Source organism: Corynebacterium lowii (assembly GCF_001412085.1).
GTDB lineage: Bacteria > Actinomycetota > Actinomycetes > Mycobacteriales > Mycobacteriaceae > Corynebacterium > Corynebacterium lowii.
Genome location: NZ_LKEV01000006.1, coordinates 110998 through 168668 on the forward strand (window position 1 = coordinate 110998; position 57671 = coordinate 168668).

At 64.5% G+C, this 57671-nt stretch carries 53 protein-coding genes (2 of these 53 only partly in view); 16 read left to right on the forward strand and 37 right to left on the reverse strand.

Annotated features, from left to right (window positions below; translation table 11 throughout):
• The 4 genes from metE to Clow_RS09275 all read left to right on the forward strand — a co-directional run.
• Positions 1–1162, forward strand: partial view of a 5-methyltetrahydropteroyltriglutamate--homocysteine S-methyltransferase gene (gene metE / locus Clow_RS09260; RefSeq protein WP_370871868.1) — the 3' portion only. The gene continues 1211 nt to the left of window position 1, outside the view; 1162 of the gene's 2373 nt are visible here — the last part of the coding sequence; the start codon falls outside the window, past its left edge; the stop codon is at positions 1160–1162.
• Between the two features lie 47 nt (positions 1163–1209).
• On the forward strand, positions 1210–2544 hold the full coding sequence (locus Clow_RS09265; RefSeq protein ID WP_156334836.1) for an MFS transporter: 1335 nt from the start codon (positions 1210–1212) through the stop codon (positions 2542–2544).
• 160 nt (positions 2545–2704) lie between these two features.
• The gene (locus tag Clow_RS09270; RefSeq protein WP_055178669.1) at positions 2705–2938 is read left to right on the forward strand and encodes a helix-turn-helix domain-containing protein; all 234 of its coding nucleotides are present in this window, start codon (positions 2705–2707) and stop codon (positions 2936–2938) included.
• Positions 2931–4124, forward strand: coding sequence for a type II toxin-antitoxin system HipA family toxin (locus Clow_RS09275; protein ID WP_055178527.1), 1194 nt, complete (start codon positions 2931–2933; stop codon positions 4122–4124). The genes Clow_RS09270 and Clow_RS09275 overlap by 8 nt, the downstream gene beginning before the upstream one ends.
• Here Clow_RS09275 and Clow_RS09280 read toward each other — a convergent pair.
• Complete coding sequence (locus Clow_RS09280; RefSeq protein ID WP_055178528.1) at positions 4078–4980, reverse strand: EamA family transporter; 903 nt, start codon at positions 4978–4980, stop codon at positions 4078–4080. The two genes, Clow_RS09275 and Clow_RS09280, sit on opposite strands and share 47 nt — an antisense overlap.
• Positions 4981–5062: 82 nt before the next feature.
• Between Clow_RS09280 and Clow_RS09285 the strand changes: the two genes are divergently transcribed.
• Positions 5063–5962 carry a LysR family transcriptional regulator gene (locus Clow_RS09285; protein ID WP_055178671.1) on the forward strand — a complete coding sequence of 300 codons (900 nt, stop codon included), beginning with the start codon at positions 5063–5065 and terminating at the stop codon, positions 5960–5962.
• Here Clow_RS09285 and Clow_RS09290 read toward each other — a convergent pair.
• The 9 genes from Clow_RS09290 to Clow_RS09330 all read right to left on the reverse strand — a co-directional run bounded on the left by Clow_RS09290 (position 5959) and on the right by Clow_RS09330 (position 15006).
• Positions 5959–7089: an MBL fold metallo-hydrolase gene (locus Clow_RS09290; protein WP_082418631.1), complete on the reverse strand. Its 1131-nt coding sequence runs from the start codon at positions 7087–7089 to the stop codon at positions 5959–5961. The genes Clow_RS09285 and Clow_RS09290 overlap by 4 nt on opposite strands.
• An 89-nt stretch (positions 7090–7178) precedes the next feature.
• Positions 7179–8810, reverse strand: coding sequence for an ABC-F family ATP-binding cassette domain-containing protein (locus tag Clow_RS09295; RefSeq protein ID WP_055178529.1), 1632 nt, complete (start codon positions 8808–8810; stop codon positions 7179–7181).
• 39 nt (positions 8811–8849) lie between these two features.
• A complete protein-coding gene (locus Clow_RS09300) occupies positions 8850–9218 on the reverse strand; it encodes a metal-sulfur cluster assembly factor (RefSeq protein WP_055178531.1) in 369 nt (122 codons plus the stop codon).
• Positions 9215–9661 carry a Fe-S cluster assembly sulfur transfer protein SufU gene (sufU, locus tag Clow_RS09305; RefSeq protein WP_055178534.1) on the reverse strand — a complete coding sequence of 149 codons (447 nt, stop codon included), beginning with the start codon at positions 9659–9661 and terminating at the stop codon, positions 9215–9217. The genes Clow_RS09300 and sufU overlap by 4 nt, the downstream gene beginning before the upstream one ends.
• Positions 9658–10932, reverse strand: coding sequence for a cysteine desulfurase (locus tag Clow_RS09310; protein ID WP_055178536.1), 1275 nt, complete (start codon positions 10930–10932; stop codon positions 9658–9660). The genes sufU and Clow_RS09310 overlap by 4 nt, the downstream gene beginning before the upstream one ends.
• Positions 10932–11687, reverse strand: a complete 756-nt coding sequence (sufC, locus tag Clow_RS09315) for a Fe-S cluster assembly ATPase SufC (protein WP_055178538.1) — start codon at positions 11685–11687, stop codon at positions 10932–10934. The genes Clow_RS09310 and sufC overlap by 1 nt, the downstream gene beginning before the upstream one ends.
• Before the next feature lie 38 nt (positions 11688–11725).
• Positions 11726–12895 (reverse strand): Fe-S cluster assembly protein SufD, encoded by a 1170-nt coding sequence (sufD, locus tag Clow_RS09320; protein WP_055178539.1) that lies wholly within the window; start codon positions 12893–12895, stop codon positions 11726–11728.
• Positions 12896–14341: a Fe-S cluster assembly protein SufB gene (gene sufB, locus Clow_RS09325; RefSeq protein ID WP_055178541.1), complete on the reverse strand. Its 1446-nt coding sequence runs from the start codon at positions 14339–14341 to the stop codon at positions 12896–12898.
• On the reverse strand, positions 14338–15006 hold the full coding sequence (locus Clow_RS09330; RefSeq protein WP_055178543.1) for a helix-turn-helix transcriptional regulator: 669 nt from the start codon (positions 15004–15006) through the stop codon (positions 14338–14340). The genes sufB and Clow_RS09330 overlap by 4 nt, the downstream gene beginning before the upstream one ends.
• A 140-nt stretch (positions 15007–15146) precedes the next feature.
• Between Clow_RS09330 and mptB the strand changes: the two genes are divergently transcribed.
• The 6 genes from mptB (at position 15147) to Clow_RS09360 (ending at position 21632) form a co-directional block, all read left to right on the forward strand.
• Entirely contained in the window at positions 15147–16814 is a 1668-nt protein-coding gene (gene mptB, locus Clow_RS09335) for a polyprenol phosphomannose-dependent alpha 1,6 mannosyltransferase MptB (protein ID WP_055178545.1), read from the forward strand.
• Positions 16815–16833: 19 nt separating this feature from the next.
• Positions 16834–17760, forward strand: coding sequence for an ABC transporter ATP-binding protein (locus Clow_RS09340; protein ID WP_055178547.1), 927 nt, complete (start codon positions 16834–16836; stop codon positions 17758–17760).
• 2 nt (positions 17761–17762) lie between these two features.
• Positions 17763–18524 carry an ABC transporter permease gene (locus Clow_RS09345; protein ID WP_055178549.1) on the forward strand — a complete coding sequence of 254 codons (762 nt, stop codon included), beginning with the start codon at positions 17763–17765 and terminating at the stop codon, positions 18522–18524.
• Positions 18525–18586: 62 nt separating this feature from the next.
• Positions 18587–19603 (forward strand): zinc-dependent alcohol dehydrogenase family protein, encoded by a 1017-nt coding sequence (locus Clow_RS09350; RefSeq protein ID WP_055178551.1) that lies wholly within the window; start codon positions 18587–18589, stop codon positions 19601–19603.
• Between the two features lie 200 nt (positions 19604–19803).
• Positions 19804–20733 (forward strand): COX15/CtaA family protein, encoded by a 930-nt coding sequence (locus Clow_RS09355; protein ID WP_156334838.1) that lies wholly within the window; start codon positions 19804–19806, stop codon positions 20731–20733.
• Positions 20730–21632, forward strand: a complete 903-nt coding sequence (locus Clow_RS09360; RefSeq protein WP_055178555.1) for a zinc-binding dehydrogenase — start codon at positions 20730–20732, stop codon at positions 21630–21632. The genes Clow_RS09355 and Clow_RS09360 overlap by 4 nt, the downstream gene beginning before the upstream one ends.
• 12 nt (positions 21633–21644) lie before the next feature.
• Here the strand turns inward: Clow_RS09360 and Clow_RS09365 are convergent, their stop codons facing one another.
• Positions 21645–22595 carry a heme o synthase gene (locus Clow_RS09365; protein WP_370871891.1) on the reverse strand — a complete coding sequence of 317 codons (951 nt, stop codon included), beginning with the start codon at positions 22593–22595 and terminating at the stop codon, positions 21645–21647.
• A gap of 237 nt (positions 22596–22832) precedes the next feature.
• On the opposite strand from Clow_RS09365, the gene tkt reads away from it, so the two are divergent.
• The 5 genes from tkt (at position 22833) to pgl (ending at position 29287) form a co-directional block, all read left to right on the forward strand.
• Entirely contained in the window at positions 22833–24926 is a 2094-nt protein-coding gene (gene tkt, locus Clow_RS09370; RefSeq protein ID WP_055178558.1) for a transketolase, read from the forward strand.
• Between the two features lie 38 nt (positions 24927–24964).
• On the forward strand, positions 24965–26047 hold the full coding sequence (gene tal / locus Clow_RS09375) for a transaldolase (protein WP_055178560.1): 1083 nt from the start codon (positions 24965–24967) through the stop codon (positions 26045–26047).
• Between the two features lie 88 nt (positions 26048–26135).
• The gene (gene zwf, locus Clow_RS09380) at positions 26136–27653 is read left to right on the forward strand and encodes a glucose-6-phosphate dehydrogenase (RefSeq protein WP_245625746.1); all 1518 of its coding nucleotides are present in this window, start codon (positions 26136–26138) and stop codon (positions 27651–27653) included.
• Between the two features lie 15 nt (positions 27654–27668).
• Entirely contained in the window at positions 27669–28580 is a 912-nt protein-coding gene (locus tag Clow_RS09385; protein ID WP_055178564.1) for a glucose-6-phosphate dehydrogenase assembly protein OpcA, read from the forward strand.
• Positions 28577–29287 (forward strand): 6-phosphogluconolactonase, encoded by a 711-nt coding sequence (pgl, locus tag Clow_RS09390; protein WP_055178566.1) that lies wholly within the window; start codon positions 28577–28579, stop codon positions 29285–29287. The genes Clow_RS09385 and pgl overlap by 4 nt, the downstream gene beginning before the upstream one ends.
• Before the next feature lie 3 nt (positions 29288–29290).
• On the opposite strand, the gene secG is transcribed toward pgl, so the two are convergent.
• The 26 genes from secG to carB all read right to left on the reverse strand — a co-directional run.
• Positions 29291–29524 carry a preprotein translocase subunit SecG gene (gene secG, locus Clow_RS09395; RefSeq protein ID WP_055178568.1) on the reverse strand — a complete coding sequence of 78 codons (234 nt, stop codon included), beginning with the start codon at positions 29522–29524 and terminating at the stop codon, positions 29291–29293.
• Between the two features lie 81 nt (positions 29525–29605).
• Positions 29606–32359: a phosphoenolpyruvate carboxylase gene (gene ppc / locus Clow_RS09400; protein ID WP_055178675.1), complete on the reverse strand. Its 2754-nt coding sequence runs from the start codon at positions 32357–32359 to the stop codon at positions 29606–29608.
• A 90-nt stretch (positions 32360–32449) separates the two neighbouring features.
• On the reverse strand, positions 32450–33232 hold the full coding sequence (gene tpiA, locus Clow_RS09405; RefSeq protein ID WP_055178570.1) for a triose-phosphate isomerase: 783 nt from the start codon (positions 33230–33232) through the stop codon (positions 32450–32452).
• A 27-nt stretch (positions 33233–33259) separates the two neighbouring features.
• The gene (gene pgk, locus Clow_RS09410; RefSeq protein ID WP_055178572.1) at positions 33260–34477 is read right to left on the reverse strand and encodes a phosphoglycerate kinase; all 1218 of its coding nucleotides are present in this window, start codon (positions 34475–34477) and stop codon (positions 33260–33262) included.
• 86 nt (positions 34478–34563) lie between these two features.
• Positions 34564–35568, reverse strand: a complete 1005-nt coding sequence (gene gap, locus Clow_RS09415; RefSeq protein WP_055178574.1) for a type I glyceraldehyde-3-phosphate dehydrogenase — start codon at positions 35566–35568, stop codon at positions 34564–34566.
• A 288-nt stretch (positions 35569–35856) separates the two neighbouring features.
• Positions 35857–36870, reverse strand: a complete 1014-nt coding sequence (gene whiA, locus Clow_RS09420; protein ID WP_055178576.1) for a DNA-binding protein WhiA — start codon at positions 36868–36870, stop codon at positions 35857–35859.
• Between the two features lie 14 nt (positions 36871–36884).
• A complete protein-coding gene (locus Clow_RS09425; protein WP_055178578.1) occupies positions 36885–37844 on the reverse strand; it encodes a gluconeogenesis factor YvcK family protein in 960 nt (319 codons plus the stop codon).
• 9 nt (positions 37845–37853) lie between these two features.
• A complete protein-coding gene (rapZ, locus tag Clow_RS09430; protein WP_055178580.1) occupies positions 37854–38741 on the reverse strand; it encodes an RNase adapter RapZ in 888 nt (295 codons plus the stop codon).
• Between the two features lie 27 nt (positions 38742–38768).
• Positions 38769–40835 carry an excinuclease ABC subunit UvrC gene (uvrC, locus tag Clow_RS09435; protein WP_055178582.1) on the reverse strand — a complete coding sequence of 689 codons (2067 nt, stop codon included), beginning with the start codon at positions 40833–40835 and terminating at the stop codon, positions 38769–38771.
• A gap of 23 nt (positions 40836–40858) precedes the next feature.
• Entirely contained in the window at positions 40859–41440 is a 582-nt protein-coding gene (locus Clow_RS09440) for a PH domain-containing protein (protein ID WP_370871870.1), read from the reverse strand.
• Between the two features lie 10 nt (positions 41441–41450).
• Positions 41451–41930, reverse strand: coding sequence for a 6,7-dimethyl-8-ribityllumazine synthase (gene ribH, locus Clow_RS09445; protein WP_055178584.1), 480 nt, complete (start codon positions 41928–41930; stop codon positions 41451–41453).
• A gap of 5 nt (positions 41931–41935) precedes the next feature.
• Positions 41936–43213 carry a bifunctional 3,4-dihydroxy-2-butanone-4-phosphate synthase/GTP cyclohydrolase II gene (locus Clow_RS09450; RefSeq protein WP_055178679.1) on the reverse strand — a complete coding sequence of 426 codons (1278 nt, stop codon included), beginning with the start codon at positions 43211–43213 and terminating at the stop codon, positions 41936–41938.
• A 10-nt stretch (positions 43214–43223) separates the two neighbouring features.
• On the reverse strand, positions 43224–43838 hold the full coding sequence (locus Clow_RS09455; RefSeq protein WP_055178586.1) for a riboflavin synthase: 615 nt from the start codon (positions 43836–43838) through the stop codon (positions 43224–43226).
• Entirely contained in the window at positions 43838–44827 is a 990-nt protein-coding gene (ribD, locus tag Clow_RS09460; RefSeq protein ID WP_055178588.1) for a bifunctional diaminohydroxyphosphoribosylaminopyrimidine deaminase/5-amino-6-(5-phosphoribosylamino)uracil reductase RibD, read from the reverse strand. The genes Clow_RS09455 and ribD overlap by 1 nt, the downstream gene beginning before the upstream one ends.
• On the reverse strand, positions 44828–45493 hold the full coding sequence (gene rpe, locus Clow_RS09465) for a ribulose-phosphate 3-epimerase (protein ID WP_055178591.1): 666 nt from the start codon (positions 45491–45493) through the stop codon (positions 44828–44830).
• Between the two features lie 5 nt (positions 45494–45498).
• Complete coding sequence (locus Clow_RS09470) at positions 45499–46947, reverse strand: RsmB/NOP family class I SAM-dependent RNA methyltransferase (RefSeq protein ID WP_055178593.1); 1449 nt, start codon at positions 46945–46947, stop codon at positions 45499–45501.
• The gene (gene fmt / locus Clow_RS09475; RefSeq protein ID WP_055178594.1) at positions 46944–47885 is read right to left on the reverse strand and encodes a methionyl-tRNA formyltransferase; all 942 of its coding nucleotides are present in this window, start codon (positions 47883–47885) and stop codon (positions 46944–46946) included. Before fmt ends, Clow_RS09470 begins: the two co-directional genes overlap by 4 nt.
• A gap of 1 nt (position 47886) precedes the next feature.
• The gene (gene def, locus Clow_RS09480) at positions 47887–48405 is read right to left on the reverse strand and encodes a peptide deformylase (protein ID WP_055178595.1); all 519 of its coding nucleotides are present in this window, start codon (positions 48403–48405) and stop codon (positions 47887–47889) included.
• A gap of 19 nt (positions 48406–48424) precedes the next feature.
• Positions 48425–50482, reverse strand: a complete 2058-nt coding sequence (locus Clow_RS09485; protein ID WP_055178597.1) for a primosomal protein N' — start codon at positions 50480–50482, stop codon at positions 48425–48427.
• Positions 50483–50511: 29 nt separating this feature from the next.
• On the reverse strand, positions 50512–51735 hold the full coding sequence (metK, locus tag Clow_RS09490) for a methionine adenosyltransferase (protein ID WP_055178599.1): 1224 nt from the start codon (positions 51733–51735) through the stop codon (positions 50512–50514).
• Positions 51736–51792: 57 nt separating this feature from the next.
• Complete coding sequence (coaBC, locus tag Clow_RS09495; protein ID WP_055178601.1) at positions 51793–53043, reverse strand: bifunctional phosphopantothenoylcysteine decarboxylase/phosphopantothenate--cysteine ligase CoaBC; 1251 nt, start codon at positions 53041–53043, stop codon at positions 51793–51795.
• Between the two features lie 107 nt (positions 53044–53150).
• Entirely contained in the window at positions 53151–53441 is a 291-nt protein-coding gene (gene rpoZ, locus Clow_RS09500) for a DNA-directed RNA polymerase subunit omega (RefSeq protein ID WP_018118834.1), read from the reverse strand.
• Positions 53442–53501: 60 nt separating this feature from the next.
• Positions 53502–54074 (reverse strand): guanylate kinase, encoded by a 573-nt coding sequence (gene gmk / locus Clow_RS09505; protein ID WP_055178604.1) that lies wholly within the window; start codon positions 54072–54074, stop codon positions 53502–53504.
• A 3-nt stretch (positions 54075–54077) separates the two neighbouring features.
• The gene (gene mihF, locus Clow_RS09510) at positions 54078–54401 is read right to left on the reverse strand and encodes an integration host factor, actinobacterial type (protein ID WP_055121827.1); all 324 of its coding nucleotides are present in this window, start codon (positions 54399–54401) and stop codon (positions 54078–54080) included.
• Between the two features lie 204 nt (positions 54402–54605).
• Positions 54606–55421, reverse strand: coding sequence for an orotidine-5'-phosphate decarboxylase (gene pyrF / locus Clow_RS09515; RefSeq protein WP_055178606.1), 816 nt, complete (start codon positions 55419–55421; stop codon positions 54606–54608).
• A protein-coding gene (carB, locus tag Clow_RS09520; RefSeq protein WP_055178608.1) for a carbamoyl-phosphate synthase large subunit crosses the window boundary here: on the reverse strand, positions 55418–57671 show its 3' portion. It continues 1088 nt past the right edge of the window; the window shows 2254 of its 3342 coding nt (coding positions 1089–3342); its start codon lies off the right edge, out of view; it ends in the stop codon at positions 55418–55420. Before carB ends, pyrF begins: the two co-directional genes overlap by 4 nt.

Below are 57671 nucleotides of genomic sequence, written 5' to 3' on the forward strand. Positions count from 1 at the left end.
CGAATTGGAAGCCTCCCGCGCGGCACAGGCCTCCCGCAAGGCTCACCCCGGCGTCGAAAAGGCAGAAGTTCGCCAGGCTACCGCCGCCGTGACCGAGGAGCAGCGCACGCGTGGCGACGCCGCCGAGCGCCACGATGCCCAGGCCGCAGCGCTAGGCCTGCCGGTGCTGCCCACCACCACCATCGGTTCCTTCCCGCAGACCGACGAGATCCGCCGCGCCCGCGCCGCACACCGCAGCGGCAAGATCGACGATCAGGCCTATGAGGAGGCGATGAAGAAAGAGATTGCCGAGGTCATCGCGGCCCAAGAGGAAATTGGCCTGGACGTGTTGGTCCACGGCGAGGCCGAGCGCAACGATATGGTGCAGTACTTTGCCGAGAACTTCGAGGGCTTTGCCACCACCGCTCACGGCTGGGTGCAGTCCTATGGTTCGCGCTGCACGCGCCCCTCGATCCTGTGGGGCGATGTGACTCGCCCGGAGGCGATTACCGTGGAGTGGTCGCGCTACGCGCAGTCGCTGAGTAAGCGCCCGGTCAAGGGCATGCTCACCGGCCCGGTGACCATCATGGCCTGGTCCTTTGTGCGCGAGGACATCGCCTGGGGCGAAGTGGCCGATCAGCTCGGCCTGGCCCTGCGCGAAGAGGTGGGCGATCTGGAGGCCGCCGGCATCAAGGTCATTCAGGTTGATGAGCCCGCCATCCGTGAGCTGCTGCCCCTGCGTGAGGAGGACCGGGAGGATTACCTGGCTTGGTCGGTGGGTTCCTTCCGCCTGGCCACCGCCGGTGCCGCCCCGGCCACCAGTATTCACACGCACCTGTGCTACTCGGACTTTGCCACTATCGTGGACGCCATCGATCGCCTCGACGCCGATGTCACCTCGATCGAGGCTTCCCGCTCCAAGCTCAAGGTGCTCCCCGCCGTGGCCGAGCACGGTTTCCACCGCGGCCTGGGGCCGGGCGTGTGGGATATTCACTCCGCGCGCGTGCCCTCCACCGAGGAGATCGCTGACCTGCTGCGCGTGGCCGTGGGCGCCCTGGACACTGAGCAGGTGTGGGTGAACCCGGACTGCGGCCTTAAGACCCGCGCTTGGGAGGAAACCTCCGCTACCCTGCGCAACCTCGTGGAGGCCACCCGCATCGTGCGCGAGGAAATCGCCCAGTAACTCCGCTATGCTCATGGTCACTATTTTCCTGAGAAGGGATGGTGACCATGAGCACTCCTACCCCGCAGCGCGCCTCCACGCTGAGCACCACTCGCACGATCATCGCCGCTTCTAGCGGCAACCTCGTGGAGTGGTTTGACTTTTATATCTACGCGTTCTTTAGCGTTTACTTTGCGGACAAGTTCTTCACCGGCACCGGGGAGACCGGAGCGCTGCTGAAATCCGCCGCCGTCTTTTTTGTGGGCTTCCTCATGCGGCCCCTCGGCGGCTATATCTTTGGCCGGATCGCGGACCGGCACGGACGCAAGAAATCCATGCTCATCGCCATCGTGATGATGTGCAGCGGCTCGCTGATGATGGCCCTGCTCCCCACTGCGGAAACGGTAGGTGCCCTGGCTCCGGTTCTGCTACTGATCGTGCGCTGTATCCAGGGTATCTCCGTGGGCGGCGAATACGGTTCCACCGCCACTTATATGTCCGAGGTAGCCGACCCACACCGCCGCGGTTTCTTTTCCAGCTTCCATTACGTCACCCTCATTGGCGGCCAACTTTTGGCGAGCCTGTTAGCGGTGGTGATGACCTTCTTCCTCACCGATGAGGAGATCGCTAATGGCTGGTGGCGCCTGCCCTTTGTGATCGGGGCCTGCGCGGCTATCGTGGCCCTGTGGCTGCGTTCCCACCTGCACGAAACCGCACCAAAGGAAAGCCGGGAGGAATCCTCGGCCGGAACCTTCCGCGAGGTTCTGGCCCATCCGCGTGCCTTTTGGGTGGTCATGGGGCTTACGGCAGCGGGTTCCCTGGCGTTCTACACCTTCACCACCTACATGCAGAAGTACCTGATTAATACCGGCGGCTTTGCCAAGGGTGACGTGGCCACGGTGATGACGGCTTGCCTGCTGCTCTTCATGCTGTTGCAACCAGCCATCGGGGCGCTTTCCGATAGGATCGGGCGCAAAAACTCCATGCTGATATTCAGCGCGGGTATGGTGATTCTCCCGGTCCCGCTCTTTGCCTTCCTCGGCGCTCAGGATTCTCTGTGGGTCAGTGCCGGGGCCATCGTGCTGGCGATGTTCTTCTTGACCTTCTATACCTCCATCTCGGGGATTGTGAAGGCAGAGATGTTCCCCGCCCATATACGCGGCCTGGGTGTGGGTTTTACCTACGCCATTGCCAATTCCCTCTTTGGTGGTTCGGCGGAATCGGTGGCCCTGGGCTTGAAGAACATCGGGGTGGCCTGGCTCTTCCCCTGGTATGTGGTGGCGGTGGCGCTGCTGGGGCTCGTGGCGGTGCTCTTCATGCGGGATAATCGCCAGCACTCCACGATTGATTTTCCGGAGGCTGGTGCGGCAGACACAGCAGGTGCGGCAGAGAGACCGGCGTGATCGTGCCGTTTTGAGGCTAGGGCAGGCTGAAAATGGTGAAATAGGTGAAAATCGGCACGTTTGTGCCGTTTTTCGCTTATGTTGAGCAGCCACCTGGGCTAATGTTGGAGAGGTTCGGTTAATCGGTATGATCGTGCCGGTTTTGACGGAGGGAGGGCGCATGACCCCACAGGAAATTGGAGCGATAGCGCGGGAGCGCCGCCGAGAGTTGAGCCTGCGGCAACTGGAACTCGCCCAACTTTCTGAGGTGTCCGAGCGCTTTATCCGCGATCTGGAATCGGGAAAACCAGGTATGAGGCTGGATAAGTTGATAGCCGTGCTGGGCGTGCTGGGCTTTGATCTTACCGTGGAGGCACACGTGTCTGAGGTGCTGCAAGGACGGAGCCATGAGTAGTGCCCCCCGCGCCGTCGATAAGGCAAATGTATATGTGAGCGGCAAGGCAGCCGCCACCCTGGAACGCCGCAATGGCGGCACCGAGTTCCGCTATCTTCCCGGCTATACGGGCCCCGCCGTGGCGAGCACTCTGCCGGTCACCTCCGAACCCGTTTTTAGCTCCTCGGGGGCGGTACCGGCCTTTTTTGCGGGCCTGCTTCCCGAGGGCAGAAGGCTCACGGCGCTGCGGAGATCAGTCAAAACCTCGGCGGACGATGAACTTTCTCTTCTCCTCGCCGTGGGGGCGGACCCCGTGGGTAATGTTTCCGTTTTTCCGCAGGGGTCTCAGCCTCGGCCGGTAGCTCCGCTCCTTGACTTCTCCGCCGGGTCGATGGACTTTGGGAGACTGTTGGAGGAGGCGGGAATACCCGATCCCGTTTCCTTGGCCGGAGTGCAGGATAAAGCTTCCGCACGCACCATCGCCATCCCTACCTCTAGCGTGGGCGGGCATTCGGATGCCATCGTGAAAATATCCCCGCCAGAGTTCCCCATGCTGGTGGAAAACGAGGCTGAATCCCTGCGCGTGGCGCGTGGCCTGGGGAAAGCACTGCGCCTTAGTGTTGCCGACGCCGAGGTGGTGCACGATAAACACGGGCGTAGCGCTCTGCTCGTGCGGCGTTTTGACCGAAATGGGCAGCGCCGCTACCCCACGGAGGACGCCGCACAAATCATGGGGATATATCCGGCGGATAAGTACGCGGTGAATTATGAGGAACTTACCTTTGCGGTTTCCAATCTATGCCGCTCTCCCTTGCTTGCCAGGCGTTCCATTGCGGCACAATTGGCTCTGGCTTGGTTGACGGGAAACGGGGATATGCACGCAAAGAATATCTCCGTGGTGGATACTGGCCGGGGGCTTGAGGTGGCGCCCATCTACGATATTCCCTCCACAGTTCCTTATGGAGATACCACCTTGGCTTTGCCGGTGGCCGGTAGTAAGACGGGGCTGAGTAAAAAGCGCTTTCTAAGTTATTGCACCGAGGTGGGGTTGCCACAGGCCGTGGGCGAAAGCATCGCAGCGGCGGCGTTGGACCACACGCAGGATTACGCGAAAAGGCTCATCGCCGCCTGTTCCTTCGACCCCCGCCGAGCCCGTGACCTCAGGCGGGTACTGCGGGCGCGGCGTCGTCAGTGGGACGTCGATTAGCTCGGCGCGAACCGATGGTGGTACCCATGCTGGCGGCGATGACGAGCGCGATAGCAAACCATTGCTCGGCGCGTAGCGTTTGGCTGAGCAGCAGCCACCCCGCCACGGCGGCGAAGGCCGGTTCCAGGCTGAGTAGCACCCCAAAGACACCGCGCGGCATGCGGCGCAGCGCCCCCATCTCTAAGGCGTAGGGCACCACCGAACCCAAAAGTGCGGTGCCCAGGGCAAACAGGAGAAGGTTGGGGTTGCTCACCAGGGTTTGTGCACCCTGGAAGCACAGAGGCAGGGGGACGAGGGAGCCGAAGAGCATGGCCACGGTGAGGCCGCTGAGCCCTGGGACCTTGACTCCCACGGTGGAGCTGGCCAGGATATAGCAGATCCAAAAGCCACCGGCGATGAGTGCCAGGATTACCCCGGTGAGGCTGAGCGTCCCGGTAGCTAGGAGGGCGTCTTTGCCCAGGAGGGCCACGCCGCTAAAGGCCACGCCCACCCAGATGAGATCCGAGGCGCTGCGCGAGAGGAAGGCCGCGAGCAGGAGCGGACCGAGGAACTCGATGGTCACGGCGATGCCCAGTGGAATGTGCTCCAGGGAAGCGTAGAAAAAGCTGTTCATGGCGCCCAGAGCCAGCCCGAAGCCTATGACGCTGCGCCAGGTATCGCGGCTCCACTGCCCGATCTGGGGCCGGGCGAGGGGAAGCAGGATCAAAGCGGCGAAGGCCAGGCGCACCGTGGTGGTGCCCCAGGCTCCGGCGTGGGGAAAGAGGTGGGTGGCGATGGCCGCTCCAAATTGGAGGGAGAGGCAGGAGCCCATCACCATGAGGATTCCTGCGGGGGTGGTGTGCTGGGTAGTGCTCATGTCTTTGAGTATGCCGAGGCAAAAGAGGTAGGTCTAGCGACATTTTATAAGGGTTTATGCTAAGAATTACTAACATATGGAGATGAACTTAACCCGACTGAGAATGTTGGTGGAACTGCGCAGGCAGGGCACGATTACGCAGGTGGCCCAGGCGCTGCGCTATACCCATTCCGCGGTATCCCAGCAGCTCGGGAAACTAGAGCGGGAAACCGGGCACCGGCTCTTGGAAAAGGTGGGCCGCAACGTGCGGCTTACCCGCCAGGGCGAGATCCTGGCCGATCATGCCGCGCGCATGCTGGCTATAGCGGACGACGCCGCCGCGGCGCTAGCCACCTCCGTGGATGAGGTGGGCGGCACCCTGCGGGTGGCTTCTTTCCAAACGGTGCTGGCCACCCTGGCCCCTCGGGCCTTGAACTCCCTAAGCCAGCAGTACCCGGAACTGCGGGTGGAGATATACCAGCGGGAGGTGGAAACCGCGATGGAGGGCCTGGCGGCCGGGGATTTCGATCTCATCTTGGGCGAATCCTACGAGAACGCCGATATTCCCCTGCACCCCGGTATCCATAGAGAGAAACTTTTTAGCGACCCTCTGCTTTTGGTGCTCCCCCGCACCGGTCCGCTGAGCACTCCGCCCAGTAAGGTATCCGACCTCGCGCGCTACCCTTGGGCCATCGACCCCGCACATCTCGTATTGGGGCGCTGGGCCCGGGAATACTGCCGACGCCACGGTTTCGAGCCCCAAGTGCTCTTTGAAACCCCTGATCCCTTCTTGCAGATCTACCTCGCCCGCGACGGGCACGCCATCACCGTGGTACCGGCGATCATCGCCGGTACTTTCCTCTCCGATGTGCAGGCCCTGCCTCTCGACGGCTCCCCCTCCCGAACCCTGTACACAGCCGTGCGGGTGGGCCACGAGAAAAGCCCGGCGATTCGGGCTTTCCGCGAGGACACCGTCGTGGCGGCGCGAGAACTAGCGGTTTAGCGCCTGCGAATCTCCCCGTAGTTAATTCCGCCGTGGCTGATACCGGGGATCAGCGGCCATTGGCGCTTCCAGTTCGCGCACTCGGAAGAAGGCAGAATCTGCTTCCAGCGGGGGTCCTTCTTGCAGTAGGAGGCCATCTCAAACTCCTTAATCATGGAGTCATACTGGTCAAGGGAGTCCTCCAAGGTGTTGCCGTTGAGCACCACGTCTCGCTCGTAGAACTTCGCCTGGGCTCGCACCCCTGGAATCTTGGAGAGCTCCGGCTGCCAGGAATCGGCGGCCATGCCGTTTTCCGAGGAGATCCACACCCCATCGGGGGTATTTACGCACAGGGAGTGGTTGCCGTCGGTGTGGCCGGGAGTCCACAACAGGGAGATTCCCACGCCTATTTCCACATCGCCCTGGAAGGTAGAAAGAGCCTCCCGCTCTACGCCATCGAGACCTTCCTTGACGTACCAGGCGCGCTGCATAGGGTGCTGGGATTCAAAGGTGCCCAGCTCGGCCTCGTGCACGATCATGCGGGCGCGCGGGAAGATGGGCTGGTAGGGGGTGTTGACGGCGCCCAAGATCATGCGGCCATCCTGTACGTGGAGGTGGTCGAAGGAGACGTAATCTACGTCTGAGTTGTTCATGCCCAGCATGGGCAGTATCTCATCTGGATCGTTGTAGTACTTGGCAAAAAGTCGCTCCCCTCCCCATTTAGCCCCAAAGCGGGCCAGTTTGTTGTAGAAGGGCGAGTTCTTGGAGCCGGTGGGTACTGTGGGCTCCCATACCAGGGTGCGCTCAACCCCGTTGAAGTCCTCATACTGGATGATAATCATGCGGTTGATGATGCTGATGAGGGGATTGAGGTTCACCGAGTATCCCTGGAAAGCAAAGCGCGCGGGATAGGGAGCGGCGGCGATATTAAAGGAGCGGACTCCCAAAACGGTGCCTTGTTGGAGGAATCGCTCGCGGTAGCTTCGGGCCGCCTCCCGCACGGCCTCTAGACGATCACCGCGTGGCCAAATCTCGTGAACCCCCTCAAACTCGGGGATGGGGCGGAAGGTGGGCTGATCTGCCAATCCCTGAGATTCAGCGTAGCCGGGAGTATAGCTATACGGTCCCTTGTATTGAGTATCTGCCATGATGGCCTCCTTGTGTGACGTGGACAATGTCTGTTCATATCACCCTAGAGGTTTTCACAGCCAAATACTTTGGTTTTGGGAAAATTAATTTAAGCCAGTTCCACGATGTCCATGTATTCATCGCCCCAGAGGTCCTCCGTGCCGTCGGGCAGTACGATCACGCGCTCCGGTTCCAGGGCGCGCACGGCACCGGGATCGTGGGTCACCAGCACCACGGCTCCGGTATAAGAGCGCAGGGCGTCGAACACCTGCTCGCGGGAGATGGGATCGAGGTTGTTGGTGGGCTCGTCGAGAAGCAAAACGTTGGCGCGGGAGGAAACCAGGGTTGCCAGGGCCAGGCGGGTCTTTTCGCCGCCGGAAAGGGTGCCCGCAGGCTGGTCGAGTTTTTCCCCGGAGAACATGAAGGCACCGAGCAGACCGCGCAGGTCCTGCTCCCCCGCCCCAGGGCAGGCGTCGATGGTGTTTTGCCACACGGACTTATCTGGGTCGATGGTGTCGTGCTCCTGCGCGAAGTACCCCACCTTCAGGCCGTGCCCGGTGACGATACCGCCTTCGCCATCGGTGCGCTCCACCCCGGCGAGCAGTTTAAGCAGGGTGGTCTTACCCGCGCCGTTAAAGCCCAGCACCACTACGCGGGAACCCTTATCAATGGCTAGGTCAATGCCCGCAAAGACTTCCAGGGAGCCGTACATTTTGGTCAACCCCTTGGCAAACATGGGTGTCTTGCCGCAGGGAGCGGGCTCGGGGAAGGAAATATGAGCCACCTTATCGGCCACGCGCACCTCATCGAGCTCATTCATCATGCGCTCGGCGCGGGCCGCCATCTGCTTGGCCGCCTTGGCCTTGGTGGCCTTGGCACCGAGTTTTTCGGCCTGGGTGCGCAGCGCGGAGGCCCGCTTTTCGGCATTGGCGCGCTCGCGGCGTCGGCGGGCCTCATCGAGGGCGCGGGCGTCCTTGTACTTGCTAAAGCCCATGTTGTACACGTCGGCCTCGGCGCGCACGGCATCGAGATACCAGATCTTATTGCACACGTCGTCCAGGAGTTCCACGTCATGCGAGATCATGATGAGCCCGCCCTCGTGCTTGCGCAGGAAACCGCGCAGCCAGGTGATCGAATCGGCGTCTAAGTGGTTGGTGGGCTCGTCGAGAAGCAGCGTGGTGGCGGACTTGCCGGAGCCCGCCGTGGCGGCGAAGAGAATCTGGGCCAGCTCCACGCGGCGGCGCTGACCACCGGAGAGCGTATGCAACTGCTGATCCAGAATACGGGCGGGAAGGCCCAGGTTATCGCAGATTTGCGCGGCCTCGGAGTCCGCCTCGTAGCCGCCCAGGGAGTGATACTGCTCCTCTAGGCGCGAGTACTTGCGGATGGCCTTGTCCCGCTCGGCCTCCTCGGTGGTGTTCTCCATGATCGCCTGCTGGCGAGACATGGAGGAACGCAGGCGATCAAGCCCGCGTGCGGAAAGAACGCGGTCGCGCGCCGTCTGTTCGATATTGCCCTCGCGGGAATCCTGGGGCAGGTAGCCCACCTCACCCGAAACCGTCACCGAGCCACCGTAGGGCTGAGTCTCCCCCGCCAAGATACGCATGGTGGTGGTCTTGCCCGCGCCGTTGCGGCCCACTAGACCAATACGGTCCCCCGCCTGCACCCGAAGGTGCTGGCCGGGGGCCGTCAAGAGGGTGCGGGCGCCAACGCGAACTTCCAGATCATTGGTGACAATCACAAGGAAGCAGTGTATCAACCCCGCCCTGTGAACAATTCCCTATACCGCGAAGCCCAGGGCCCGGAGCTGCTCGCGGCCTTCCTCTGTAATCATGTGCGGGCCCCAGGGGGGCATCCACACCCAATTGATCTGGAGCTCATCAGCGGCGCCATTGCCCACCACCGCGGCCTCGGATTGATCCTCCAACATGTCGGTGAGCGGGCAGGCGGGCGAGGTGAGCGTCATGTTCACCACGGCCTTCTTGCCACCCTCCTCGGGGTGCTCCACCCAGATGTCATAGACCAAACCGAGGTCTACCACGTTGATACCCAGCTCCGGGTCGATCACATCGCGCAGGTACTCCTCGATGGCCGAGGCGTCGGCGGCGTCCTGCTCCGTCTGTTCTGGGCGTTCTGTCGGTTCCGTCATCGTGCCTCCAATGCTTCTGTGGTTGCTGCCTCAAAGGCCTTCCATCCCAGCAGCGCGCATTTCACGCGCGCGGGGTAGCGGGACACCCCGGCAAAGGCAATACCGTCCCCGATCAACTCGGGGTCACCCTCGCGCTGCCCGCGGGAGGTCACCATCGCCTCAAACTCCGCGAGCTTGGCGCGGGCTTCTTCCACGGGCCGGCCGATGATCTCCTGAGCCATCACGGAGGTTGAGGCCTGGCTAATGGAACAGCCCTCGGCCTCGTAGGACACATCGGCCACCGTGGTGCCGTCCTCGCTCAGCTGCACGCGCAGGGTGAGCTCGTCCCCGCAGGAGGGGTTCACGTGATGCACCTCCGCCTCGAAGGGCTCGCGCAGGCCCGCGTGCTCGGGGTTCTTATAGTGATCCAGGATCACCTCTTGGTACATGGATTCCAGATTCATGCACCCACCCCAAAGAACTTCTTGGCGGATTCGATGGCCTCCACCAAGCTATCCACCTCGTCCCTGGTGTTGTACAGGTAGAAGGAGGCCCGCGCGGTGGACTGCGCGCTCAGGCTGCGGTGCACCGGCCACGCACAGTGGTGGCCCACGCGGATGCACACGCCGTGGTCGTCGAGCACCTGGCCCAGATCGTGCGGATGCACGCCTTCCACCACAAAGGAGATCGCGCCGCCGCGATTTTCGGCGGTGCGCGGCCCCACGATGCGCAGCTTATCGACGCCCCCTAGCCGTTCCAGGGCATAGGCCGTCAGATCGTGCTCATGGGCGGCGATATTGCTCATGCCCACCTCTTGTAGGAACTTCACCGCTGCCCCTAGGCCCACCACCTGGCTGGTCATCTGGGTACCCGCCTCGAAGCGCTGCGGAGGCGCAGCGAAGGTGGTGCCTTCCATCTTGACCACCTCGATCATGGAACCACCGGTGAGAAAAGGCGGCAGTTGAGCCAGCAACTCCGCGCGCCCATAGAGGGCGCCCACTCCCGCCGGGCCGCACATCTTGTGCCCGGAGAAGGCGGCAAAGTCCACTCCGAGGTCGTGGAAGTTCACCGGCTGGTGGGGTACGGACTGGCAGGCATCAAGCACCGTCAGTGCACCCACCGCGCGGGCGCGACGCACCATCTCGGGTACGTCGGCCATCGCGCCGGTTACGTTCGACTGGTGAGTAAAGGCAACCACCTTGACGGAATCGTCCAATTCCAGGGAGCCGAGGTCAATCCGCCCGTCCTGCGTCGTGCCATACCACTTCAGGGTGGCACCGGTGCGTTGGCACAGTTCCTGCCAGGGCACCAGATTGGCGTGGTGCTCCAACTCCGTGACCACCACGGTATCGCCCGGCCCCACGCGCAGATCACCCGCGCGGGCATCACCCAGGGTAAAGGCCACGAGGTTGAGCGCCTCCGTGGCGTTCTTGGTGAAGGCGATCTCCTCGCCGCGAGCACCCACGAAGCCGGCGATGACCTCGCGCGCCTCCTCGTAGGCGTCGGTAGCCTCCTCTGCCAACTGATAGGCACCGCGGTGCACCGGGGCATTGGTGTGCAGCACAAAGTGTTCCTCGGCCTGCCACACCCGCTCGGGGCGCTGGGAGGTGGCCCCGGAATCCAGGTACACCAGGGGCGCGTCCCCGCGCACCGTGCGCGAGAGAATGGGGAACTCCGCGCGCAGCGTCGCAGTATTCAGCGTGCCGTCCGGGTTCAGAAACTCTGCCTCAGCCATTACAGGAACTGCTCGTAGCCATCGGCCTCAAGCTGGTCGGCCAGCTCGGGCCCGCCGGTGCTCACGATCTGCCCGTTGGCAAAAACGTGGATCACGTCCGGCTTCACGTATTCCAGGATGCGCTTGTAGTGCGTAATCATCAGGATGCCGCCGTTGGTATCGCGCTGGTAGCGATTAATGCCCTCGGAGACCACGCGTAGGGCGTCCACGTCCAGGCCGGAGTCCGTCTCATCCATCACGGCGAACTTGGGCTTCATCAGATCGAGCTGAAGCACCTCGTGGCGCTTCTTCTCGCCGCCGGAGAAGCCCTCGTTTACGGAACGCTCGCTGAAGGACTTATCAATCTTTAGGTTCTCGCGGGCCTCGTTGACCTCCTTCACCCAATCGCGCAGCTTGGGGGCCTCGCCGCGCACGGCAGTCACGGCGGTGCGCATGAAGTTCGACATGGAGACGCCGGGCACCTCCGTGGGGTACTGCATAGCCAGGAACAGGCCCGCACGGGCGCGCTCGGAGACCTCCATCTCCAGGATGTTCTCGCCGTCGAGCAGCACCTCGCCCTCGGTGATCTCATAGCGAGGGTGGCCCGCCAGGGTGTAGGCCAGGGTGGACTTGCCGGAGCCATTGGGGCCCATGATGGCGTGGATTTCGCCGGAGTTAATGGTGAGGTTCACGCCCTTGAGAATCGGCTTGGGCTCGGCGGATTCATCGGAGGGAAGAACCTGGGCGTGGAGATTCTTGATTTCCAGGGTAGACATGAGTGATTTCTCCTGATCGTATGTGGCAGTGACGCGGCTTAGGCCGTCACGCGCTCTAGTTCATTGACAACGCGGGCTTCCAGCTCCTCGCGGATACCTTCCACCGGAATGTGGTTGATGACCTCGGTGAAGAAGCCGCGAATGATAAGGCGGCGGGCCTCGGCCTCGCTGATACCGCGGCTCATCAGGTAAAAGAGCTGCTCATCATCGAAGCGTCCCACCGTAGCGGCGTGACCGGCTCCGGCGATCTCGCCGGTTTCGATCTCTAGGTTCGGGATTGCATCGGCGCGGGCGGCCTCGCTGAGCACCAGGTTGCGGTTCGTCTCGTAGGTATCGGTGCCCTGCGCGTTGGCGCGGATAAGCACGTCTCCCACCCAGGTGGTGCGGGTATCGGGCCTATCGGTGTTCGGGTCACCTTGGAGGGCGCCCTTGTAGAGCACGTTGGATCGGCAGTTGGGCTGCGCGTGATCCACCAGCAGGCGGTTCTCAAAGTACTGGCCGTCATCGGCAAAGTACACGCCCAGCATCTCGGCGTCGCCGCCCTGATCCTGGAACTTCACGCGCGGAACCAGGCGCACCACCTCGCCGCCAAAGACGGCCACGTTGTGACGCAGCACGGCATCGCGGCCCACTAGGGCGTTCTGGTTGGAGAGGTGAACGGCGTCATCCTCCCAATCGGCGTCCACGATCACGGTGAGGCGGGAGTTCGCGCCCAGCACAAACTGCACGTTATCGGCGTGGGTGCCGCTGCCCCGGTAGTTCAGGGCCACGGTAGCCTCAGCACCCTGTTCTAGTTCCACCACCACGGCACCGAAGGAGGTCACGCCCTCCCCCTTGCCGGTGACGGTGACGGTCACGGGCTTTTCCGTCACCGAATCCTTGGCGAAGGAAACCAGGGTGGCATTCTCCATCGAGGTCCAGGCCTGGGCACCCACGCGGTCGGAGGGAGCCCCGGCGCGAATGGCGCGCTCGTCGTCCTTGGCGATCTCCTCGGTGCGCACCTGGGCGCCCTCGGGAATCTCCACCGCGATGTCAGGGGCCACGGCCTCATCAAAGGAGCCGTTGTGCAGGCCGCGCAGGCGGCGCAGGGAGATAAAGCGCCACTCCTCGTCCTTGCCGCGCGGAACCTCGAAGTCCTCCACGTTGAAGGAGGTGAGCACGTCACCCTTGTTGTTGTGGGTAGTTGCGTTCTTGAGGGTCTCGGCCATTTAGCCCACCGATCCTTCCATCTGTAGCTCGATCAGGCGGTTGAGTTCCAGGGCGTATTCCATCGGCAATTCCTTGGCGATGGGCTCCACGAAGCCGCGGACGATCATCGCCATCGCGTCGGCCTCGTCGATACCGCGGCTCATCAGGTAGAAGAGCTGTTCCTCGGAGACCTGGGAGACGGTGGCCTCGTGGCCCAGGGTCACGTGGTCATTGCGGATGTCGTTGTAGGGGTAGGTGTCCGAGCGCGAGATGTTATCCACTAGCAGGGCATCGCACTCCACGTTGGCGGTGCAGTGGTGCGCATTGGCGTTGATCTGCACCAGGCCGCGGTAGGCGGCTCGGCCACCGGAGCGGGCCACGGACTTGGAGACGATATTGGAGGAGGTGTACGGGGCCATGTGCACCATCTTGGCGCCGGTGTCCTGGAACTGTCCCTCACCGGCAAAGGCGGCGGAGAGCACCTCGCCCTTGGCGTAGGGGCCGGTCATCCACACGGCCGGGTACTTCATGTTCACCTTGGAACCGATGTTGCCATCGATCCACTCCATCGTGGCGCCCTCTTCTGCCTTGGCGCGCTGGGTGACCAGGTTATACACGTTGTTCGACCAGTTTTGGATCGTGGTGTAACGGCAGCGGCCGCCCTTCTTCACCACGATCTCCACCACGGCGGCGTGGAGGGAATCGGACTTATAAATCGGGGCGGTGCAGCCCTCCACGTAGTGAACATAGGCGTCCTCGTCCACGATGATGAGGGTGCGCTCGAACTGGCCCATGTTCTCCGTGTTGATGCGGAAGTAGGCCTGCAAGGGAATATCCACGTGCACGCCCTTGGGCACGTAGATGAAGGAGCCGCCCGACCACACGGCGGCGTTGAGCGCGGAGAACTTATTATCGCCGGCCGGAACCACGGAGCCGAAGTATTCCTTGAACAGTTCCGGGTACTTGCGCACGGCGGTATCGGTGTCCACGAAGATCACGCCCTGCTCCTCCAGATCCTCGCGGATCTGGTGGTAAACCACCTCGGACTCGTACTGAGCGGCCACGCCCGCCACGAGGCGCTGCTTTTCCGCCTCGGGGATACCCAGGCGGTCATAGGTGGTGCGAATATCGTCCGGGAGATCATCCCACGAGGTCGCCTGGGACTCCGTGGAGCGCACGAAGTATTTAATGCTATCGAAGTCGATGTTGCTCAGATCCGCACCCCAGGTGGGCACGGGCTTCTTATCAAAGATATTGAGGGCCTTGAGGCGCTGCTCCAGCATCCACTCGGGCTCGTTCTTCTGCGCGGAGATGTCACGGACAACCTCCTCGCTCAGGCCTCGCCGGGCCGCGGAGCCCGCGGCATCCGAATCGTGCCAGCCGTAGTTATAGCCGCCCATTGACTCGATGATCTCGTCATCGTTCATGGGCCGCTGCGCATCAAGGTTCTGCGTCGCCTGGGTCATGAACCGCTCCTTTCCTCAGGAGAATTGGTGGGGTTAAGGGGAATATTCGTGGTGCAGATACCGTGACCACCGGCGATGGAGGCCAAGGGCTGCACGTGAGTGTTGAGGAGTTCCGAGATTACCTCGTGTTCTACCTCGCATAATTCCGGGTATTGCGCTGCCACCTGGGAAACCGGGCAGTGGTGTTGGCAAATCTGAATGCCGCCGCCCGCGCTGTGCACGGTGGCGGCATAGCCGTGGTCGTCGAACGCCTTTGCCAGAGCGTACGCCGTCTCCTCGGTTGAATCGGGCGCGCTCTCGCGCACCTGGGCCACGATGGATTCCGTGCGCGCCCGCGCCAGATCGCGGACGGCCTGCCTACCCCCGTTGCGGCTGAGCGCCTCAAGGGCCAGGGCGGCCAGGGAATCGTAGTCGTGCCCAAAGTGCTCGCGCCCGCGAGGGGTAAGCCGGAAGTGCTTTGCCGGCCGGCCCCGCGTGGGAGACCGATGCGACTCCGCAGAGGCCAGTCCTTCTTCAAGGAGAATGTCCAGGTGCCTTCTCACGCCGGTGGCGGAAAGGCCAAGACGCTCGCCCAGAGCGCTCGCGGTCAGGGGGCCGTCGGTAAGCAGGCTGCGCATGATGGCATGGCGGGTATCGCCTTCTACAGACTGCGTAGAACGCATCATGAGTATCACCTCCTGCTTCGGCTGTGCTCACGGATACTACCGGGACGATCGTCTCTTTTAGACAACACTAGTGTTACTAAAATTATTCCCCGGCGCAAAAAGTCCCCTCTTTTCTCGCACTGTGGCGCACACTGGTTACGATGAACCCCGTGAGGCAACAACCATCCGCGCTGTGGCAGGCGCTCACTCGGGATCTCCCGCGCTTGGGCACAGCGGGATCGCGCTCCGCGGGACTCCACCGCGATAGCGACGCCGCGCAACAGCCACAGCACTCCGCCACGCAGCGCCACCGGGCGCTGGTGCGCTTTGCTTTGTTGCGGTGGATTGGCACCACCGGGGCCTTGCTGTTGGCCTTTGGAGCCCTGGGCGGCGGAGCCCTCCCCGTGGTAGATAACCCCTATCAGTCCTTCCCCGGTGGCACCACGCTCGGCCAGATGATGCAAACCTCCTCCTCCATCGTCCTGGTGGGCACCGCGCTCGTCGTTGTGGCGTGGATAGGCATGGCTCCCCTCGTGGGGGTCTCGCTGTGGCGGCGTAGCGGCTTTCCCCGCGTGGTGAGCACGGGGGCTCTGTGGCGCACCTGGATAGCGTGGCTGCTGCCCTTGCTTTTTACCGCCCCGATCTTTACCCAGGATATTTATTCCTATCTGGCGCAGGGGGCCATCGTCCGCGAGGGAATGGACCCTTATTCTGCGGGGCCGATTGATCTCCTAGGCACGGATCATCACCTGGCGCGTTCCGTTCCTTTTATCTGGGCGCACTCCCCCTCCCCTTATGGCCCGGTGGCGATGGGCCTTTCCGCCCTCATCAGCACCCTGACCGGAGATTCCATCGTGTTAGGGGTGCTCGCCCACCGCATACTCAGCGTGCTCATGCTGACGGCGGCGGGCTGGGCGCTGCTGCACCTGGCGCGACGGTGCCGCGTGTATCCCCCCGCCGCATTGTGGTTGGGCCTGCTCAATCCCCTGGTGCTGCTGCACCTGGTGGGAGGCATCCACAATGAGGCCATCATGCTGGGCTTCATGCTCGTGGGGCTGGAAGTGGGCATGCGCGGATTAGAAAAAACGGGTGCACAGGCGGTCGGCTTGCTGGGGCTTTCCGGGGTGCTCCTTTCCTGCGCGGGCATGGTCAAGGTCACGGCTTTTCTCTCCCTGGGATTCATCGGCATGGCTGTGGCCCGCCAATTGCACCTTCGCGGTCGTCGCCCCTGGTGGGCCATCGCCCTCGCCGGGTCCTTCTTTCTCGCCGTGCTGTTGGCCACCATCGCGGTGGTGTCACTCCTCAGCGGCATTGGCCTGGGGTGGATGACGGGGCAGGGCGGGGCGGCCACGATCCGCAGTTGGATGTCTATTACTACCGACGTCGGGGTCATCACCGGGGCGCTCGGCATGCAGCTGGGACTGGGTGATCACACCACGGCGATCCTCACCTGTACCCGACTCGCGGGGCTTTTCGTGGCAGGTGTTTTCACCCTGCGCATGTTACTGGCCACTTTCCTGGGGCGGATACACCCGGTGGGGGCTCTCGGCGTGGCTACCTTCGTGCTCGTGGTGCTCTTCCCCGTGGTTCACCCCTGGTATGTGCTGTGGGCTGTGGTGCCCTTGGCCGCCTGGGCTAATCGCCCGCTGTTTCGGATCGCCGTGGTGGGCTACTGCGCGGCCTTTAGTTTCTTCGTCTTGCCGCGCGGATTGGCCCTGCCCCCCGGCGCGGTGCTCAATATCTATGTGGGGGCGGCCGCGTCCCTGGCTGTGATTCTTCCCCTGTGCTGGTGGTGGTTCCGGCGTTCGGGATTGGTTGGCCTCGATTAAGGCCCTAAACTAAGGCGCTGTGCCTGTCCAAAACGCTTTAGAACTGCGTGGTGTGGTCAAATCCTTTGGTTCGATCACCGCCGTTAAAGAGCTATCGCTCAGCGCCCAGCGCGGGGAAATCCTGGCGCTCCTGGGCCCCAACGGAGCCGGTAAAACCACCACCATTGATATGTGCGTGGGCTTTCAGCGTCCCACCTCGGGGAGCATGAGGGTTTTGGGCTATGACCCGGCCAAGGAACCCGAGCGGGTACGCGAGCGCATTGGGATCATGCTGCAAGGCGGCGGCTCCTATTCCGGCATCAAGGTAGAAGAAATGCTGCGGCTCAGCGCGGCCTATAGCGCCAATCCCCTTGACCCCGAATGGCTCATAGAGGTGGTGGGCCTAGAGGGCGTGCGACGCCGCACCTACCGCCGCCTCTCCGGCGGACAGCAGCAGCGCCTTTCCCTGGCCCTGGCCCTCATTGGCCGCCCGGAGCTGGTATTCCTCGATGAGCCCACCGCAGGAATGGACGCCCAATCTCGCCTGGCGGTGTGGGAACTCATGCGGGTGCTGCGCCGCGATGGCGTGACGGTGGTGCTCACCACGCACCTCATGGATGAGGCTGAGGCCCTGGCCGATCGTGTGGTCATCATGGATCGCGGGCGCGCGGTGGCCACCGGGACGCCGGAAGAACTCACCACGGGTTCCGACCCGCACCTGCGGCTGCGCACGGCGAGCGAGGTGGACGTCGATACGCTAGAGCGCAGCGCCGGACTCCCGGAAGGCTCCTGCACCGCGCTGCGCCCGCTGCACTACGTGATCCGGGTGCGGCCCACCCCCGAGGTTGTGGCCGCCGTGGCGCAGGCGGCGGCGGATCAGGGCGTGCTGCTGCGCGGCATTGACGTGGAACACCGCAGTTTGGAAGATGCCTTCTTGGAAATCACTGGCCGCGAGTTAAGGAGTTAACTATGAGCACCTATCCTCTTGGAACTTTTGCTCCGGCTCCTCGGCCTGCGCCGAAGGCGGCGCTGGTGGCCGCGCAGGGGCGCATTGAGACGCTGCTCTTCCTGCGCCACGGCGAGCAGCAGTTGCTCAGCCTCATCATCCCGCTCGGCCTGCTCATCGGCATCTCCCAGGTGCCGATCCTCGATGACCCCGATCCCCTGCGCCAGGGCTTTCCCATGATGCTGGCCATTGCCACGACCTCCTCCGGCTTTACCGGCCAGGCCATCTCCCTGGCCTTTGACCGCCGTTACGGGGCGCTGAAACGCACGGGAGCCTCCGGGGTTCCCTCCTGGGCGATCATCATGGGAAAGATCATCGCCGTGGCCGCGATGGTGCTGCTGCAAACCGTGGTGCTGGGGGGCGTCGCCCTCGTGCTCGGCTGGCATGTGTCCTTCCTCGGGCTCATTCTCGGCGTGCTCACCTTGATACTGGGGGCCGCCACCTTTACCTCTATGGGCCTGCTCATGGGCGGAACCTTAAGCTCGGAGTTGGTGCTGGCGCTGGCCAACCTGATTTGGGTGCTCATGGTGGGGCTGGTGGGACTGGTGATGTACCACTCGGGGCTGGCTGGCACGAGTTGGTGGGATCTCATCCCCTCCGTGGCACTGGCTAGCGGATTAACGGACGCCTTCGCCGGGCATATTCCCTGGGCGCAGTGGCTCATCCTCGTGGCCTGGTTGGCACTGGTCTCCGCCGCTACCCGCCGCTGGTTCCGCTTCTCCTGAGCCGCCTTCCCGGCGTTAAGGTACCGTGGGTGCGTATCTGTTTTCTTTTAAAGGAGTGCCCCATGAAGGCCACCTTCATTCACGGTTCCGGCGATATTCGCGTTGCCGAGATAGAAAAGCCCAGCGTGATCGAGCCCACCGATGCCATCATCAAGATCACGGCCACCTGCGTGTGCGGCTCCGATCTGTGGCCTTATCGCGGAATCCAGGAGACCAGCGAACCGCACCAGATGGGCCACGAGTACGTGGGCGTGGTGGAAGAAGTAGGCGAGCAGGTAAGCACGGTATCCCCCGGCGATTTCGTGGTGGGCTCCTTCTGCCTTTCCGATAACACCTGCGAGATCTGCACCGATGGTTACCCCTCTCGCTGCGTCAACGGTGGCTTCGTGGGCGAGGCCCAGGCGGAGTACCTGCGCGTGCCCCTGGCCGATGGCACCCTGGTGGCCACCCCCGGCCAGCCCGAGGAGGACCTGATTCCCTCCTTGCTCGCCGCCTCTGACGTCCTGGGCACCGGCTGGTTTGCCGCCGATGAGGCCCAGGCGGGGCCGGGCAAGACCGTGGTGGTCGTGGGTGACGGCGCCGTGGGCCTGCTGGGTATCCTCTCCGCCAAGCAGATGGGTGCCGAGCGGATCATCGCCATGAGCCGCCACGCTGATCGCCAGGCGCTGGCCCGTGAGTTCGGCGCCACCGACATCGTGGAGGAGCGCGGTGAAGAGGGCGTGGCCAAGATCAAGGAACTCACTGGCGGACTGGGCGCGCACAGCGTGATCGAGGCCGTGGGTACCCAGCAGTCCATGAAGCAGGCCATCGCCTCCTGCCGCCCCGGTGAGCACGTGGGCTTTGTGGGCGTGGCTCACGGGGTTTCCCTGCCCGGCGATGAACTCTTTGGCGCCGAGGTACACCTCATGGGCGGCCCGGCCCCGGTGCGCAAGTACCTGCCGGAGTTGATCCGACTCATCTTTGATCGCGCTATCGAGCCCGGCAAGGTGTTCACCAAGGAGGTGGCCCTGGACGATATTGCCGAGGGCTACCGCGCTATGGATCAGCGCGAGGCCATTAAGGTTTTGGTCCGTCCTTAAAGTTCGTCCCTACAGCACACCTCTAAAACGCACCTCTCAAGGGTAGATCGCGCGAAGGCCTCGTGGCACTCGCGCGGTGATTGTGTGGCTGTCGTGTGGCCCCGGAGGAAAGTTCCCCCGGGGCCACGTGTTTTTTCTAACGGTACGCTCCCCGGAGTCAGATGGTGTTTCTGCTAAATGGAGCATTAGGCTAGAAGGCTGTGAGTAGCGTGCTGACCCCTCCCCAAAATCTCGCGGCGCCTTCCCTGCGCACGCAGCGTATCGTGGCCCTCATCCTCCTGATATGTCAGGGGGGCATCACGGTTACGGGTTCTATCGTGCGCGTGACCGGCTCCGGTCTGGGGTGCAATACCTGGCCGCAGTGCCACGAGGGTTCGCTGGTCCCGGTGGAGGGGGCCGCTCCCCTGGTGCACCAGGCCATTGAGTTTGGCAATCGCCTGCTCACCTTCGTGCTCGTGGCCGCCGTGGTGGCCATGTTTATCACTCTGCGGCTGGCTCAACGACGCCGGGAATTGATGATCTACGTGCTGATCTCCGGGTTGGGCGTGGTTCTTCAAGCCGTTATCGGCGGCATATCCGTTCTCGTGGACCTTCAATGGTGGTCCGTGGCTATCCACTTCCTGCCCTCCATGTTCCTGGTGTGGGTGGCGGCCCTGCTGTATGTCCGCGTGGCGGAACCGGATGAGGGTGTTCCCGAGCGCACCTATCCCCGCGCCGTGCGGGTGAGCGCGGTGATTGCGACCTGCGCGCTCATGGTGGTGTTGGTGACCGGCACGATGGTCACGGGAGCCGGGCCGCACGCGGGCGACGCCGAGGCAGGAATGTCCGGGCGCTTGGAGGTGGATATTGACCTCATGGCGCATATCCACGGGTACCTCATGTACGTGTACCTCCTGTGTACCTTCATCACCGTGGTGCTTCTCCACCTGCGCAAGGCTCCCGAGGCAGCCAAACGCACGGGCCTGGTGCTCATCGCCATGATCGTGGTGCAGGCCGGGATCGGGATTATGCAGTATCGCCTGGGGGTGCCGCGCTGGTCCGTGCCCATCCACATCGCCATGTCCTCGGTGGTGGTGGCCTTTACCGCCTTCCTCTACGCCCACGGCCTCAAGCGCACCGTCCGATCATGAGGGCGCTGCTCGCCGGGCCGCGCGGCCTCCCACACCTTAGCGACGTCGCGGAGCCCGAGCCCGGTCCCGGAGAGGTTCTGGTGGAGGTGCAGTGCGCGGGGCTGAGCCAGGAGAATAACTCGGGAGCGATCCTCGGTGCTCAGGGCACTGGACGGATTATCGCTGATCCCGACTCCGCCTTTCCCGAGGGCACTCTCGTGGCCTGGGCGGCGGTTCCAGGGGCCTGCGCGCAACGAGTATGCGTGCCTCGCCACCGAATCGTGGCCGGGCCGCAGGGAATCGCCCCCGAGGTGGCGGCCACGATGTTGCTGCCCGCCATGATGGCCCACGTTCTTCTTCATTCCCTGCACCCCATCGAGGCCGGGAGCACCGTGCTCATCAACCCCGCCGATGATCCCGTGGGGCTGCTCAGTGCGCAGTGGGCCCACGCGCTGGGCGCTCGGGTGATCGCGGTATCGCCCTCGGGGGAGGTCACTCCCCACCTAGAGGGCACCACCGTGGTGAAAAGAGCACATGTGGCTCCCCGCCGCGCCGCCGAGACGGAGGGAATCGACCTCGCGCTGCACGGCGCCGGAAAACCAGGACTGGAACACGCCATATCTAGCCTCCGACGCCGCGGCATGCTCTGCCTTTATGGCAACCCCGAGCAACCGGTCAAACGCCTCTCCCCCACGGATTTGGCCGCCCAAGGTTCACTCAGCCTGGCCTGCCCGGTGCTGGAGGATTACTTGGAGGAACCCGATGGATTCCGAACGCGCTCGCAAGCGGTCACCCAGGCGATCGCGGAGGAGATTCTCACCATTCCGTTAAACGAGGTGGTGAGCCCCGAGGAGGCCGTGGAACGCTGGGATCTTCTCTCCGCTGAGATGAAAACCGGGCTCGTGGCCGTGCGGTTCTAGCTGCGGCTTCCTTTAAGAGAAGGCCGCGCTGCTCCACCCGAGCATCTGGCCGAAGGTATCCCACCCCAAGATGGCGTCCGCCGAGAGCGCCACGAAGAGCACCGCCAGATAGTTATTGGAGAGGATAAAGAGCTTCAACGGCTTAACCTTCTCTCCCTTGCGTACGCCCTGGTGCAGCTGAGTGGCCATAGCCAGGAATACCGCACCAGAGACCACCGCGCCGATCAGGTAGATCCACGAGGCCGCGGGCACCAGCAGCAGGGATACCCCCACGGTGATCCAGCTGTACCAGAGGATCTGGCGGGTAACCTCCACGGGCGTGCGTACCACCGGCAGCATTGGCACGCCGGCGCGCTCATAATCGTCCCGGTACTTCATCGCCAGAGCCCAGGTGTGCGGGGGCGTCCAGAAGAAGATGATGAGCCACAGCACCAGGGCCTGCCACCAGCCCCACAGGGAGGCGTCGGGAGTGTTATCGGTGATAACGGCCCAGCCCACCACCACCGGCATGCAGCCTGCCGCGCCGCCCCACACGATGTTCATGTGCGTGCGCCGCTTGAGGTATTTGGTGTACACCACGATGTAGAACCAGATGGTAAACATCACGAATACCGCCGCGAGCAGGGAGCCGCAGAGCAGCCAGAGCCAGAAGAAACTCACCACGGTGAGTGTCCAGGCAAAGATGGTGGCATCGCGGTTGGATACTGTGTGCCGCACGAGCGGCCGGGCGCGGGTGCGGCCCATTTTCTGGTCGATGTCGGAATCGGCCACCATGTTGAAGGTATTGGCCGCCGCCGCGCCCATCCAGCCACCAATGAGGGTGAGCAGGATGAGCACGATGTTGTTTTCACCACGATCGGCCTGGAGCATCGCGGGGATGGTGGCCACGAGGAGCAGTTCAATCACTCGTGGCTTCGTCAACGCGATGTACGCCTTGATCGTGTTCAAGGAAGATTCCTCCAGCAATCTCGTGGTGTTATCAGTCGCCCCATAATAGTCGGGTCAGGCTACCCGATAGTTCCCGCCGCGAGCATATCTCTCAGCGGATCGCCGGTGGCGCACAATCCCTCTCACTCTATCGCGCCCACCTACTTTGGTGTACATCGGTGGAGGGGTGGCGGATGCGGCCCTACGAGAGCGAGAAAAACACTAGGGTGGTACTCACACATTTTGTTGATGCGAACGTGAGGAATAATTACCGTGTCTCTTTCCCCGGAATTGCAGGCCCTAACCACTCCCCGGTATCCCGAGGGATGGTCTGAGGTAGATACCCAGGCGGTAGATACCGCTCGCGTGCTGGCTGCCGACGCCGTGGAACGCTGCGGCAGCGGGCACCCCGGCACCGCGATGAGCCTGGCTCCCCTGGCCTACACCCTCTACCAGCGCGTACTGCGCCACGATCCCGCCGATCCCACCTGGGTGGGCCGGGATCGCTTTGTTCTTTCGGCCGGGCACTCCTCCCTCACCCAGTACATCCAGCTCTACCTGGGCGGCTTTGGCCTGGAATTGGACGATCTCAAGGCGCTGCGCACCTGGGATTCCCTTACCCCCGGTCACCCCGAATACGGCCACACCAAGGGAGTGGAAATGACCACCGGCCCGCTGGGCCAGGGTTTGGCCTCCTCGGTGGGCATGGCGATGGCGGCCCGCCGCGAGCGTGGGCTCTTCGATCCCGAGGCTGCCCCCGGAGACTCCCCCTTCGACCACTACATTTACGTGATCGCCTCCGATGGTGACCTGGAAGAGGGCGTGACCGCCGAGGCCAGCTCCCTGGCTGGCACCCAGCAGCTGGGCAACCTCATCGTGTTCTGGGACGATAACCGCATCTCCATCGAGGACGATACCCAGATCGCCTTCACCGAGGACGTGGTGGCCCGCTACCGCGCCTACGGCTGGCAGACCCTAGAAATCGAGGGTGGCGAGGATGTGGCCGCCCTTGAGGAGGCCGTGGCCCAGGCCAAGGCCGAGACCTCGCGCCCCACCTTCATTCGCGTGCGCACGGTGATCGGCTACCCCGCGCCCACCCTGGCCAATACCGGCAAGGTGCACGGCGCGGCTCTGGGTGCGGAGGAGGTGGCCGGGGTCAAGAAGGCCCTCGGCTTTGATCCCGAGGCGCATTTTGCCGTTTCCGAGGAGGTCATTGCCCACACCCGAGCACTGACCGAACGCGGCGCCCAGACCCACCAGGAATGGCAGCAGAGCTTCGAGCGCTGGGCCGAGGCCAACCCCGAGCGCCATGCCCTCTTTGAGCGCCTGCACGCCGGGGAGTTCCCCGAGGCCTGGGACGCCGAACTGCCCGCCTGGGAGGCAGACGAGAAGGGCGTGGCCACCCGCAAGGCCTCCGAGGCCGTCCTTCAGGCCCTGGGCGCTACCCTGCCGGAGCTGTGGGGTGGCTCGGCCGACCTCGCCGGTTCCAATAACACCGTGATTAAGGGCTCGCCCTCCTTCGGCCCGGAGACGATCTCCACCGGAGCCTTCCAGGCCGAGCCCTATGGCCGCAACCTGCACTTTGGTATCCGCGAGCACGCGATGGGCTCCATCCTCAACGGCATCGCCCTGCACGGCCCCACCCGCCCCTACGGCGGTACCTTCCTCATCTTCTCCGATTACATGCGCCCCGCCGTGCGCCTGGCCGCCCTCATGGGCACCAACGTGTATTACGTGTGGACCCACGATTCCATCGGTCTGGGCGAGGATGGCCCCACCCACCAGCCGGTAGAAACCCTGGCCGCCCTGCGCGCCATTCCCAACCTCGCGGTGCTGCGCCCGGCCGACGCCAACGAGACGGCCGCCGCCTGGCGCGCCGCGCTGCTCAACGAGCAGAACGGCCCCAAGGCCTTCGCCCTTACTCGCCAGAATGTACCCGTGCTGGAAGGCACCAAGGATCGTGCCACCGAGGTCGTGGCGCGTGGCGGCTACGTGCTGGTGAAGGGCTCCAAGGCCACCCCGGACGTCATTCTCATGGGCTCGGGCTCCGAGGTGCAGCTCGCCGTGGAGGCCGCCCAGCAGCTAGAGGAGCAGGGAATCGCCGCCCGCGTGGTGTCCATGCCCAGCCTGGATTGGTTCTCCCAGCAGGATCAGGCCTATATCGACGAGGTGCTTCCCCCGGAGGTCAGCGCGAGGGTATCCGTGGAAGCCGGAATCGCTATGCCGTGGTACCGCTTCCTGGGTACCCAGGGCCGCGCGGTATCCCTAGAGCACTTCGGTGCCTCGGCGGACTATCAGCGCCTTTACCAGGAGTTCGGCATCACCGCGGAGGCCGTGGTGGCCGCCGCCAAGGAATCCCTCGCCTAAGCCGCGCGTATTGACCGCGTATTGAAGGAGCACAGCAGATGAGCAACAGCATTGAAAAACTCGCCGCCCTGGGCACGATGACCTGGTTGGACGATCTCTCCCGGGAGCGCATTACCTCGGGCAACCTCGCGGAGATGATAAACGCGGCGTCGATAGCCGGTGTGACCACCAACCCTGCAATCTTTGCCGCCGCGATGTCCAAGGGCACCGCCTACGATGAGCAGATCGCCAGCCTGCGCGAGGACGGAGTCAGCGCCGATACCGCCGTGTACGCAATGAGCATCGACGATGTGCGCGCAGCCTGCGATATTTTTGCCGAGGTATTCCGCGCCACTGAGGGCCGCGATGGGCGCGTGTCCATCGAGGTGGACCCGCGCATCTCCGAAGACGCCCAGGCCACCCTGGAACAGGCCCGCGAGCTGTGGCAGAAGGTGGATCGCCCCAATGCAATGATTAAGATTCCGGCCACGGAGGGCTCCCTGCCCGCCATTGCCGACGCCCTGGCCGAGGGCATCAGCGTGAACGTCACCCTCATCTTCTCCGTGGAGCGCTACCGCCGCGTGATTGAGGCCTATAAGGACGGTATTCGCCGCGCGGAGCAGGCGGGCCACGATGTCTCGCAGATTTTCTCCGTGGCCTCCTTCTTTGTTTCCCGCATGGATACCGAGGTGGACAAGCGCCTAGAGGCCCTGGGTACCGAGGAAGCCCTGGCGCTGCGTGGAAAGGCAGGCGTGGCCAATGCCCGCCGCGCCTACGCCCTATTCCGCCAGGAGTTCGAGGGGGCGGACCTGCCCGCCGGTGCCACGGTGCAACGCCCCCTGTGGGCCTCCACCGGAGTGAAGAACCCTGCCTACTCCGCCACGCTCTACGTCACGGAGCTGGCCGGACCGGACACAGTGAACACCATGCCCCAGGCCACCATCGACGCCGTGCTCAGCGCCGATGATCTGCGCGGAGATACCCTGACGGGCACGTTGGACGAGGCTGAGGAGACCTTTGCCGCCTTGGAGAAGGTGGGCATTGACCTCAACGATGTCTTTGCGGTGTTGGAAAAGGAAGGCGTGGACAAGTTCGTCACCGCCTGGGAGGAACTGCTGGCCTCCATGAGTCAGCGGCTTTAAGCGCCCCATCGGGGACGTTAAGCCGGGGCCGCGATTACTATGATCGCAGCCCCGGCTAGTGCTCTTAATTGTGCGAAAGGGAGAAAACGTGACCAACCCGCTCCGCGACCCGCGAGATAAGCGATTGCCCCTCATAGCGGGGCCCTCGGGCATGGTGATCTTCGGCGTCACCGGAGACCTCGCCCGCAAGAAGCTCTTGCCCGCCATCTATGACCTTGCCAATAGGGGGCTTCTCCCCGCTGGTTTTACCCTCGTGGGCTATGGCCGCCGACAGTGGAGCAAGGAGGACTTTGAAGAGTACGTCCTCGCCGCGGTTAAGGAGAAGGCCCGCACCGAGTTCCACGAGAACGTGTGGCGCCGCCTGGCCGAGGGCATGCACTTTGTCACCGGCGACTTTGACGATGACGCCGCCTTTGATCGCCTGGCGGAAACCCTGGCGCAGATGGATCGCACCCGCGGCACCGCGGGTAACTGGGCGCTGTATCTTTCCGTGCCCCCGGATTTCTTCTCCACGGTGTGCCACCAGCTAGAGCGCAGCGGGGTGGCCGAGGCTCCCGAACACTCCTGGCGGCGCGTGATTATTGAAAAGCCCTTTGGCCACGATCAAGAATCCGCCGAGGAGCTAAACAGGGTGGTCAATGCGGTGTTCCCGGAATCCTCCGTGTTCCGCATCGACCACTACCTTGGCAAGGAAACGGTGCAGAACATCATGGCGCTGCGCTTTGCCAATCAGCTCTTTGAGCCTTTCTGGAACGCCCACTACATCGACCACGTGCAGATCACGATGGCCGAGGATATTGGCGTGGGCGGCCGGGCCGGGTACTACGACACGATTGGTGCCGCCCGGGACGTTATTCAAAACCACCTCATTCAGCTTCTTGCGCTGGTGGCTATGGAGGAACCCATCTCCTTTTCTCCCCAGCAGTTGCGGGCGGAAAAGATCAAGGTGCTGCGTTCCACCAAGCCCGTCTATCCCCTGGAAGAGACCACCGCGCGCGGCCAGTACACCGCCGGATGGCAGGGCTCCACGCACGTCAAGGGCCTGCGCGAGGAGGAGGGCTTTGATCCCGAGTCCACCACGGAGACCTATGCCGCCTGCACCCTAGAGATCGCCTCGCGCCGCTGGGCGGGCGTGCCCTTCTACCTGCGCACGGGCAAGCGCCTGGGGCGCCGGGTCACCGAGATCGCCCTGGTGTTCAAGTCCACCCCCCACCAGCTCTTTGGCGATCAGGGCTCCAACCCCCTGGAACAAAACGCCGTGGTGATCCGTATTCAGCCCGATGAGGGCGTGCTCATGCGCTTTGGCTCCAAGGTTCCCGGCTCCGCGATGGAGGTGCGCGATGTGAACATGGACTTCTCCTATGCAGAGGCCTTCACCGAGGAATCCCCCGAGGCCTACGAGCGCCTGATCCTCGACGCGCTGCGCGACGAGTCCAGCCTCTTCCCCACCAACTCCGAGGTGGAATTGAGCTGGAAGATCCTTGACCCGGTGCTCAATCACTGGGCGGCCTCCGGGCACCCCGATGACTACAAGGCCGGGACGTGGGGGCCGGAATCGGCCGATCATATGCTCACCCGAACCGGGCGCGCCTGGCGGCGGCCCTAGAGAAAGGCGCAGGACGTGATAATCGACCTTCCCAATACCACCACCCGCGATATTGCCGCCTCCCTCCAACACATTCACGAGACGACGGCGCAAACCACCGGGCGCGTGCTCACCCTCATCGTCATGGCCGGGCGCGGCGACGATCTCCCCGAGATTATCCACGCAACCACCGATGCCTCCTGGGAGCACCCCTCCCGCGTGCTCGTGCTTATCGACGGCGGCTCGGCCCCTACCGCAGGGGTGGACGCGGAAATACGGGTGGGTGGCACGGTGGGAGCCAGCGAGTTCGTCATCATGACGCTGCGCGGCGAGGTGGCGGCCCACGCCAATGCCGTGGTTACTCCCCTCCTCCTGCCGGATACCCCCATCGTGGTGTGGTGGCCCTCGGAGGCCCCGGAGTGCCCCTCCCAGCACCCCGTGGGGCGCCTGGCGCAGCGGCGCATTACCGACGCCCCCTTGCGCCCGGAGAGCTATGCCCCTGGGGATTCCGACCTAGCCTGGGCGCGCATCACTCAATGGCGCGGAATCGTCGCCTCCTCGTTGGATTCCTACCCGCAGGAGGAGGTCAGCGCCGTGGAGATTAAGGGGCCAAAGCACAGCCCCAGCATTGACCTCGCCGCAGGCTGGCTGGCCTGCCGCCTGGGGGTTCCCGTGCATCGCGGGGTATCCACCCACGAGATTTCCGGTGATCTAGAGCCCTGCGAACTGCGGTTGGAGCGCGTCAGCGGCCCCATCACTATCCATAACCGTAGCCATTCCACGGTATCGGTGCGCATGCCTCAGCTGCCGGAATCCCTGGTGGCGATGAATCATCGCTCCGTGGCGGACTGCCTGGCCGAGGAACTGCGCCACCTGGACCCGGACGTCACCTATGCCGAGGCCTTGGAGGGAATCAGCTCGGTGATCTTTGAGGAGGAAGAAAAATGACGGAGATTCGCCGCTACGCAGACCTTGATTCCTTGGTGGAGGCCGCCGCCGAGGGGGTAACCACGGTGATTGCCCAGGCACAGCAGCAGGGCGACGGCTTTGCCCGCCTCGTGCTCACCGGGGGCGGGGCCGGAATCGCGCTGCTGCGCAGCTTGGCCCAGCGCAGTGATATTAACTGGCAGCGCGTGCACGTCTTTTTTGGCGACGAGCGCAACGTGCCGCTGGATGACCCGGAATCGAATGAGGGCCAGGCCCGGGAGGCACTATTGGATTCCGTGCCCATCCCCGCCGAGCAGATTCACGGCATGGGCCTCGATGGGCAGATTCCCCTCGACCAGGCCGCCGAGCGCTACGAGGAGATTCTGCGGCGCTACGCCCCGGAGGGCTTCGACCTCCACCTTTTGGGTATGGGCGGCGAGGGACACATTAACTCCCTCTTCCCCTATTCCGCCGCCACGGCTGAGCGGGAACGCCTCGTGGTGGGGGTGCATGATTCCCCCAAGCCCCCCGCCCAGCGCCTTACGTTGACCCTGCCGGCCGTCGGCAAGGCGCAACGGGTGTGGCTGCTGGTGGCCGGTGCCGCCAAGGCCGAGGCCGCCGCGGCAGTGGCGGAAAAGAAAGACGCCGCGCTCTGGCCCGCAGCGGGGGCACAGGGCGCGGCGGAGACGGTGATCTTCCTCGATGAAGAGGCCGCCAGGGCGCTCTAGCTTTTAAGCGTATGCCTGGATGAGGTTCAGGGCGATGACGCAGAGAAGCCAAATCAGCATCACTATCACGGTGTAGCGATCGAGGTTCTTCTCCACCACGGTGGAACCCGAAAGGTTAGACTGCACGCCGCCGCCGAAGAGGCTGGACAGGCCGCCGCCCTTACCCTTGTGCAACAGCACCAGCACCGTCATCAGCACGGCGGAGAGCACGAGGATAATCTCAAATGCAAGAACCATGTTATTCCTTCTAGGGGGATATATCGGGGTGAACTTTCCCCACCCTACACCACGGGTGGGGAATCTGAGCGAAAGCGCGCCCTAACCGGAGTTGCGCAGCGCGGTGGCCAAACCATTCATGGTGAGCTGGATGCCCGCGGCCACGCTATCGCGCTGGTCGCCCGCGCGGTAACGGCGCAGCAACTCCACCTGAATGATGTTCAGCGGCAGCAGATAGGGGTAGCGCGAACGCACGGAGCGCGCCAGGGAGGGGTTATCCGCCAGCAACTTCTCCCTGCCGGTCACCCGCTCGAACATCTCCAAGGTGAGGTCGTACTCCTCCTTGATGGTGCCGTAGATGCGGGCGGCCACCTCCTCATCGCCGATGAGATCGGCATACAGGCGGGCCAGGCTCATCTCCGCCTTGCTCATCACCTGAGCCATGTTGGAGAGCACGGAGTTGAAGAAGGGCCAGGATTCGTTGAGAGCACGCAATTCCTGAATCCGCGCCTCCGGGTCCTCCCCGGCCTCTACCCACTGGTGCAGGGCGGTGCCCACGCCGAACCAACCCGGAAGCATGACGCGAGATTGCGACCACGAGAGCACCCAGGGAATAGCGCGCAGGTCGCCCAAGGTCTCCGTCTGCTTACGCGAGGAAGGCCGGGAACCGATATTGAGCGCGCCGATCTCCTGAAGCGGGGTGGACTCGGTGAAGTACTGAATAAAGCCGGGGTCCTCGTGGGCTAGCGCGGCGTACTTATCCTGGCTGGCCTTGGAAAGCCAGGCCATGATCTCGTAGGCGCGCTGGGGATCATCAAGATCATTGACGTCGAGCACGCTGGCCTCCAGGGTGGCCGATACCAGGGCTTCCAGATTCCAGCGGGCGGTATCCCTGGCGCCGTACTTGGCGGAGATGATCTCACCCTGCTCGGTGATGCGCACGGAACCGGTCACGGCCCCCTGCGGCTGAGCCAGGATGGCGTCGTAAGAAGGGCCACCGCCGCGGCCCACGGTGCCGCCGCGGCCGTGGAAGAGGCGCAGGCGCACGCCATTGCTGCGGCACACGCGCACCAGGTCCATCTCTCCGCTGTAGAGCGCCCAGTTGGCGGCAAAGTAACCGCCATCCTTGTTGGAATCGGAGTAGCCGAGCATGACCTCCTGGGTATCGCCGCGCTGGCGCAGGTACTCGCGGTAGAGCGGGATCTTCCAGAGTTCTTCAAGGATGCTCGCGCCCGCGTTGAGGTCGTCAATGGTCTCAAAGAGCGGAATCACGTCCACTGTGCCGGTGGGTGCGTCTCCCCCGGCCTGAATCAGGCCCACCTCCTTGAGCAACACCATCGGCTCCAAGATGTCGCTCACCGATTCCGCCATCGAGATGATGCAGTGCGGCACCATCTCCGCGCCGAAGCGCTCCACGGCGGCCGCGGCCTGGCGGAAGATACCCAACTCGCGGTTGGTCACCTCCCCGTAGCCCTGGTAGCCGGTGGGCACGAGCGGGCGCGGGGTTTCTAGTTCCTTGACCAGGAGGGCAATCTTCTCCTCCTCGCCCAGGGAGCGGTAATCCTCTGCCACGCGGGCCACGGAGAAGATCTCGGTAAGTACGTCCTCGTAGCTCTCGGAGTTCTGGCGAATATCCATCGAGTAGAGGTGGAAACCAAAACTCTGCACGGCCGAGCGCAGGCGGGCCAGACGATCATCAGCAATGATGTCATCGCGGCTGGCGCGCAGGGAGGCATCCACCACGGCGAGATCGGTGGCGAACTCCTCGGCGCTGCCATAGGGCTGATGGGCACGGTGCCACTTGCCCTCCACCACGTCCGGACCGATGAGGTGGGTGATGGTGGCCAGCATGCGGCCCCGGATACCGTGAATGGCCCGGCGATAGGGCTCGTCCACGCGGCTGGGCACGTCGTTATAACCCAATTCCGCCAGGGCGTAGAGGTCCACGCTGACCTCGCTCATGCGGTCGGAAATGCTCAGCTCGTGCTCCAACTTGTGCAGCTCGGAGCAGTAATGTTGCAGCACCGTGGAGGCGGCGCGGCTGGTGGCATAATCCAGGGTCTCGGCGGTGACGTAGGGGTTGCCGTCGTGATCGCCGCCGATCCAGGAACCGGGGCGGATGATCGCGTGCGGCTCCACCTCACGGCCCAGGGCCTGCCGCAGGCGGGCCACCACGTCGAGGTTGATGCGCGGGATCTCTTCGAGCAGGCTGATCTTGTAGTAGCGTAGCCCCACCTCAATCTCGTCCTCGATGCGGGGACGAGCCACGCGGATCAGGGCGGTCTGCCACAGCACGGTCAGGCGGCGGCGAATATCGGCGTCGATAGCCTCCAGGTCGCGCTCGGTATAGGCGTTCTGGGGCGCGCCGAGCAGCCGATGGCGACGTCGCATGGCCTTGGCGATGTGCTTCTGGGCGTCAAAGACGGTGCGACGCCGCGTTTCGGTGGGGTGCGCCGTGAGCACCGGGGCCACGAGGGTATGCGGAAGTTCCTCGGCCAGGGTCTCGGCGGCCACGCTGGCCTCCTTGAACTTGGCCCAGGTGGCCTCCAGGGTGGAATCGGGGGCCGGGGCGCCGCTGTGACGGTGTTCCAGGCGGGTCTGCTCATCGTGCAGATCCTCTGCCAGGTTGGCCATGAGGGCAAAGTGGCTAAAGGCGCGGATCACGGGCTCGGCGCGGTCAGGGTCAATATCCCGAAACATCTCCACGAGGGCGGACATCTCCGCCTTCTGGCCCGCGACGTCGAATGCGCGGCGGCGGGCGGACTCCACGAGGTCAAAGACCTCCGAGCCCTCCTGCTGGGCGATGACCTGACCCAGGATGCGGCCGAGGTAGCGAATATCGTCTTGAAGGGTGATGGGTTGGTCCACGGTAGTGGCTAATCCTTCCTAGCAATGCCGCGACGCCACCCTTTTTAAGCAGGGCGACGCCGCGGCATCGAATGATTCTTAGTTCAGCGGACCGGCGGCGGAGGCCGCCAACTTGGCAAAGGCCTGCCCGTCCAGGGAGGCGCCGCCGACGAGCCCGCCGTCCACGTCCGGCTGGCTGACGATCTCGGCCACGGTCTCGGCCTTGACCGAACCACCGTAGAGGATGCGAATGGACTCGGCCACCTCTTCACCGGCGAGTTCGCGGATGAGGTTGCGCAGGGCGTGGCACACCTCCTGGGCGTCGGCAGCGGAGGCCACCTTGCCCGTGCCGATGGCCCACACCGGCTCGTAGGCGATGACGGTGCGGGAAAGCTCCTCGCTGCTCAGACCCGCAAGCGAAGCCTTGGTCTGCTCCACCACGTAATCCACGTGGGTGCCCTTCTCGCGGATCTCCAGGGGCTCGCCCACGCACACGATGGGCGAGATGCCCTTATCCAGGGCGGCCTTGGACTTCGCGGCCACCTGGGCATCGGTCTCGTGGTGGTACTGGCGGCGCTCAGAGTGGCCGGTGACCACCCAGGTGCAGCCCAGCTTAGCCAGCATGGAGGCGGAAACCTCGCCGGTATAAGCGCCGGACTCGTGCTCGGAGACGTCCTGAGCACCGTAGGTGATGAGCAACTTATCGCCCTCCACCAGGGTTTGTACGGAGCGCAGGTCGGTGAAGGGAACCGTCACCGCCACGTCTACCTTCTCGTAGTATTCCTTGGGCAGTGCAAAGGCGAGCTTTTGCACGGTGGCGATGGCCTCAAGGTGATCGAGGTTCATCTTCCAGTTGCCGGCGATTAAGGGGGTACGTGCCATGAGAAAACCTTTCTTGGTGGGGATCTTTTAGGCGTTGAGAACAGCCACGCCGGGGAGTTCCTTGCCCTCAAGGAACTCCAGGGAGGCGCCGCCGCCGGTGGAGATGTGGGAGAAGCCCTCCTCGTCCAGGCCCAGGGCGCGCACGGAGGCCGCAGAATCGCCGCCGCCGACCACGGAGAAGGAACCGTTCTTGGCGGTGGCATCGATAATGGCCTGCGCCACGCCCGCGGTGCCCTTGGAGAAGGCCTCGAACTCGAACACACCCATCGGGCCGTTCCAGAACACGGTCTTGGAATCGGCCAGCACCTCGGCAAACTTCTTCACGGACTCCGGGCCGATGTCCAGGGACTGCCAGCCTTCCGGGATAGCATCGAGTGCCACAATCTTATTTTCTGCGTCCGCAGCAAACTCCTTGGCGGCCACCAGATCCACGGGGAGCACGATCTTATCGCCAAAGCGCCCCAGCAGATCGGCGCAGGTATCCACCATCTCCTCCTGGAGGAGGGACTGCTGCACGTTGTAGCCCTGGGCGGCCAGGAAGGTGTAGCACATGCCGCCGCCGATGATGAGGCGATCGGCCTTGTTTGCCAGGGCCTCGATCACGCCGAGCTTATCGGAGACCTTGGAGCCGCCGAGCACCACCACGTAGGGGTGCTCCGGGTTCGCGGCCACCTTTTCCAGCACGTCTACCTCCTTGCCCACCAGGTAACCGGCGTAGGCGGGCAGCGCCTTGGCGACGTCGTACACCGAGGCCTGGGCGCGGTGCACCACGCCGAAGCCATCGGAAACAAAGGCACCGTTATCGGCCGCCAGGGCCGCCAGCTCGGCGGCGAAAGCCGCGCGCTCGGCCTCATCCTTGGAGGTTTCGCGCGGGTCAAAGCGCACGTTCTCCACCAGGAGTACGTCGCCCTCATTGAGACCATTGGCACGCTCGTGGGCGTCCTCCCCCACCACGTCGCTGGCCAGGGCCACGTACTGACCCAGGGCCTCGGAGAGAGCCTCGGCCACCGGGGCCAGGGAGTACTTGGGATTGACCTCGCCCTTGGGGCGGCCCAGGTGGGCGGTCACGATAACCTTGGCACCGCCTTCTAGCAGGGCCTTGAGGGTGGGCAAGGAGGCATTGATGCGGCCGGGATCGGTGATCTCGCCGGCCTCGTTGAGCGGCACGTTAAAGTCCGAGCGCACGAGGACGTGGCGGCCCTCGACGCCTTCGGCAAGCAGATCATCAATGGTCTTGATAGCCATGTAAAAAATCTTCCTTTCGGATAAAGAAAACGCGGCCCCGGTGTGCCGAGGCACACCCCGGGCCGCAGGGCAATCGGATTAAAGCCTTAGAGCTTGGAAGCCACGTGCTCGGTCAGGCGCAGCAACTGGCAGGTGTAGCCCCACTCGTTGTCGTACCAAGAAACAACCTTAACCTGCTTGCCGATCACCTTGGTCAGGCCGGCGTCAAAGATGGAACCGTGGGAATCGGTCACGATGTCGTGGGAGACGATCGGGTCCTCGGTATAAGCCAGGGTATCGGCCATAGCGCCCTCGGCGGCGGCCTTGATCGCGGCGTTCACGGACTCCACGGAAACCTCTTCCTTAGCGGTGAAGGTGAGGTCGGTGGCGGAACCGGTGATGACGGGCACGCGCAGGGCGTAGCCGTCGAGCTTGCCCTTGAGCTCCGGGAGCACCAGGGACACGGCCTTGGCGGCACCGGTGGAGGTGGGGACGATGTTCACGGCAGCGGCGCGGGCGCGACGCAGATCCTTGTGGGGGGCGTCGTGCAGGCGCTGGTCACCGGTGTAGGCGTGCACGGTGGTCATCAGGCCCTCCTCGATGCCAAAGGCATCGTTGAGCACCTTGGCCATCGGAGCCAGGCAGTTGGTGGTGCAGGAGGCACCGGAGATGACGGTGTGCTTCTCCGGGTCGTAGTCCTCGTGGTTGACGTTGTACACGAAGGTGGCGTCCTCGTTCTTCGCCGGAGCGGAGACGATGACCTTCTTGGCGCCAGCCTCCACGTGAGCCTTGGCGGCATTCGCGTCGGTGAAGAAGCCGGTGGACTCGATGACGAGGTCCACGTTGTGGGCCGCCCAGTCCAGGTTCTTCGGGTCGCGCTCGGCGGACACGGCGATGCGCTTGCCGCCTACGGTGATGGAATCATCGTCAAAATCGACGTCCTGGTCCAGCTTGCCCAGGATCGAATCGTACTTAAGCAGCGTGGCCAGCGTCTGGTTATCGGTGAGATCGTTCACCGCGACAACCTCAAGGTCATCGCTGCGCTGTAGAACGGCGCGGAAGAAGTTGCGGCCGATGCGGCCAAAGCCGTTGATGCCAACACGAATGGTCACTGTAAAACTCCTCTAGGTTGTCAGTGGTGTCCAAAGCGCTCGGTGCTTCACCAAGGCACTTTGCCTCACACCGACGAGTGTACCCACCTGTGCCCACCTCCGCAGGAACTCATACAAAACCTATCCCACAGAATCAAAAGCCATACCGGACTCATACGGCGGATAAACCGGGAAAGCACAAACTGTCCACATAATCGCCGCTCAACACCCCATATATGGGGGTGCACACGACGATCCATCCCCACCCTTCCCCCGAAAAGGTGATACTCCTCACCTTTTATTCCTCGTCTATTCCTCGCCGTCGAGCATCTCCTCGGGAATGGCAGAACGGGTATCTTCCAGCCCCTCTTCCTCCGCCTTCTTATCCGCCATAGAGAGCAAGCGGCGGATGCGCCCCGCAATGGCGTCCTTCGTCATGGGGGGATCGGCCAGGCGGCCCAGCTCTTCTAGGGAGGCCTGCCGGTATTCCACCCGCAGATGCCCGGCCTCGGCCAGGTGCTCGGGCACGTCATCGCCCAAAAGCTCCATCGCGCGTTCCACCCGCGCGGCGGCGGCCACTGCGGCTCGTGCGGAACGCCGCAGGTTGGCATCGTCAAAGTTCGCCAGCCGATTCGTTCCGGTGGTCTCCTCCCGCTCCTGGCGGGCGGCGTCCCACTCCAAGCGAGTGCGCTGCGCCCCCATGCGCGTGAGCAGGGCGCCGATGGCATCGGCCTCGCGCAGCGCCACGCGGTGCGTTCCGCGCGTCTCCTTGGTCTTGGCGGTCATGCCCAATCTGCGGGCGCATCCCACCAGGGCCAGGCTGGCCTCCTCCCTGGGACACACCACCTCTAGGGACACCGCGCGCCCTGGGGCGGCGAGAATCCCGCGCGCCAGAAAGGCTCCCCGCCAGGCGGCCTCAATATCGCTGATGGTTCCCGATACCACCTGGGGCGGCAACCCCACCACGATCACTCCCGTGGGGCCCACCAAACCGGTGCGGCGCACTACCTCCATCGCTCCCCTGCCAATGCGCACCACGTGGCGGGGGGACTTACGCCCACTGCCCGGGTGCAGGGTGCGCACATGGGCCTGGGCATCAAAGAGGTCCTCGATTTCTCCGCGGAGGCGGTGCGCCCCGGATAAGGTGTCTAGCTCCGCCTCCACCACGAGGCTGCCCCCGGAGTTCTCCATCGTGGAACTGCACCGCAGCATGGCCGCGACCTCCGCAATGCGGGCGCTCGTTCCGCGTGTTTCCACCGCCGCGAGTTCCGCCTTGGCCTTAGCCGTGAGCGTGGTGGCCTCGGATTCCTTTTGCCTTTCCATAACGCCGAGTCAGTTTAATCGTCGCCGGCCAGGGCACGTAATGCGCAGGCGAGCTTCACCGGATCGTGCCGGTTAGTCCGCCTGCCGCCTTCCTCAACACATTCCACGTCCACGAACTCCACCGTGGCGCCCAACCGTGCGGCGGCGCGTTCGATGTGGGCGCGCTCCCCGCTCGTGGGGATGGAATAGGAATCAATCAAGATGCGGTCCACGCGCAGCGAGGGCGCGTGCTGGGAGAGCATATGGAGATGGCGCTCCGAGGAAAAGCCCTGGGTCTCCCCCGGCTCGGCGGAGAGATTGAGCACCACGACCTTCTTCGCGGAGGTCTCATTGAGGGCTTCCACGATGCCGGGGACGAGGAGGTGCGGAATCACGCTGGAAAACCACGATCCCGGCCCCAACGTCACCACGTCGGCCTCAGCGATGGCCCGCTGCGCCTCGGGGTTAGCATCCGGGGCCTCCGGGAGGAGGCGCACCCGCCGCACCGAGCCGGGGGTGGAGGCCACCGCCACCTGGCCGCGCACGGGACGCATGATGCGGGGGTCGTCGTCAAGCCCGGAAACATCGGCCTCGATGTCGAGGGGCTGGAGGCACATGGGTAACACCCGGCCCTGGGAATTGGTCAGCCGGGCCACCGCGTCCAAGGCCTGCTGGGTGGACCCCAACACCTCTTCCAGGCCGGAGATGAGCAGGTTGCCCACCGCGTGCCCGGCCAGGGCGCCGTGCCCGCCGAATCGGTGTTGCAGGGCGCGTGCCCACATCTGGCCGTCCTCGTCGCTGCCGGCCAGGGCGGCCAGCGCCATGCGCAGGTCACCGGGGGGAATCATTTGCAGCTCCCGGCGAATACGCCCAGAAGAGCCACCATCGTCGGCCACCGTCACGATCGCCGTGATCGTCTCCGGCTCGCAGAGCCGATCCGCCCGCAGGGTTTGAAAAAGGCCGTGACCGCCACCAAGGCTCACAATATGTCGCATTACGGCCCCTTAATCCCGCGCAATATCGCGGTGGACGATGTTCACGTTCAAATCCTCGCGCCCGCCCAACCGGCGGCCGATCTCCTCCGCGATGGCCACCGAGCGGTGATGCCCGCCGGTACAACCAATGGAGACCGTGACGAAGTTCTTGCCTTCGTGGCGGTATCCCTCCTGCATGGAATCGAACATGCGCAGGAAGTTCTCCACGAAGGGCTGGGCGTCACGCTGCCCCAGCACGTACTGGGACACCGGGGCGTCGGTACCGCGATAGGCGCGCAGTTCCGGCTGCCAGTAGGGATTGGGCAGGAAGCGCACGTCCACCGTGATGTCCGAATCGCGGGGCACGCCGTGTTTAAAGCCAAAGGATTGCACCGTCACATGGCGGCGCTTATCGACGATCCTCCCGAAGGTTTCCTCGATCCTGCGGCGCAGATCGTGCACGGAGAGATCGGAGGTATCGAGGGTGACGTCGGCGTCCTCCTTGATCTCGCTGAGCACGCTGCGCTCCCTGGCGATGCCCTCCGCCAGGGTGTCCTCCCCCTGGAGCGGGTGGGTGCGGCGCACGCTATCGAAGCGCTTGATGAGCACGTCATCGCGGGCGTCCAGGAATAAAATGGTGGGCGCCAGGCCGCGAGCCCGCAGCTCTTCTAGGGTTTGGAGCATATTGCCCCGGAACATGCGAGCCCGCACATCGGTGACCATTGCCACCTTGCTCACCGGGGAATCCTCCGCATCGCACAGGGAAGCCAACTGCAAAATCAGCTCCGGGGGAAGGTTATGTGCCACGTACCAATCCCGGTCCTCAAAAACCTTGGCCGCCGTGGAGAGGCCGGCCCCGGACATTCCCGTAATGAGCATGGGAGGCTGCACAAGATGGTGGAGGTTCATGGCGGCCATTGTACGTCAGGCGTGCTGGACGTCAGGCTACGAGCGCAACCCCTCAAACACCGCCTGCGCCAGCGCCGGGCCAAAACCTTTGACCTCCGCGATCTCCTCCACGCTGGCTTCTTTGAGCTTTTTCAGGGAGCCAAAGTGGCGCACCAACTCCGTGCGCCGAGCCTGGCCCAGGCCCCGAATGTTATCGAGCTCGGAGTGCCGCATCCGCTTGGAGCGCTGCTGGCGGTGATAGGTGATGGCAAAGCGGTGGGCCTCGTCACGCACCTGTTGGAGCAGGTAAAGCCCCTGGGAATTGCGCGGCAGAATCACCGGGTCCTCCTCGCCGGGCACCCACAGTTCCTCTAAGCGCTTGGCCAGGCCCACCAGGGTGACGTCGATAATGCCCAACTCATCAAAGACCTTCTGGGCGGCGGCCACCTGCGGGGCACCACCATCGACGATGAAGAGCTGCGGCGGGTAGGCAAAGCGCTTGGTATCGGTGCTCATCTCCTCCACCTTTTCATCGCTGAAGGTGGAACCATCGAACTCCTCGGCCTCGGGCACCTCGCGCTGGGTGTGATGGCGCAGGAATCGACGCCGCGTGACCTCCGCGATCGAGCCCACGTCATCGCTGCGCCCCTCGCCCGCGGCCTCCTTAATGCGATAACGGCGGTAATCGGACTTCTTTGGCAAGCCATCCTCAAAGACCACCAGGGAGGCCACCACATCGGTGCCCTGAAGATGGGAAATATCCGTGCACTCGATGCGCAGCGGAGCCACCTCCATGCCCAAGGCATCCTGAATATCCTGGATTGCCGCCGAGCGCGCGGTGAGATCGCCCACCCGCTTGAGTTTGTGCTGGCGCAGCGCCTCCTTGGCGTTGCGCTCCACGGTCTCCGCTAGGGCGCGCTTGTCCCCGCGCTGGGGCACGCGAATCTCCACCGGGCCGCCACGCAATTCTTGCAGCGCTCGGGTGGTCTCCTCCGGGTCCTCGGGCAGGGATTGCACCAAGATCTGCCGGGGAATGGCCCGGTTGGCCTGGCTGCGGCTGGGGCCGGATTGGTGGGAGAACTGGTCCACGCCGCGGCGTCGAATCCGCTCCGCGTCCTCCTTTTCCTCCTGCTCGGCGCGCTCGGCGGCATCGCCGTAGAACTGCACCAGGAAGTTCTGCATGAGGGCGGGAAGGGCGGAATCCGGCTGGCCCTCCTCGATGGGCTCGATTCCTCCGGCCTGGTCACCGGCCTTTTCCACCACCCAGCCGCGCTGCCCGCGTACCCGTCCGCTGCGCACGTGGAATACCTGCACGGCGGCCTCTAATTCATCGGTGGCAAAGGCAATGATGTCGGCGTCTGTGCCGTCGCCCAGCACCACGGATTGCTGCTCCATGAGCTTGTCGATGGCACCTAAGTCATCGCGCAGCCGCGCGGCGCGCTCGAACTCTAGGTCCTCGGCGGCGGCCTCCATCTGCTTTTCTAGGCGGGAGCGCACGGCGTCGGTATGGCCCTGCATGAAGGAGCAGAAGCCCTCCGAGATGTCCCGATGTTCCTCCTCGCTCACGCGGCCGATGCAGGGGGCCGCGCACTTGTCGATGTAGCCCAAAAGGCAGGGCCGGCCCAGTTGCTCGTGGCGGTTAAAGACCCCCTTGGAACAGGTGCGCATGGGGAAAATGCGGGTGAGGAGGTCAAGGGTTTCGCGCACCGCCCAGGCGTGGGAATAGGGGCCGAAGTAGCGCACTCCCTTGCGGCGCGGGCCGCGGTAGAAGAAGGCGCGGGGGAAGCGCTCATTCATGGATACCGCGAGCATGGGGTACGTTTTATCGTCCCGGTACATCACGTTAAAGCGCGGGTCAAAGCGCTTAATCCAGGTGTATTCCAGCTGTAGCGCCTCGACCTCGCTGCCCACCACCGTCCATTCCACGGCGGAGGCGCTGAGCACCATCTGCCGGGTGCGCGGGTGGAGCTGGGTGATGTCCTGGAAGTAATTGGACAGGCGGGAACGCAGGTTCTTTGCCTTGCCCACGTAGAGCACCCGGCCATGGTCTCCCCGGAACTTATACACGCCGGGATCGGTGGGAATGGTGCCCGGGGCAGGACGATAGGTGATGGGATCAGCCACGGATACCTCGGTTACCTCAGTGCTTAGTCTTGGGGCATGTACTGCGCCTCAAGGGCGCGGAAAGCCTCGACATCGCGCACGATGCTGGCGCGGTCGGCGGCCTGCATGGCCCACATGGGCACGTACTCAAAATCGGGAAGTTCCAGGCGTGCCATGCGCGAACCACGGGGAAAGGCCAGGCCATAGACCACGGACCAGTGATAAAAGCGGGTGCCTATGAAATTGCGCACCTCCACGCCATCGGCATTGACGCGCACGCGAGGGCGGTTGAGCCCGATGAACACCACAATGGCAATCACCACGCCCACCCCAAAGAAAGCGAACTTATCAATGGTGGTGACCGCAGCGCCGGTATCCCCCACCCCCACCACGGCGGACATAAAAATGTGGACGGCCAGAATAACCACCACGGCTATCCAAGAAATAAGGCGCAAACGCGGCGAGGTGACCTCTAGCTCCCAGGGCTTAGTGCTGACCATCGCGGTGGGATCGGCGGCGTTATAGCGCTGAAAATCCGCCTCGCTCAGGCCGCCGCCCTGGAGCTGCTGCTCGCCCGGTTGCTTGCTCGTATCCACCTTCGCCTCGTCTTTCTGGCCGTGCTCCAACTCTCTGATTCTAGCCGGTGATACCGCGCAGCACCACGGCGGTATGCAGGGCGGCCACGGCGGCCTCCGCGCCCTTATCTTCCAGGGCACCCTCCCCACCGGCGCGCTTCTTGGCCTGCTGATAGGTGTGCGTGGTGAGCACGCCATTGCCCACCGGGGTGCTCTCATTGAGGGCAATCTGGCTGAGGCCGCGCATCACGGAATCGCACACATAATCAAAGTGCGGGGTACCGCCCTCAATGACGCAGCCCAGGGCCACCACCGCATCGAAGCGGCGGGCCAATTCCTGGGCCACCACGGGTATTTCCAGGGCCCCCACCACGCGGAACTCCTCCACGGTGGCGCCGGCCTCCTGGGCCGTGCTCACCGCCCGGGAATGTAGCAGATCGCAGATCTCCTCGTTCCAGGTGGAGGTGACCACGGCCACCTTCATTCCGGTGGCGTCCAAGTTTCCCGCCACGCCCACGGTGGGCAGACCTTCCTTAGCCATGATCTCTATTCTCCTTCCAGGAGACCATGATGGGCCTCCCACGCAGCAACATCGGGTAAATCGTGCCCCATGCGATCCCGCTTGGTTTTGAGGTATCGCACGTTTTCCTCATTCACGGAGACGGGCACGGTCACGCGGCCGGTAATGCTCAGGCCGTGCCCCTCTAGGGTCTCGCACTTACTGGGGTTATTGCTCATAATAGAGACGGATTGCACACCCAGATTCCGCAAAATCTGCGCGGCGGTATCGTACTCCCTGGCATCGGCGGGCTGGCCCAGGGCGAGGTTGGCGTCCACGGTATCCATGCCCTCGTCTTGAAGGGCATAGGCCTTGAGCTTCTCGATGAGCCCGATACCGCGCCCCTCCTGGCCGCGCAGGTAGAGCACGATGCCGCGCCCTGCTTCTTGCACCATCTTCATGGAATTGTGCAGTTGCTGGCCGCAATCGCAGCGCTGGGAGCCGAATACGTCTCCGGTCAGGCACTCGGAGTGAATGCGCACCATCACGTTCTCCCCACCATCGCGGTCCGGTTCCCCCACCACCAGGGCGATGTGCTCCTGGCCGCTGATGGTATTGACGAAACCCATCGAGCGGAAGAAACCGTAGTCGGTGGGCAGGCGGGTCTCCACGGTGCGCTCGATGAGGTTATCGCGGTGGCGGCGCCAGTCGATGAGCTGGTCAATGGAAATCATGCGCAGCCCGTGGGCGTCGGCAAAGCGGCGCAGCTCGGGGGCGCGCGCCATGTCCGTGGGGTCCTCCTCCGAGACGATCTCGCAGAGGACGCCGGCCGGGCGCAGGCCCGCCGCGCGCGCGAGGTCGATGGCGGCCTCGGTGTGCCCATCGCGCACCAGCACCCCGCCATCGCGGGCGCGCAGGGGCACCACGTGGCCGGGACGCGTGAACTGTTCCGGGGTGGACTGGGGATCGGCCAGGCGCAGAATGGTCTCCGCCCGCGAGGTGGCGGAGATGCCGGTGGTACCGGTGGCGGCGTCCACCGTCACGGTATAGGCGGTGCCGCGAGCGTCCTCGTTTTGGCTGACCATCGGGGGCAGCCCCAGGCGGTCGGCATCGGCGTTGGTCAGCGGGGCGCAGATATACCCCGAGGTGTAGCGCACCATGAAGGCCATGAGCTCCGGGGTCGCCTTTTCTGCGGCAAAGATGAGGTCGCCCTCGTTTTCCCTGTCCTCGTTATCCACCACCACCACGGCCTTACCCGCCGCGATGTCCGCGATAGCCTCGTCCACGCTATCGAGGGGAATCTTTTGATCCGCATTCACAGTCATGTCGATCACTTTAGCCTTCCCGCGTCCCCGCGCCGGACGTAGGGGCTACCAACCTTTCCACGTATTTAGCCAGCACGTCCACCTCCACGTTCACCCGGTCACCCACCGCGAGATTCCCGTGGGTGGTTTCCGTCAGGGTGGTGGGAATCAGCGATACCTCAAACCAGTCCGCGCCCAGGGCGGAGACCGTCAGCGAGGTGCCGTTGAGGGTGATCGAACCCTTCTCCACCACGTAGCGGGCCACAGATTCGGGGAGCGTAAAGCGCAGCACGTCCCAATGCTCGGAGTGCTGGCGGCTCAGCAACTCCACGGTGCTATCCACGTGTCCCTGCACAATGTGCCCGCCCAGGCGCTCGCCCACGGCCAGGGCGCGCTCCAGGTTCACCGGGGAGCCCTCCCGGAGTGTTCCCAGGTTGCTGCGGTTAAGCGATTCTTGCATCACGTCCGCGGCAAAACCCGCCTCATCCTGGGAGGCCACCGTCAGGCATACCCCATTGACACTAATGGAATCGCCCAGCCGCGTACCCCCCAGGGCCACGGAGGCGTCGATAGTAATGCGCACGGCGTCGCCCTGCTCCTCTAGGCTGCGCACCTTGCCTATTTCTTCCACAATTCCGGTAAACATCACGAGCCTCTTTCCATTTCTATGAGCGTATCCGGCCCCAGGCGGCGCACCGCGCGGGTGTGCCAGCGCCGCGCCGCGCTCAGGGTATCCACCAGGGGCTTATCGACGACCCCGAGCCCCCCGCCCAGCAGCACCGGGGCGAGGTAGGCGTGAATCGCATCCACCTCATCGGCGGCGAGCACCGAGCGGGCGAGCCCGGCTCCGCCCTCGATGAGCACGTCCCGGTCTCCTTTTTCCCATAACGCGGCCAGGGCTTGTTCGATTCCGGGGTATTGTTCAAAGCCCTGTTCATACATGTAGTCGGGTAATTCCCGGCGGCCAATGACCACGCGGCGCGGCTGATGGGGGTACAAACCCGTGGCGTGGCGTGCGGTGAGCGCCGGACGATCCGCCCAGGCCGTGCCGGTGCCGATGAGAATGGCATCGCGCTGGGAGCGGTCCCGGTGCACCCAGGCGCGGGCTTGGTCTCCGGTGATCCACTGGCTGCTGCCATCGAGGGCGGCGGTAAAACCATCGAGTGTCTGGGCGAACTTGAGGGTCACGTGCGGGCGGCCCTTAGCTACCGCGCGCAGCCAGGGCCGCAGGGGGGCCACGGCGGTATCCAGGCACCCCACCTCCACCCCGTGCTGACGCAGATAGGCCGCTCCCCCGCCCTCCTTCTTTCCGGGGTCGGGGTGCGCGTAGATCACGCGAGAAACACCGGCTGCTAATAGCGCGTGGGAGCAGGGGCCGGTGCGCCCGGTGTGGTTGCAGGGTTCCAGGGTGACCACGGCGGTGCCCCCGTGGGCCGCGCTACCCCCCTGGGCCAGGGCCATAACCTCCGCGTGAGGGCCGCCAGGAGGCTGGGTGGCCCCCACCCCCGCCACCTCGCCGTGGGGGGAGAGAATCACCGCCCCCACCGGGGGGTTGGGGCTGGTGGTGCCTTTGACCTCCCAGGAGGCCGCCACCGCGAGGTCGAGGGCGCGGGTTATCGCCGGATCGCCGTGCATTTAGCGTCGGGCGAGGGTGCGCAGGGAATCCACCACTGCGGCGGGATCGTCGGCCTTGTACACCGCCGAACCGGCCACGAAGGCATCGCAGCCCGCCTCGGCCGCCTGGGCGATGGTGGACTCGGAGATGCCGCCGTCGATCTCGATGAGGGTATCCAGGCCGCGCTCGTCGATGGTGCGGCGCAGGGTGCGCACCTTCTCTAGCTGTTCCGGCATGAAGGACTGCCCGCCAAAGCCCGGCTCCACGGACATCACCAGCACCTCATCGAAGTGTTCCAGGTGCTCCAGGTAGGGCTCGATGGGCGTGCCTGGCTTGACGGAGAAGGCGGCGCGCACCCCCAGGGCGCGAATCTGGCGGGCCAGGGCCACCGGATCGGCGGTGGCCTCCACGTGGAAGATCAAGGTGTGCGCCCCGGCCTGGGCATAGCGCTCTACCCAGCGCTCGGGTTCCTCGATCATCAGGTGCACGTCCAGGGGCTTGTCCGTGAGCCGGTGCACCGTGGCGGCGATGTCCGGGCCAAAAGAGAGATTGGGCACAAAGTGGCCGTCCATGATGTCCACGTGCACCCAATCGGCGTTGTGAATCCGCGCGATCTCCTCACCCAGGCGGGAGAAGTCTGCGGCCAGAATCGAGGGAGCAATAATCGGAGCGTGCTGCATAGCCATTCAGTCTAGGCCTTGCGCAGCACCGCGAAGAACATGGCGTCCGTGCCGTGGCGGTGCGGCCACATCTGCACCGAGGGGTACTCCCCCACCCGTTCCATTCCCGGCACGAGGCCGTGGGCATTGATCTCGCTCGCACCAAGCTCGGCTATGGCCTTATCGACGATCCCGCGCGTCTCCCGCAGATCCGGGGAACAGGTGGAATACACCACAATCCCGCCGGGCCGAGTGAGTTCCAAAGCCGAGCGCAGCAGCTCGAATTGCAGGGCGTTGAGCTCCGCGATGTCGGATTCCTGCTTGCGCCAGCGGGCCTCGGGGCGGCGTCGCAAAGCACCCAGCCCGGAACAGGGGGCATCCACCAGGACGCGGTCATAGCCCGGTTCCAGGCCGGGGGCGCGACCATCGGCAACGTGCACCTTTACCGGCAGATCGCGGGTGGCTTTGCGCACCAACTCCGCGCGGTGCTCGGCCGGCTCCACGGCGTCCACCTGGGCCTTTTCTATCCGCGCCAGGGCACCCATGAGCGCGGCCTTGCCACCCGGCCCCGCGCACAGGTCCAGCCAGCGGCCCCCATCGGGGCCGTCCAGCGCGGCCTCGGTGAGGGCGCGGGCGATCAATTGGCTGCCCTCGTCCTGCACCGCCGCCAGGCCGCTGCGCACCGGCTCTAACTCCGCCGGGGACCCCGATTCCAGGTACACCGCATAGGGGGAATAGCGCCCCTCCTCCCCGCCGGTCACCAGCGCCAGTTCCTCCGCGCTGATCTCTCCGGGGCGGGCCACCAGGTGCACGATGGGGCGCTGCGAATCGGCCTCCAAGGCGGCCTCTAGCTCCTCCCTGTTGCCCTCCTTGCCCAGCGCGAGGGCGAAGGAACGCGCGATCCACTCCGGGTGCGCGTGCCGGAAGGCCACCCCGGCGATCTCTTCTGTGGGGGTGAGCTGCTCAATCCACTCCTGGGTGGGCGTGCGCGTAATGGTGCGCAAGATGGCATTGGCAAAGCCCTTGGCCTTCTCCTGGCCCGCCTCCACCACCAGTTGCACGCTGGTATCCACCGCCGCGTGAGGCTCCACCCTGGTATAGAGCAACTGATAGGCCCCCAGGCGCAGAACGTCCAGCACCTCCGGGGCAATGGCCTCAAGGCCCCGCGAGGAGCACCGCTCAATCACGGCATCGAGCACCCCCTGGGTGCGCAGGGTGCCGTAGGTGATCTCCGTGGTAAAGGCGGCGTCGCGCCCGCGCCCCCGGCGCTCCCTGAGCGCCTTGGGCAGCACGAGGTTGGCGTAAGCCCCCTTGGCCCGCACCGCGCCCAGCACCTCGTAGGCCACCTGGCGGGGCACATCCACGCGGGATTGAGTTTTAGGCCTCGGCTGCTTCTTGGGGGCCTTGGCTGGCTTGGCAGGCTTAGTGTGCGCGGCGGCCTTAGCCGATTTGGAACGGGAACGGAAACCTCCGGTGCTCACTGAAAGATTCCCCCTTCCGGTTGTGCACCCCGCGCCCAATCGGCGGCCGCCATCATCTTCTTACCCGGAGGTTGCAGGCGGCTCAGGCGCACCACGCGGCTGCCCGTGCCCACCAGCACCTCCCTCTTGGTGGCGGCAATCTCCCCCGGTGCTAAGCCGTGGACCTCGGTATCCAGCGGGATCTCCACCGGGGCGATCTTAAAACGCTCACCATCCAAGGTGGTCCAGGCACCGGGGCCGGGGGTATAGGCGCGGATGGCGCGGCTGATCTCCTCTGCCGGGGCGGCCCAATCCACGCGGGCATCCTCCGTGCTGATCTTGGGGGCATAGGTGGCGGGCCCCTCCTGCGGCAGCGGCTGTAGGGAGCCCACCTCTAGGCCCGTCATGGTGTCCACCAGGAGGTCCGCTCCGGAATAGGCCAGGCGGGTGAGCAGATCATCGGCGGTATCGGTGGCCCGAATCTCCTCATTGCGGCTGGCCAAGATCACCCCGGTATCCAAGCCCTCATCAATGCGGAAGGTGGTGGCGCCGGTGACCTTATCCCCCGCGCGAATAGCCGCCTGCACCGGGGCCGCACCCCGCCACGCGGGCAGCAGAGAAAAATGCAGGTTCACCCAGCCGTGCGGGGCTACATCGAGCAAATCGGGGGTGATGAGGTTGCCATAGGCCACCACGGGGATGGCCTCCGGTGCGATCTCGCGCAGCCGGTCGCGCAGCGCCTCCCCATCCTCGGTGCCCGGCTTCAAGGTGACCGGAGTAAGCACCTCAATGCCGTGTTCCAGGGCCAGTTCCTTCACCGGCGAGGGGTGCAACTTGCGCCCGCGCCCCCGCGGAGCGTCCGGGCGGGTGAGCACGGCGGCTACCTCGTGAGGTGAATCGAGCAGTGCCTTTAAAGCCACCACGGCGGGTTCCGGGGTTCCGGCAAAAACGATCTTCATTTTACTTCCTTCCCTCCTGAAACCACGCGGCTGCACGGATCTGCGCCATCGCCTCCTTGCGCTCCTGGGCCTGCGCATGCTTGAGGTAGAGCACCCCGTCCAGGTGGTCCGTCTCGTGCTGAATACAGCGCGCCAGCAGCCCCGAGGCCGTGATCGCCAGCGGATTGCCCTCCATATCGGTGCCGCGCAGCCGCACGCTGCGATAGCGCGGAATGGACAGGGAAATATCGGGAATAGAAAGGCAGCCCTCTATCCCCTCTTCTTTTTCCTCCCCCTCCGGCTCCCACACGGGGTTAATCACGTGCCCGCTCAAACCTCCCGGCACATGCGAGCAATCAAAAACGAATACCCGGCGCAGCACGCCCACCTGATTAGCGGCCAGGCCCACGCCACCGGCGTGCTTCATCGTCTCCGTCATATCCGCCACGAGGGTACGCAGGGAATCGTTGTACTCCGTGAGCTCGCTGGCGCGGGTGCTCAACACCGGATCGCCAAAGAGGCGAATGGGCAAAACAGTCATGGTGCCCCATTGTATCGGCTTAACCGATATGCACAGGGTCCACCCTCACCCGCAGCGGCAAATCCTCGCGCCGAGCAATCCGGGCCACCATCGCCGCCTTCAACGCCGCCCCCAACTCCCCGCGCGGCCCCAAAGGTGTGCGCACCAACACCCGCTGGGCGGGCCCAAAGCGCTCCTCATCGTATTCCCCCGGAATATGCTCGCCCGCGGGCAAATCCACCGGGCCCAGAATATCCGCGTGTTCCGGCAGGCGCGCCTCCTTCAACAGGCTATCGACGCCCGCCGCCGCGCCGTCGATAGCCGCCATGTGCACCGCCGGAGGAAAACGCACCTCGCGGCGTTGCTCCAATTCCCGCGCCGCGGCCCCCGGCATATCCCAGCGGATGAGGTGCTGCACCACCGCGAGACCGGGATCGGCCACCACGACCACCTGGCCGCCCCGGCGGTGCGGCTCCACCAGCGTGGCCACCGCCGCCCACTTGGCCAGGGTCTCCTCCGTGGCACGCAAATCCTGGCGACCCAGCAGCGCCCAAGTATCCAGCAGCACGGCCGCCCCGTAGCGCCCGCCACCGGCTACCCGAGGCTCCGCCCCCGGGGTGGCTACCACCAGGGCCGGGGCGTCGGGCACCTCCCGGTGCAACTGATTGCCCCCTGAAGAAATCACCCGCACCGAGGCAAAGGCGCGGCCCAGTTCCTCCGCCGTGCGCTGATTGCCCAGCACCACCGCGCGCAAGGAGGGGGAACCGCAATGGGTGCAGCGGTGGTGGGTATCGGGGCGTCCGCACCACCGGCAGGTGGGCACCGAGGCCTCTTGAACATGGCCCGTGGGCGCTCCCGTAGATAATCCTCCCGTGGGTAGCCCGACCGGGCCGTTGCAGTGGCGGCAGCGCGCCGGGTTGCGGCACTTTCCACAGGCTAGCGTGGGAATATACCCCTTTCGGGGGGTGTGTACCAGCACCGGACGGCCGGCCTCCAGCCCCTCGCGCAGGGCGCGGAAGGCCACGGCGGGAATACGCGCCGAGCCCGCCCGGGGATCGCGGCTGAGCTCAAAATCGGAATCGGCGGAGGCCTGAATGCGGGGCATGCGCACGCGCAGGGTCTCCCTGCTGGCCGTCAGGCTGTGCGCCCAACCCGATTCAACGAGCAGCTGCGCCTCCGCCGTGCGGGCGTGACCCGCGATGATGAGCGAGGATTCCTCCGAGGCCACCCGGGTGGTGAGCACCTCGCGGGTGTGGGCGTAGGGGGCGCGGGGGTCCACGTGGTTCTCATCGCCATCGAAGAGCACCACCGCCAATTCCAGATTCTCCACCGGGGCGAAGGCCGCCGAGCGGGTACCAATCACCACGCGACCTTGCCCATGCAGGATGGAAAGAAAACGCCGGTAGCGCCCCTGCGGCCCCAGGGAGGCGCCCAAAACCGTGATCTGTTTGGGGCCCATATGCTCCTTGAGGGCGGCCTCTAGGGTGTCCACATCGGCCTGATCCGGGGCCACGATGAGCACCCCGCCACCGCCGAGAGCCACCTTGGCGGCCAGGGCGGCCAGGGCCGCCGCCCAATCGTCCCCGGGGGCGATCTGCCAGGCCACTCGCGCGCGGCGGCGCTCCAGCACTGCGTCCACAAAGGATTCCCCGTGCTCGTAGGCGGACCACGCCGAAAGATCCGGCTCCTGGGCTCGGCCCAGCTCCTCCCAGGGGGTGTTCGTATCGGACTGCTCGGCGCCCGCGTGACGGGCCGGTATGGCCGAGCGAATGAGATCGGAGCGCGTACCGGCATAGCGGGCGCACAGCGAGTCCACCAAGCGGCGGGTGGACTCCGGGTACACCACCTCCGGGGAAATCACCCGCTCGATATAGCGCAGCTGGCCGGGGTGCTGGGTCTCCTCGCTGCGCTCGATGAGCATGGCGTCCACCAAACGCCCGGCAAAGCGAATACGCACCCGCACCCCCGGCTGGGCCTGCTCCGATTGATCCTCGGATACCTGATAATCAAAAAGACGATCTAAATGCGCCAGCCCCAGAAGCGGCAAAACCCGCGCCACCGGCTGCTGAGCAGCGGGAACGCGGGAAGAGGTGGCCATGCTGGCCGATTCTACAACCCCGGCGGGACTCAGAGCCCCGCGGCCTCACGCAGCAGCGACGCCCGCTGGGTGCTCTCCCAGGGAAACTCAACGTCCGTGCGGCCAAAGTGCCCGTAGGCGGCGGTGGGAGCATAGATGGGGCGCAGCAGGTCGAGCTCCCGGATAATCGCGGCCGGGCGCAGATCAAAGACCTCGCTCACGGCGCGCTGAATATCCACGTCGCTCAGCCCCTCCTTGGCGGTGCCGAAGGTCTCCACGTAGAGCCCCACCGGGGTGGCCCGCCCGATGGCATAGGCCACCTGCACCTCGGCGCGGTCGGCCAGGCCCGCCGCCACGATGTTCTTGGCCACCCAGCGCATGGCGTAGGCCCCGGAGCGATCCACCTTGCTCGGGTCCTTGCCGGAGAAGGCGCCGCCGCCGTGGCGAGCCATGCCGCCGTAGGTATCCACGATGATCTTGCGGCCGGTAAGCCCGGCATCGCCCATCGGGCCGCCCAGGGTAAAGGAGCCGGAGGGATTAATGAGCAGCGTCAGATCATCGGTGAGGTAGTTGCCCAAGCCCGCGTCCTGGATCACCCAGTCCAGCACGTGCGGGCGCAGTTGGGTTTCTAGCCAAACGGAATCCACCTCGGGATCGTGCTGGGTGGAAATCACCACGGTATCCAGATAAAGGGGTTTGCCCGCCTCGTCATAGGCAAAGGTCACCTGCGTTTTACCATCCGGGCGCAGGTGGGGAACGATGCCCTCCTTGCGCACCTGGGAGAGGCGTCGAGAAAGCCTATGCGCCAGGGCGATGGGCAGCGGCATGTACTCGGCGGTCTCGTTGCTGGCGTAGCCGAACATCAGGCCCTGGTCACCGGCACCGGCCTGGTCATCGTCCTCGTAGTGGCCCCCCGAGCGCATCTCGTGGGAGGTATCCACCCCGTGCCCAATCTCCGCGGATTGCTCTCCGATGGCGATATTGACCCCGCAGGTGGTGCCGTCAAAGCCCACGTCCGAGGAGGTAAAGCCGATGCGCACGAGGGTGGAGCGCACGAGTGCCGGAATATCGACGTAGCCGGTGGTACGGACCTCCCCCACCACGTGCACCTGTCCGGTGGTCACCAGCGTTTCCACCGCCACGTGGGCATGGGAATCCTCCCTCAAGATGGCGTCCAGGATGGTGTCAGAAACGGCATCGCAGATTTTGTCCGGGTGCCCCTCCGTCACGGATTCGCTGGTAAAAAGCCGCACGGAGCGCGGGGATAGTGCCACGGATTTTTCCTTTGCTACAACGTTGTCGAGATACTTGCTTAGGATAGACCAAGCGGTCTATCCATGTAAAGAGCGCTGGTCTAGGGCGCGGAGCACCTGGCTCAGGTACGCCCCCGCTATCTCGTACTTGCTGCCATCCGGCACCTCGGTCACCTCGGGTTCTCCCTCCCCGGCCCGCAGCAACCAGCCTCGGTTGTGCCGCTCCCCAAAGACCTTCCCCACTCCCACCTCGTTGCACATCAGCAGATCACAGCCCTTGCGCTCCAACTTCGCCAACCCATATTCCAGGGCGGAATGGCGTTCATCGCCCGTCTCTGCGGCAAAACCGGCAATCGCCATGCCCGCTTTCAGCTCTCCGCGCTCGCGCGCCAGCACCGCGGTCCGCAAAATATCGGGGTTTTCCACCAACTTGATGCTGTTCAACGCGGCCTCGTCCTGCCCCTTCTTCATCTTCGCACCGGCCCGGGAGGCGGGGCGGAAGTCCGCTACCGCGGCGGCCATGATGAGGGCGTCGGCCTGCGGGGCGTGTTCGGCCACGGCCTGAGCCATCTCCTCGGTTGAGGTCACGCGCACCACCTGCGCCCCGGCGGGGGTGGGCAGCTCCTCGGTGGCCCCGGCCACCACGCACACGCGAGCCCCGCGCTGCGCCGCCACCTCCGCCAGGGCAAAACCCTGCCTACCCGAGGAACGATTACCCAGGTAACGCACCGGATCGAGATTTTCCTGGGTGCCCCCGGCCGTGATGAGCACGCTCTTGCCCTCCCAATCGCGCGGCAGCTTCTGCCCCGCGATGACCATGCGCGCCAGGTCCGCGATCTGTTCCGGTTCCAGCAATCTCCCCGGCCCACTATCGACGCCCGTGAGCCTCCCCGAGGCAGGTTCTAATACCGTGACCCCACGGCTGCGCAGGGTATGAACGTTGGCCTGGGTGGCGGGGTTAAGCCACATCTCCGTGTGCATGGCGGGGGCCACGATCACCGGGCAGGTGGCCACCAAGACGGTGGCGCTGAGCAGATCATCCGCCCGGCCCGCCGCCAGACGCGCGAGGAGATCGGCGGTGGCCGGGGCGATCACCACGGCGTCGGCCTCCTGGCCCAGGCGCACGTGCTGTACCTCGTCCACCCCCTCAAAGACGCTGGTGCTCACCGAATTGCCGGAAAGAGCCTCGAAGGTGGCCGCCCCAATGAAGTTCAGGGCGCTCGGGGTGGGAATCACCCGAACCTCGTCTCCGGCTTCTTTAAAGTTCCGCACGAGGTGGCAGGCCTTATAGGCCGCGATTCCCCCCGCCACACCCACGATTACCTTCACCTGCCGGCTCCTTTTCTTTCCTGCTTGCTCTGCCGCTTCGACCTTACTGATCGCATACGAAAAGCCGCCACCCAGAGCGGGTAGCGGCCTCATTGATCGGAGCGGACCTAGCGGCCTTCCTCGTGCTCCAAGAGATCGCCGTCAATCTCACGCAGCGCGATGGACAGCGGCTTTTCACCGGCTTCCGGGGTAACGAGCGGGCCGATGAACTCAAACACACCCTCGTCGGCCTGCTGATAGTAGCTGTTGATCTGGCGCGCACGCTTGGCGGCAAAGATCACGAGGGCATACTTCGAGGAGACCTTTTCCAAAAGGCGGTCAATCGGCGGGTCCGTAATGCCCACCGGCGGATCAAACACCGGTTGCTTCTTCTCGGTCTCGTTACTCACGTTTGTCACTTGCACCTTATTCTTCGGTAGAGAAACTTCCTGGCCGCGCCATAAGAACGCAGCCGCGCACTACTCGCCCCGCAGGATACCACCGATGGAGGCCACAGCGGTATCAACGTCATCGTTGACCACCACTCGATCGAACTCTTCCTTGGCTGCCAATTCCTCACGCGCCGTATCCAAGCGGCGAGCAATGACATCCTCTGGCTCCGTTCCCCTTCCCGTGAGGCGCTCTACGAGCACCTCCCAGGAGGGCGGGGCTAGGAAAACCGTGGTGGCCTCCGGCATCATGGCCTTGACGTTGCGGGCTCCTTCGAGATCCACCTCAACGAGCACGGGCCGCCCCTCAGAGAGGGCCTGATGCACCGGAGCTGCCGGGGTACCGGAGCGTTGCAGGCCGCCATGAATCTCGGCCCATTCCAGCATCTCTCCCTTATCAATGCGCTCCTGAAAGACCTCCGGGGTGACATAAAAATAATCCACCCCGTCCACCTCACCCGGGCGCGGGTTACGGGTGGTCATGGAGACGCTAAAGTACAGATCGCTGATGCTCCGGCGGAGGCGATGAACCACCGTGGACTTTCCCACGGCAGACGGGCCAGCCAGCACTACCAGCCGACCCCGGGGGTTCTCGCCAGCCATGAATTATTCCTCGGTGTAACCGAAGCGATCCAGCAGAGCACGGCGCTGACGCTCGCCCAGACCGCGCAGACGGCGCGTGGGGGCGATCTCCAGCTCTTCCATGATTTCCTTGGCCTTGACCTTGCCCACCTTCGGCAGCGCCTCAAGAAGCGCAGATACCTTGGTCTTACCCACGATCTCATCGTCCTGGGCCTTATCCAGAACTTCCTTCAGGGTCATGTCACCGCGCTTGAGCTTCTCCTTGAGCTCAGCACGGGCCTTGCGAGCCTCGGCAGCCTTAGCAAGGGCTTCCTTGCGCTGCTCGTCAGTCAACTTCGGAAGGGCCACGGGGTTCCTCCAGTTCGTTTTGTTTTTTCTTTATTCGGCGGTGCGCCTGGAATGGCATCGCTACTTCACGCCGATGTTCGCTCAGTGTAACACCGCCAAGAGCACGCTACCGCAATCAGTGCAGGGCAGAAGGCCTATCTGACCAGGAGCCCAAGCGCAGCTCCCACTAAAATAGCAGGAAAAGCGGGCCTGGCCTCATAGCGGTCACCTTTTTAGCTCATCGGCAAAGGAAGCAGCGGCTTTACGCAGCTTAGCTACCCCAGGCCCCGCGCTCAGTACCGCGCGGGAAACATTAGGATAAGCCAAGTCTGTTCGGTCGCCCATGATCTGTGCCACGTCGTTCGCACTACCGCCCTGCGCACCCACTCCGGGCAGCAAAACGGGGCCGTTGAGGAGGTGGCAATCCGGGGCCTGCTCCACGGTTGCCCCCACCACCACGCCGAGGTTGCCGAGGCCCGAATGGGTGGCATTGCGGCGGGCCACCTCATCGACGATCTGCTGAGCGATGCTGCGCCCGTCGACGCCCCGGTGGCCCTGTAGCTCGCGGGCCTCCGGGTTAGAGGTGGCCGCGAGCACAAACACACCCCTGCCCTTTTCTTCCGCAAGAGCAAAGACGGGTTCTAGGGACCCCACGCCGAGATAGGGCGATACCGTCACAGCATCGCTGCATAGCGGGGAGGCGTCGTCAAGCCAGGCGGCGGCATAACCGGCCATCGTGGAGCCAATATCGCCCCGCTTGGCATCGGCCACCACCAGCGCACCACCGGCGCGCAGGCCGGCGATGGTTTCTTCCAGCACGGCAAAGCCCGCCGAGCCAAAACGCTCATAGAAGGCCACCTGGGGCTTGACCAGCGAGGCCGTGGTGGCAAAGGCCTCCACGCAACGGCGGGAAAACTCCGCCAGGCCTGCAATATCATCTCCCAAGCCCCACGATTCTAAGAGGCTCGAATGAGGATCAATCCCCACGCAGAGATTTCCCCGCTCGGCGCTCAGGCGCGCTAATTGCTCGCCAAAGGTCACTGATTCACCGCCTTAGCAGCCGTGGTGTGCTCTAGTTCTTGGAGGGCGCGCACGGCGAAGCCCTCGCCGCGCAGGGCCTCAATGCCCTGCACCGCGGCGGTCACACCCTGGACGGTAGTCACCGCGGGAACACCCACGCTCACCGCCGAGGCACGAATGTCGTAGCCGTCGTGGCGAGCGCCCGAGGAGCCCGCGGGCGTGTTGAGGATGAGGTCTACTTCCCCAGCCCGAATCCGATCCAGGATGGATACCCCCTCGGCACCGGCGCGCACATCCGACCCCTTGAGCACCTCCTCGCACTCGATGCCATTGCGGCGCAGCATGCTGGCGGTACCGGCGGTGGCCAGGATCTTAAAGCCCAGGGAGGCCAGGCGTTGAATGGGGAAGATCAGGGTGCGCTTATCGTGGTTAGCCACGGAAACGAACACCGTGCCTTCGGTAGGCAGGCCGCCAAAGGCGGCGGACTCGGCCTTGGCGTAGGCGGCACCGAAGTTGGTAGCCACGCCCATCACCTCGCCGGTGGACTTCATCTCCGGACTCAGCAGGGTATCGAGCATGGTGCCGTCGGGGCGTCGGAAGCGGTTGAAGGGCAGCACCGCCTCCTTAACGGCGATGGGGGCATCCATCGGCAGCGAACCGCCGTCATAAGTGGTAGGAATCATGCCCTCGGCGCGCAGTTCCTCCAGGGTGGCCCCCATCATGATCCGGGAGGCGGCCTTGGCCAAGTGCACGCCGGTGGCCTTGGAAACGAAGGGCACCGTGCGCGAGGCGCGCGGATTGGCCTCGATGACGTAGAGAACATCGTCCTTGAGCGCGTACTGCACGTTCATCAGGCCCTTGACGCCGATGCCGCGGGCCAGGGCCGCCGTGGAGCGGCGCACGTTCTCAATATCCTCCGGCCCCAGGGTCATGGGCGGCAGCGCGCAGGCGGAATCACCGGAGTGAATACCGGCCTCCTCGATGTGCTCCATCACGCCGGCCAGGTACACCTCCTCTCCATCGGAGAGGGCGTCCACGTCAATCTCGATGGCATTATCCAGGAAGCGATCCACCAGCACCGGGTGATCGGCGGTGAGCTCCGTGGCCCGCTCGATATACCCCTGCAAGGAGGCCTCGTCGTAGACGATCTCCATGCCGCGCCCGCCCAGCACGTAGGAGGGGCGCACCAGCACCGGATAGCCAATGCCGGCGGCCACGTCCCGGGCCTCGCTAAACGACGTCGCGGTGCCGAAGGCCGGGGCAGGCAACTGCGCGCGGCGCAGCACCTCACCGAACTCGCCGCGATCCTCGGCCAGGTTGATGGACTCCGGCGTGGTGCCCACCACCGGAACACCGGCGGCCTCCAGGCGCTCGGCCAGGCCCAGCGGGGTCTGGCCGCCCAACTGCACGATGACCCCGGCCACGGTGCCGGATTGCGACTCCGCGTGATAGACCTCCATGACGTCCTCAAAGGTCAGCGGCTCGAAGTAGAGGCGATCGGCGGTGTCGTAGTCGGTGGAGACGGTCTCCGGGTTGCAATTGACCATTACCGTCTCATAGCCCACCCGGGAAAGCTCCAGGGCCGCGTGCACGCAGGAGTAATCGAACTCGATGCCCTGGCCGATGCGGTTCGGCCCCGAGCCTAGGATGATGACCTTTTCCTTCTCCCGCTGCTCGCGCACCTCGGACTCGGCGGCCGGGTCCAGCTCATAGGCGGAGTAGTGATACGGGGTGCGGGCCTCGAACTCGGCGGCGCAGGTATCCACCGTCTTGAATACCGGGCGGATTCCCAGCGACCAGCGCAGGCGGCGCACGCCCTCTTCCCCGGCGAACTCGGGGCGCAGCACGGCGATCTGGGCGTCGGAAAGGCCAAACACCTTGGCCCGGCGCAGCAGGTCCTCGGTGAGCACCTGGGCCTCCATAAGCTCGGTGCGGAAGGCCACCAGTTGCTCCAACTCCGCCAGGAACCAGGGGTCAATGCCGGAGGCCTCGTAGACCTCCTCCACGCTGGCACCCCAACGCAGGGCCAACTCGGCGTCGTACATGCGGCCCTCGGTGGGGCGCTTGAGGTCCTCCAAGACCTCCGCCACAGAACCGAACTCGGGATCGGGGGCCGTCCAGAAACCGGCCTGCTTCTGCTCCAGGGAGCGCATGACCTTGTTCAGGCCCGCAATGTAGTTGCGCCCAATACCCATCGCCTCACCCACGGACTTCATGGTGGTGGTCAGGGTGTCATCGGAGCCCACGAACTTCTCAAAGGCAAAGCGCGGG

Excerpts from the sequence above, each read along its gene's own strand:
- sufB (WP_055178541.1), bottom strand. The coding sequence starts at position 14,341 with ATGACCCAGGCGACGCAGAACCTTGATGCGCAGCGGCCCATGAACGAT.
- Clow_RS09310 (WP_055178536.1), bottom strand. The coding sequence starts at position 10,932 with ATGGCTGAGGCAGAGTTTCTGAACCCGGACGGCACGCTGAATACTGCG.
- ribD (WP_055178588.1), bottom strand. The coding sequence starts at position 44,827 with ATGCACGGCGATCCGGCGATAACCCGCGCCCTCGACCTCGCGGTGGCG.
- Clow_RS09350 (WP_055178551.1), top strand. The coding sequence starts at position 18,587 with ATGAAGGCCACCTTCATTCACGGTTCCGGCGATATTCGCGTTGCCGAG.
- tal (WP_055178560.1), top strand. The coding sequence starts at position 24,965 with ATGAGCAACAGCATTGAAAAACTCGCCGCCCTGGGCACGATGACCTGG.
- Clow_RS09485 (WP_055178597.1), bottom strand. The coding sequence starts at position 50,482 with ATGGCCACCTCTTCCCGCGTTCCCGCTGCTCAGCAGCCGGTGGCGCGG.
- Clow_RS09425 (WP_055178578.1), bottom strand. The coding sequence starts at position 37,844 with ATGCGACATATTGTGAGCCTTGGTGGCGGTCACGGCCTTTTTCAAACC.
- def (WP_055178595.1), bottom strand. The coding sequence starts at position 48,405 with ATGACTGTTTTGCCCATTCGCCTCTTTGGCGATCCGGTGTTGAGCACC.
- Clow_RS09455 (WP_055178586.1), bottom strand. The coding sequence starts at position 43,838 with ATGTTTACCGGAATTGTGGAAGAAATAGGCAAGGTGCGCAGCCTAGAG.
- Clow_RS09275 (WP_055178527.1), top strand. The coding sequence starts at position 2,931 with ATGAGTAGTGCCCCCCGCGCCGTCGATAAGGCAAATGTATATGTGAGC.
- Clow_RS09270 (WP_055178669.1), top strand. The coding sequence starts at position 2,705 with ATGACCCCACAGGAAATTGGAGCGATAGCGCGGGAGCGCCGCCGAGAG.
- Clow_RS09360 (WP_055178555.1), top strand. The coding sequence starts at position 20,730 with ATGAGGGCGCTGCTCGCCGGGCCGCGCGGCCTCCCACACCTTAGCGAC.
- pgl (WP_055178566.1), top strand. The coding sequence starts at position 28,577 with ATGACGGAGATTCGCCGCTACGCAGACCTTGATTCCTTGGTGGAGGCC.
- Clow_RS09330 (WP_055178543.1), bottom strand. The coding sequence starts at position 15,006 with ATGATGCGTTCTACGCAGTCTGTAGAAGGCGATACCCGCCATGCCATC.
- Clow_RS09345 (WP_055178549.1), top strand. The coding sequence starts at position 17,763 with ATGAGCACCTATCCTCTTGGAACTTTTGCTCCGGCTCCTCGGCCTGCG.
- Clow_RS09280 (WP_055178528.1), bottom strand. The coding sequence starts at position 4,980 with ATGAGCACTACCCAGCACACCACCCCCGCAGGAATCCTCATGGTGATG.
- Clow_RS09290 (WP_082418631.1), bottom strand. The coding sequence starts at position 7,089 with ATGGCAGATACTCAATACAAGGGACCGTATAGCTATACTCCCGGCTAC.
- rapZ (WP_055178580.1), bottom strand. The coding sequence starts at position 38,741 with ATGGCCGCCATGAACCTCCACCATCTTGTGCAGCCTCCCATGCTCATT.
- rpe (WP_055178591.1), bottom strand. The coding sequence starts at position 45,493 with ATGGCTATGCAGCACGCTCCGATTATTGCTCCCTCGATTCTGGCCGCA.
- mptB (WP_055178545.1), top strand. The coding sequence starts at position 15,147 with ATGAACCCCGTGAGGCAACAACCATCCGCGCTGTGGCAGGCGCTCACT.
- tpiA (WP_055178570.1), bottom strand. The coding sequence starts at position 33,232 with ATGGCACGTACCCCCTTAATCGCCGGCAACTGGAAGATGAACCTCGAT.
- sufD (WP_055178539.1), bottom strand. The coding sequence starts at position 12,895 with ATGGCCGAGACCCTCAAGAACGCAACTACCCACAACAACAAGGGTGAC.
- ribH (WP_055178584.1), bottom strand. The coding sequence starts at position 41,930 with ATGGCTAAGGAAGGTCTGCCCACCGTGGGCGTGGCGGGAAACTTGGAC.
- whiA (WP_055178576.1), bottom strand. The coding sequence starts at position 36,870 with ATGGAAAGGCAAAAGGAATCCGAGGCCACCACGCTCACGGCTAAGGCC.
- Clow_RS09300 (WP_055178531.1), bottom strand. The coding sequence starts at position 9,218 with ATGACGGAACCGACAGAACGCCCAGAACAGACGGAGCAGGACGCCGCC.
- Clow_RS09450 (WP_055178679.1), bottom strand. The coding sequence starts at position 43,213 with ATGACTGTGAATGCGGATCAAAAGATTCCCCTCGATAGCGTGGACGAG.
- fmt (WP_055178594.1), bottom strand. The coding sequence starts at position 47,885 with ATGAAGATCGTTTTTGCCGGAACCCCGGAACCCGCCGTGGTGGCTTTA.
- gmk (WP_055178604.1), bottom strand. The coding sequence starts at position 54,074 with ATGGCTGGCGAGAACCCCCGGGGTCGGCTGGTAGTGCTGGCTGGCCCG.
- Clow_RS09285 (WP_055178671.1), top strand. The coding sequence starts at position 5,063 with ATGAACTTAACCCGACTGAGAATGTTGGTGGAACTGCGCAGGCAGGGC.
- secG (WP_055178568.1), bottom strand. The coding sequence starts at position 29,524 with ATGGTTCTTGCATTTGAGATTATCCTCGTGCTCTCCGCCGTGCTGATG.
- sufU (WP_055178534.1), bottom strand. The coding sequence starts at position 9,661 with ATGAATCTGGAATCCATGTACCAAGAGGTGATCCTGGATCACTATAAG.
- Clow_RS09265 (WP_156334836.1), top strand. The coding sequence starts at position 1,210 with ATGAGCACTCCTACCCCGCAGCGCGCCTCCACGCTGAGCACCACTCGC.
- pgk (WP_055178572.1), bottom strand. The coding sequence starts at position 34,477 with ATGGCTATCAAGACCATTGATGATCTGCTTGCCGAAGGCGTCGAGGGC.
- sufC (WP_055178538.1), bottom strand. The coding sequence starts at position 11,687 with ATGTCTACCCTGGAAATCAAGAATCTCCACGCCCAGGTTCTTCCCTCC.